The sequence below is a fragment of the Colwellia sp. MB3u-55 genome, assembly GCF_014076785.1.
Taxonomy (GTDB): domain Bacteria; phylum Pseudomonadota; class Gammaproteobacteria; order Enterobacterales; family Alteromonadaceae; genus Colwellia_A.
In genome coordinates this window covers 1-57,671 of the sequence record NZ_JACGUS010000115.1, presented here as the reverse complement: position 1 = coordinate 57,671, position 57,671 = coordinate 1, and the positions used below count along the sequence as shown (strand labels likewise).

Genomic DNA, 57,671 nt, shown 5'->3' with positions numbered 1-57,671 from the left:
AATTTCATCGCAAGCTTGATGGGGATGAGCTTATCCTTTCTTCCCCAAATGATAAGCGTTGGTACATTTATTGTTGAGATTTTTTTGGCTAAATCTCCGGGTACCGTCTGCTTAAAGCGTTCTTTTAGAGCGTTACGATTTCCTTCACGAAGCGCCAAATCATAGTACCTGTCAACTAATTCACCGGTGACTAAGTCAGGGTTTCCATAAACATTCTCAACACTTTTTTTCACCAATGATTTAGGTAAAACATTTTTTAATAACCGGCTTGTTATTGGATTTTTAGACAATTTAAAGGCTAAGGGTAAAGATTCAGACTTAAAAGGATAGCCACTCGCGTCGACTAAAATTATTTGAGAGACTCGCTCTGGATATAACACTGCGGTAGCCCAAGCAATATACCCGCCTAAAGAGTTACCTGCTAATACACTTTTTTTAACCTTTAACTTATTTAACACAGCAATAACAACTTCAGCATAATGCTCAATAGTGTAATTATTTTTAGGATCGGGGCCGGTCAGACCAAAGGCAGGTAAATCAAAGCGAATAACTCTGCGTTGTTTTTTTAGTTCGTCAACCCAGCCATCCCATGTATGCAGTGACGCGCTCGTACCATGAATTAAGACAATAGGCTCTTCATCTGATTTTGGTCCTTCATCTCTTAAATGTATATTCATACCGGCAATCTGCATAAATTGTGATGGTTCAGCAGCCCAGCGCTTGCTGAGTTCAGCGACAGACTTATCAGCTGCTTGATTAACATAAAGATAACTGGTAAATAAAACGACTACGCTTAGCAGTATAAACAGACTGATTTTTAAAATTTTCAAGAGATTATTGGCCTTTTTCTCTATATATTGCTGATGAAGATTGATTGTAGCTGAATTTATTCTATCAGTAACAGCTACAATGAATAATCATCCCGGGTAAATATCCAAACATTAACAACGCCATAATGATAAGTCGTTATTAAGCATAATCGTAATTGCCTCCAGACTTAAGGGCTTTTTGATAGGCTGAACGGGCTTGAAAACGCTTAACGTAAGCGGTAATTTCTGGGTAGTTATTATCATTTGAACTTTTGGCAACCCAAGCCTCTAGAGGAAAACTCATTTGAATATCAGCACCCGATAATTCTTCTCCAGCAAACCACTGATTATTTTTTAAATGGCTTTCGATAAAGTCTAAGTTCCCGGTAATATTTGGCCCAACATAGCCTTTCATTACTTTTTTCACAATCCCTCTAGCAATTGGCTTAACAAAAAATGGCATCGTACTTTTCAATATTTTTTCAAAGATAATTTTTAGTAATAATTGTGGCATCAATGTTCCCTCAGCAAAATGTAACCAGTAAATATACTGGCGATGTGCTTCTGTGCCAATATCGGGAGTAAAATCATCACCACCATAAGTTTGTGCAAGGTATTCAATAATGGCTCCAGACTCAGCAACAGTAATGCCACCATCAGTGATCACTGGAGATTTACCCAATGGATGTACTTTCTTTAAAGTGTTAGGCGCTAAATTTGTTTTTAGGTCTCGCTCATAACGCTTAACGTCATAAGTTACGCCAAGCTCTTCTAAAGCCCAAAGCACCCGCTGCGAACGTGAATTATTAAGGTGGTGTACAACAATCATAGTTTTCCCCATTAAGATAAAAGCCTAAAGCCAACTATTGTACTATAAATCGCTATCAAGATTTATTCGTGATGACCGCAATCAATAGTACAATAGTGCTAAGTATATATTATTTTAATAGCTTTATTGCCCAGCGTCGCATACGATTGAACCACATAATTATACTATCGGACTATTTTGATGCTTTGGACCTCCAGTGTTGTATTACGTCGAGATATCGAGCAACACCAGCATAACCTTCATGAGTTTGTCGTTTGTTTAAAAGGTGCTGTAAGCATAACGATTAATGACGAAAGCCATCAACTTTTAAGCGGACATTCCGTTTTTATCCCTGCTCAATATCAACATTCAATCACGACAGATAAAAACATCGAAACAAAATTACTGTTTGCATGTATTGCTCCCCCGTCCTTTGATAACTTGTCAACACCCGCCAACAGTTTGTATTTAAAAACGTTATCTAAAGGAGGATTTCTAACAAACAATCTCAATTCAAGCAGCCAGCACAGCACGCAAGGAATGCAAAAAATTGCCAATGAACTCGAAATACAACCCATATCGAGCTCACCATTAAATGTTTGTTTAAAAGAAAATCTCTACTTACGACTATTACTGAACCATATCAGCAATGCCGGTTACGAGCAGCAAGCAAATGCACAATCATCTTTGCGAATGACCAATGCTCAAGATTGGATCAACAATAATTACACTATGGATATCACTCTAGATAAGGTGGCAAAGCAAGTTAATCTATCAAGAAGTCATTTTGCTCGCCAATTTCGCCAGCACACCGGTTTCAGTTTTATTGAATACCTTTTAAAACTGCGCTGTGATGCCGTTGCTAAAAACCTTGCTAGTACCAACACCGATATAACCGAAATTGCTTTTGCTTCGGGCTTTAGTAATCTAAGTCATTTTTACCGGCACTTTAAACGCCGCTACGGGATAACTCCCGGTGCTTTTAGGCTAATGATTAAACATCAAGGGGTAACACTGATACCTTAGGCCACTTTAAAATTTTTCTAGCTAAGGGGTTTTGTATCCTAAGTGTTGTTAAAGATATATTAGCGCAAATATATACTTCAAAACCCTATAAGCTCAAATATAATAAAGTTACCCTTACAAGGTTTTGAGATAGAGTGACACAAGATTCATGCAATGTGTTGTCAGAATCCTTTTTTCGAAGTAACCACAGCAGAAATTTGTCTGCGCCAGATAAATTTATCGTTTGAGAACCTGCTTAGATTCACGGTTAAATGCCTATCGATTATCAGAATTATAAAGGGGAGCTAAGATATAAACTTTGCTGAAGTCTTTACGAGTAATGGGGATAACGTTGAGCAGGTATTATGCAGGATAACAAAAAATAAAATTGAGCACGATGAAGATAACGAATACCTACTTCAGCATGCTTTAAATCAGCCTCCCTTGAATAAAAAGCGGAAACTGATCAGAATATTTAATAACGGGCGCTTGTCGATGAAAGGAAAAGAAGCAAATTCACTGCAAAAAATGGCGTAACCTTATAAATAAACGCCAATTTTTGATTTGTATTTATTAGCAGCACCCGTCAATTTTATTGTTTTATTAGTATGACGACATTGATAAATTTAACCGTATGTTAATCATAAGTATTAAATTTATTAAACTTTATAATAGAGGTTAATTCATCACCATATTCTGCACCCTTCTCAGAATAACGGTCTAACTTTTTAACTAAAGAGTAGGGGTTATCAGTTTTTAGTCGCAATTCTCTAAACTTTTTAAAGGCGGCACTACGCCCAAGGGTTCGATAGTAACCTCTTACCGAAGCTTTAACAGAAGGATATTTTTTTAACCAAATGGTTTTATCTCCCCTTTTTTTCAGTGCCGCGATTCTAGGTTCATCTTCATCAAATGACCAAACACCAAAAATATTATTAGCTTTATTAAAAAAACGAGAGGTTGCCCAAGCACTCTCCATTGCCGCTTGTGCAATAGCAATACTTTTAGGGTGAGGTTTAAGCGCCATTAACAGTTCGTTATCAGTTTTGGCTTTATATTCTATTTTCAGTTTTTCTATCATATCGTTATCACTACCTGACTTAAGTGACTCTGAAACGTCAAGATATTGAACCATAAGTTCATCATAAACTTCGTCTATTGCAGGAATAATTAAATTTTTAAAGCGAGCCTTTTTCTCTTGTACTGTCATTTTTGGCAAAGTAGTTTCATTGGCGCCATAGAAATAAATCGCTGTCGATGATAATAATATTAAGGGGATAAGTATCAATAATGTTTTTGACTGAAAAGCTGTTAATTTCATAGCAAGCCTTGTAGTTAGAGATAAATTGTTAAGAATAAAAAGCGGTTAACTTATCGGAAGTATAGCATATACGCCGCTAAAGCTTTAAAAGTAAAGTCACCTAGTTCAGACGTATCGTGTCAGCAAAAATTTACTTGTTTGATAAACACCAGTGAAAAATTATTTTTCGTCTATTTTTCGTCTGTACTTATTTTACTTATTTATTACCTTATTAACTAACATATGCCGCTAAAACTATTTTTATTAATCATCAGTTTGTTATTTACCCTGCCTTCCTTTGCTCAACAAAAAATCACTATTGCCTTTGGTGATGCTCTTACACCTTGGGTAATGCCTGAAACTAACGACGGTATAATAATAACCTTAGTAAGAGAAGCCATTTATTATCCATACGCTCGCCGGATAACATCATTCAGAGCTAAAGATGTTGATGCGGCTTGTGACATGAACTTAAAAACAATGACCAAAGAAAACCTTACCGGTTTCTTATCTGATGAAGCTTATGCTTACGAAAATTTTGCCTTCGCATTAAAAAAGCATAATTATAAATTTACTCACCTGAATGAGCTAGCTTCATAATCTTTATTATCTTGGCAAGGCGCAAAAACACATTTGGGTGGAGAGTATGCCGTAATGGCCAACAAAAAACCGCTTTATCTAGAGAATCATGATCAAAAATTACAGGTTAAAATGTTATATCTAGAACGTTTCGATATCATCCAGTTAGACCTACAAATATTTAAACATTACCGAGCTAAAATTCAAAAAGAAGGACAAATCAATACCCATTTATTAGTAGATAAGTTTCCACTCTTTGGAGCAAGCCCTAATAATATTATTTTTCATGATAAAAAAGCCAGAAATGGCTTCAATAAAGGCCTTAAAGAATTAAAAGCGAATGGTCGTTATGAAGAAATATTTGCATCGTATACCTTAGATAACTAGTGAGTTATTTACCGGTTATAGCCTAGCCTCGAAGGATGACAAACTATTAGCGAAAAGTGTTCAACGTTTAGTGGTTTACACTTATCAATTTCATCTCAATTTTATTCATCAATTTTATTCATCAATTTTGCACAAATAGGATATTCCTCCGCTATTTTATCTCCGTTCGCTTAAACAAAAATATTACAAGGTTAGCTTCATAGCTACTTATACTCTATATCTCACGTAAAAAATACCGTTAGTTTAATCTGATCTTGACCAGAATATTAAGCTTAATGTAAAGTTAGATTAAATGAGCTTATCGTTCATCTTAAGCATTATTTCACTCAACTATTTTAAAGGGCAATGCTATAGCGAAAGCATTTTTTTTTACGCTAATAGCCACTAAAGTCTGGACTAAATGACTAAAATTAAAAACATACAAGATGTCTCTTTTGGCACACCTATCGGTATATCGATGGGCAATGTAACCGCTTATTCTAGCGATTATGATACCGTAGACCCATTAATCTATAAATCGCGTAGTCACTTTAGAAGCTATGTAGATGACATTTATATGGGACATAAATGGCAATGTGTTGAATTTGCTCGTCGATGGCTTTACACCAACAAAGGTTATATTTTTAACGATGTAGCGATGGCTTACGAAATATTTAATTTACGTTCTGTGAGAGATATTGTAAATAATAACGAACTCGCCTTAAATGCCTTTGAAAATGGTGCAAAGAGATTACCTGAAGTAGGAAGTTTACTGATTTGGGATGAAGGTGGAGAATTTGAAGAAACGGGTCACGTAGCTATTATTACTGCAGTTTTTAACGATAAAGTGCATATCGCCGAACAAAATATGGCCTTTGCACCTTGGCCAAATGGGCAAAACTATTCGCGTGAAATAAAAGCAAAATTAGGCAGTAACGGCGACTACTGGCTGCACTGCCCTTCTGATGGGTCAACCATTTTAGGGTGGTTAATACAAACTGATGATGAAACAGATGCACTGATTTTTTCTCTGCCAGAACCCGCAGTGTTTAATATTGAAGCTTGTACTGCGCCAGCACAAAATAAAGCCAATACCCCTTGGTTAAACCTCGCCAATGACGACGAATATGCATTTTTTCAAATGATGGCTGGCCATAGACTGTCATGTGATGATGCAAGCGCTTTACGCTATTACCGTATATCCCCCCAAGCTCATTTAGCACTCGAAACGGCCACAGATGAACTGCATCAAATGTTTATGCATGCTACCGATTACGTGCTGGAACATCCAGAGCTGTTGGAAAAATTTGGCTTACCCAAAAACCTAAATGAAAAAATTCAGCGCTCATGGTCTAACCGTGCTAATCAATTAGTAACAAGCCGTTTTGATTTTTCAATGTCTGAACATGGCTTGAAGGTCTACGAATATAATTGTGATTCGGCATCATGCTATATGGAGGTTGGAAAAGTACAAGGTAAATGGCTAAAACACTTCCAAGTAAAAGGAGGAACTGATGCAGGCACAGCCTTATTTAGCCATTTAGTTAAAGCTTGGCAAGCTCGTGCTATCGACTCCGTTATTCATATATTACAAGATAATGACCCCGAAGAAACCTATCATGCACTCTTTATGAAAAACGCCATAGAAGCGGCGGGCCATCAATGTAAAATATTGGTAGGGATTGATTCATTAACGTGCAATATAAATAATGAAATTGAAGATTCAGCCGGCATAAAGATTCAATGGATATGGAAAACATGGGCGTGGGAGACTGCACTTGACGAAATAAGAGCAAATCAAGATGATGTTATTAATAAAACTCAGCATAATAAATCCATTAAACCTAGCTTATCTGACGTACTACTAAACGATAATATTATGGTTTTTGAGCCACTTTGGACACTTATTCCTAGCAACAAAGCGATTTTACCTGTGCTATGTATGCTATTTCCAAATCATCCCTACTTATTAAATACCAGCTTTGAATTAACAGATGAACTTAAGCAAACTGGCTACGTAAGTAAGCCAATCGTTGGCCGCTGTGGTGCAAATATAAAGATAATAGATGAGAACAAGCAAGTGATTGCCGAAAAGTCAGGTAATTTTGAGACAAGAGATCAAATCTACCAAACATTGTTTCCCTTGCCCTATGTTGAGGATAAGTATGTGCAAGTTTGTACTTTTACCGCAAATGGTCATTATGCCGGTAGTGGCGTAAGAGTGGACTCCTCTATGATTATAGATAAAGATAGTGATTGTTTAGCATTACAATGTAAACATGACGTATAAAAGAGTTCTTGGGCAAACATTCAGCGTATCTTCGCTTATTTCAACCGTATTTAGGATATTAACTTGCAATTATTAAGTATATTAAAAAAAATTAAAAACTTTTTATTAACAGCATTTATTGGTGGAATGGTTATATTATTGCCCGTCGTTATTATCTTTAAAGTCGCTTTTTGGCTATTAAATTCACTCTCAATGGCCTTTGAACCGATATCTACTTTTTTCTCAACACAATTTGTCTCTCACATTCCTTTAGCTGAAATTCTTGCCTTTACTGCCGTATTTTTATTATGCTTTATCATAGGAGTACTCGTACAAACAGTATGGGGACGCTATGTTCATGGTCAATTAGAACAACGCTTACTTGTTCCTATTCCTGGCTATACGCTAATAAGAGATATACTGAGCCAATTTAAAAATAAAGATGGTGGTTCTTTTACGCGCCCAGTAATGCTTAAAGCATTTCAATCTGAACAATTAGTTTTGGGCTATATCACTGACGAATTAGAGGACCATTTTGCGGTATTTGTACCTACCAGCCCTAGCCCATTTAATGGTTTCGTTATTTTTGCTCCTAAAGCAGATGTTAAACACATTGAAGGCAGTGCTAAAAGCGTGATGAACTTAATCGTCGGATGTGGTGTTGGCTCAGCAAAAACATTAACAAAAGATCATTTTAAAACCCCTTAACTTTACCATGTGTTAATGCGCCAATTTACAGAGTAAAACCAATAACATAACAATTTACTTTTGGTGCTAACGCAAATTTTGTGAGTTAACTCAGCAAGTAACTCGTAATGACTATGGAATTTAAAGACCCATGAATACATTAGAAGTGGAAAAAGAACGGATTTGTCAGATAAGTTCTATTCTATACAGCGCTAGCCAACCGATCAGAATACTCACCCATTTAGAATGGAACAGAGATATTAAACAGCAATTCTTTGCAGATAAGTGTAAAGAGCTACCTAAGGTTAACTACCCTACTTTTGATCCCAGTAAAACCTTAAGTTTAGTGAGTGAAGCTAGAAGCTTGATGGGGAATTCAGACATAGATGAATGGCTAAAGCGTATTTCAACTAAGCTTGAATATGGTGCTCTGATGATGGGATCGGTAGGCACTAAAAAGTTTTATGAATTTTCTGAGGCGCTTTACGGCAAACCTACCAACCCATTTACTGACGGTAAATCAACACCGCTTGAATTAGCGAATATTTTTGACAAACAAATTAGTAGTTATGCTAGTTACAACTTTGGTAGTCCACCACCCATGTGTTATCTAGCTTCAGATATCGCTGAGCAAATGCAAGCAGCCGTGACTAAAATGTTTGGTACAGATGCGCCGAAAGTTGAAGTGGTTGATGAGCTATCTGCCAACGCGTTAGCAAACCCAAAGTTAATACGGATTAGGAGGACAGCCTGTTTTACTGATCTTGACGCGCAACAACTCATTAATCATGAAGCCCATATTCATGTTGCCACTTCGATTAATGGACTTAATCAGCCTCACCTTAAAATATTAGCCGCTGGTCATCCTGGGACCACTAAAACACAAGAGGGCTTGGCGGTATTTTCTGAATATATCACTAATTCTATCGATTTAGATAGACTACGCAGACTAGCTGACCGTATTATCGCGATACAAATGTCGATTGAAGGTGCAGACTTTTTAGAAGTGTATGACTACTTTTTAGGTCGTATTGGCAATGAATCACAAGCTTATGAAAATACTCGGAGAGTTTTCAGGGGGGGTGTTTTAACTGGCGGCGCACCCTTTACCAAAGATGGTGTATACTTAGAAGGACTTATCCGCGTGCATAATTTCTTAAAAGCTATCGCCGCTAATGGTCGAGCAGATTGTCTTAAGTTATTATTTTGTGGAAAATTAGATATTGAAGACATTCCAGTACTATACAAATTAGAGGAAATGGGGCTATGCCAACCCGGTAAATACTTACCACCATGGGTTGAAGACGCACGCTATTTATTAGCTTACTTAACCTGCTCTGAGTTTCTCAATAAAATGGATATGCCTAAAGTTTATAGCCATTACGATGAGTTACTGGACAGCATTCCAAAAACGCTCAATTAACGTTGTGGTTTAGTAACAAGTCCTAACTGCCATCAAACTTAAATGCAATAGCCGCTAAAGCTAACGCTGTGATTTAACAACAAGCACTATCAGTCATCAGGCTTATATGCGGTGGCGGCTAACGCTGTTGTTAAAACAGCGTTACTTATACAGAGGTTAGTAGTCGTTAGTGGCCGTCCTTATATTTTTCATAGACCTTTTCAAAATTCTCTGGATATGCGGCAAAAGCGGCGAGCACCTTAGGGTCAAAATGTTCTGGCATGGTTCTGCCATCACCTTCAGTAATTATTTTTACTGCCTTTTCATGACTAAAAGCAGGTTTATAAGGGCGTTTTGAGCGCAGCGCATCATAAACATCACACAACGCCATAATACGAGCAGGTAATGGAATATCTTCACCAGATAGACCATTAGGATAGCCAGTACCATCCCATCTTTCGTGATGATTTAATGCGATTTCAGCGCCCATTCTGATAAAAGGAGAATCTCCTTTTTGCAGAATTTTTGCGCCAATAGCACTATGTGTGTTCATGGTTTCACGCTCTTGGGGTGTAAAAGGCGTTGTTTTGAAAAGAATAGCATCTGATATACCAATCTTACCAATGTCGTGCATCGGGCTCGCATAAAACAATGCTTTATTCATTTCTTCACTCAGACCAAGCAATCGCCCTAACAGATATGAATAGTGTGCAATACGGCGTACGTGTGCCCCAGTTTCCTCATCCTTAAGTTCAGCAGCGCAGACCATAGTGATGATAGTTTCCTTATAAGCATTTTCAAGCTTAGTCGTACGTTCTTTAACCTTATCTTCAAGTTTATTGTTGTAGTCTGAAAGCAGATCGCTGTAATCCTTTAAGCGCAACATGTTCCTAACCCGTAATATAATTTCAGCTCGGTCGATTGGCTTTGTAAGAAAATCATCAGCGCCTACTTTAAGTGCCGTCAATTTAGCCGCATGATCATCTAACGAGGTCACCATAATAATTGGAATATACATGGTCTCAGGATTAAGTTTTAACCTTTCTGCAACTATATTACCATTCAGCCCAGGCATCATGATGTCGAGGAGAATTAAATCCGGTGGGTCTTGCTCTACACTTTTTAAAGCCTCTTCTCCCCCATTAACTGTCTGAATAAGATAGCCTTCATATTCAAGCATCACCTTAAAAAGTTCTCGATTGAAGTCTTCATCGTCAACAATAAGGACTTTTCTGGGTCGATTATTCATATCGATTTTCCTATTAAGAGATTGAGGTTATATTACATGTTTTTCGACTACTGCCCACAATACTTTATAACGCAAGGGTTTAGATATATAGTCGTCGCAACCTGCAGCCAAACATAGTTCTTTATCTCCACTCATTGCTAGAGCAGTTAACGCGATAATAGGTATAGACTTTGTCGCAGGAGATGCTTTTAGCAATACCACGGCTTCTAAACCCGACAGACCCGGAAGCTGTACATCCATCAGGATCAAGTCTGGTAATTCTGTTCGACTTATACGCAAGGCACTTTGCGCATCTTTTGCTTGAATAACGCTATGACCCGCTTTTTCAACTAACAAAGTGGCGAGTTCCATGTTCATCGGGTTATCTTCAACAATTAATATGCGAGCCATTCCATTTCCTCTTACTGCGTTTACCTAAAGCTCACTAAACTGAAGTACTCACTATTTATCTATTCACGTAATCTTTGGCCATACCGCTAAAATATTAACCTAGAGCATATTTATTCTTTAATGATAAATTAACGCGCCCTTTTATATTCAGTCTTTCTAGGAGTCCAGTTTAACTGTCTTTTTCTAGCGCTAAATTTACCAGTACCGAAGCGCTCTTCTCAACTTCAGTAATAAAGGGCAACTCATGCTATTTAACCAAATTACGGTCAATATTCTCATCTTTTATTTGTATGGGTGGGTTAACTGAAAGAGAAACGTCTTTAACGCTGACATCACGCCATGGTATCCACACTTTAAAACAAGCACCTTTATCTTCTGCGCTCGATACCGCCATAAATCCACCATGCAAATGAGCAAGTGCTTTCACCATAACTAAACCCAGCCCAGTGCCACCAAATTTTCGGGATAGGCTACTGTCTATTTGGGTGAAGGGTTGAAAAAGCTTATTTAAATTATTCTCAGAAATACCTATACCGGTATCATGTACCGTGATTTCTAAAAACTCATCAAAGGTGGTTTCAACATCATCAACTTCATTAATCAGTCGAGTTTTCCATGAATTATCTTCAGTGATCATAATCACGTTAGCGCGAACAGCATGGCAGGCAGAAAAAATAATGGTGCCACCTCGTGGTGTAAACTTAACAGCATTAGATAATAGGTTGTAAATAATCTGCTTGAGTTTGCGCCCATCACATTGCATAAAACCTAAATCTGCTTGCACATCCTCGATTAATTCGATATTTCGCGATAACGCTTTCTCTTTTATCATAGAAGTACAGTCATGCAATAAGCTGGTCAATTGAAATGTCTCTATATCGAGGATCATCTTACCCGCTTCTACTTTCGAGAGATCAAGCACATCGTTGATTAGCGAAAGCAAATGCTGACCACTTTCAAAGATATTGCCAATATATTTACTTTGCTGTTGGCTAAGTTCCCCCACCAAGCCATCTCTAATGACTTCTGAAAAACCTATAATAGCATTAAGTGGCGTACGTAATTCATGAGACATACTGGCAAGAAATTCGCTTTTCATTTGACTAGCGTGACGTAAAGCTTCACTTTCAGCACGCAGTTGCTCGCTTTGTCGCTGCTCACTGATGTCACGCGTAACTTGAGCGAAACCAATCACTTTGTTATCAGTGCTATTTATCGCTGCTATTACCGTATTGGCCCAAAAGCGTGTGCCATTTTTACTGATTTTCCAGCCATTTATCTCAAAACGGCCTAGCTCTCTAGCGACCTGTAATTCTTTTTGTGGTTGACCTGCGATTATTTCTTCATGGGGATATAAACAAGAGAAAAACTCTCCAATCACATCAGCAAAGGTATAACCGGTAATATATTCAGCCCCTTTATTCCATGAGCTAATACGTCCATCGACATCAAGCATTATAATGGCGTAATCACGTACACTTGAGACAAGAAGTCGAAGCGACTCTTCACTCTTTTTTAATTGCTTATCTGCTTGCAATCGGGCTAGTTCAACAACCAAAGCACGTCGAATGTACAACCAAGTAGCGAGTGACACCGCCACAAATAATATGCCTCCCATCCAAATTAGCTGTCGAGCACGTCTATAAATCGGTGCATAGACTTCGGCTTCATCAACTTTTGCCACCATGCCCCAATCCATTCTAGGGACCTGCGATAAATAGGAAATAACCGGTATGTTTTGATAATCGACACCACGAAAGAAACCCGTTTTGCCATTGACAGCATTCGTACCCGGGATATCTTCTTGGTTAAGCGGAATACTCATACTAAGCGATAAGTCTTTCTTACGACGTACCTCATTAAGGTACAGTGCCTTACCGCTATCTCTGCGTACCAGTAAGGTTTCTGCACTCAGGCGATCAACTGGCCAAGCATCTAGCATAGGAAATAGAAACTGCTCTGGATGAATACTAAAATAAAGTACACCAATGATCTGACGAGCCCCTTTACTTTCGACAAATAAAGGCACTAGCATCGACATTTTTAGTTTTTCTTTTTGCCCTAGGTTAATCTCACCAAGTATCATTTTTTCAGTGCGAATAACGTTTATGGCCTGCTCTTTTATCGAATCATTGTCTGGGTTCATTGTTATGTTGTTAGTCGATAATATTGTCTGACCTGCTAGGTTGAGCAGCGATAGGGCAGCATATTTATTATTGTCTTCAATATTTTTAAGGCGCTTTAAAATATTATTACGGTCAGCATTATCGGGAGCGCCAGCACGTAACCACTGTTCCAGTAGAGTGGTAAAATAATAATCTTTACTGATAATACTGGCATCACGTTCAAGTCCGTCAAGCCAATATTCGATTCGTTCGACTTTTAGATTAGCAATGCTGGCGAGGTTATCTTCGCTGCGTTCTAGAATGATATTTTTTTGATATTGAAATATTATCAATCCAGTCAGAATGATGGACAAAGCGAAGGCCATTAGTAATAAAAAGGGCTTAACCAGAAAGTTTGGGAACCGCGTATCAACGTTCATAGTATGATCCCGTCTTTTTGACAGAATTATGGCAACTATCAGCGGGTAAAATAGCAAGTAAGGTAATATTTATTCCTGATGTAATGGCAAGGGTTAGTGTTAAGTCCGTTTACCTAACATCAATTTAGTATGGCTTTATATCGATAGATAGCAAGGTTTTATTTATAGCAAAACCGATAATGAAAAGAGCTCTCATTTAAGAATAATAATAATAATAATAACTACATTCTTACTACACAGAATTAACAAAGTCACTAATTTTAATAACTTAAGAATAAACCTGCCAAGTTAATATTTGATAATGTCATCAATAGACAAGACACTTAATATACTCAACTCATTAATACTCAGCCTGGGGTAAAGCATAAGTAGCTTTAATCGCTAACCGTTGCGGTGCAATATCATCGAAGGCCTTTTGATATAGTGCTATCACATCATTGGCTGTGTTTATATTAAAAGCCAAATAATTACCCACCTTATTGACCTGCCAGACCTGTTCATAGTCAGTTTCATCAAACCCAAGTTGTTCTGCTAAATAAGCGAAACCATGTATAGAGATAACAATCATGTCGACACGATCTGATTGCATCATTAAAAAAGTTTGTTTTAAGGTGGAGACTTTTGCTAGGTTAGAGGAAGGAAAGCCCACTTGATGAAGCGAAATTTCTGAAATATCACCTGCTACGGTGGCAACTTTATGGTAAAAAATCTGCCCTAAATTAGCAAACTCAAAGTTTTTTGATTTTTTGGCTATCAGTACATGAGTAGAGTGAAAAATAGGCCCAACCCATTTAAATAAACTTTCGCGAGCTTGAGTTCTAGAAATGGTAAACAAAGCAGTGTTGGCTTTATCTAAAGTAAATCTATAGCCACGTGCCCAAGGCACAAGCAGAATTTCTTGTTCTACAATGTCTAAATGTTTCCATAACGCTTTTAAAGTCTCTACTGAAATTCCCTTAAGCTTATCATTAACTAAATAATTAGCAGGTGGATAGTTTTCAGTATAAAACGTAATTTTTTGTGTTGGCGATAATTGTTGAAGTGCCTGCAGCGGAGCAAGCACAATAAAAAATAGTAAAATAGACTTAATCAGAAATTTATTCATTAAAACTGAATCCTAAACCACGATAAAATAAAATCAACAGACTTTATTATCAATTAACGTCAACCACACTTATATTGCCAATATACCTTCGCATATCAACGTTATTGATGGTGACGGAGCTATTTGCTGTAAATAAAGTACAGACTACATTTATCAGCTAACTATAATCCTCGTTGCCATTCTTGACGAAGCGGAATTTCTGTAGAATGCGCTAATGCCATTTGCACCGTATTAACTAGTTTCTCTTTATCTTTCCCTAGAATGCCCTTTAAGACTAAGTAATTTGAAGCATGATCAGACCTAAAAATAGTTTTTTCTAATTCCAGCGAAGATAATAATGTTGCCATTTCAATAAATAATTCTTGCTGACTTAACAGTCGATAGGGTTGATATTGTCGGTCAGTAAAGTTTTTAGCAAAACGTTCTTGCCCTAAAGGGAAGCTAACCACGAGTGTCGATAAATAGTCGGGTTGTGCTTCATTCATTAATTTAGCTGAGTTAACGGCATGCTGTTTGGATAACTCAGGTCCACCAAGTCCATTTAAGATCATCACTGAACTTTTAATACCTGCTTGCTTAATTTTGTTAAGCGCAATTAAAGAGCTTTGATAGGTTTCGCCCTTGTCAATTAATTGTAAGACCTCATCGTCACCACTTTCACAGCCAACATACAAGAGAGACAAGCCTAACGCCTTTAACTCTGCTAGCTGTTCAACGGTTTTATTACTGACATTTCTTGGTAGACAATAACTTGCAACACGAGTGACTTGCGGAAAATATTGCTTTATTAGCTCAAGTATTTCTTTCAAGCGTTTAAACGGTAACATCATTGCGTCACCGTCGGCTAAAAATACCCGACCAACCGGTAAGCCTGAGTCGACAACTTTAATCATCTCCTCTTCAATCAATGTGACTTTTTTCGGTTTAAATTTTTTGTTTTCGGCCGTATACATTTCACAAAAAGAACAATTATTCCAAGAGCAGCCATTGGTAACTTGCAAAATAAGGCTCTTCCACTCACTCGGCGGACGAAAAACTGGCTCTATATATTCAAGGGGATACATTCGTTACTCACTTTTTAGATCACTTTAGTTAGCTACACATCATCGAAAAATAATCGTAAATTTAACCTGAAAATATTCAGTTAAATTTTACGACCAATCACCTCTATCTTTAAAGTCTTTCGCTTCACTGGTGCTATGGGTTTGATTGTAGGTTTTTATCTTTTGATTTTTACCTAACATAACCTTTAATTGATAATAAGTTTCACGAGCTAAAGTAAAACGGTCACTGCGCCACCAAACATGATTATAAAGTTTTTTGACACCGGCAACCGCATCCGGTGATTGCTGGCAAATTTTCTCTGCTAAACTTTTTGCTGACATTAAGGGATCTGCACAAATATCGGTAATTAACTTGAATTCAAGCGCTTGCTGCGCAGAAATTTCTTGACCAGTCATCGCCAACAACTTGGCTTGATCTGCTGGTAAGTGTTCTTTAAGTGCTAAAGTGCCACCCATATCTGGAATGAGTCCCCACCTCGCCTCTAAAATAGATAAAGTAGCGCTGGGCTCAACAAAGCGAAAATCGCCACCCAGTGCTATTTGTAAACCGCCCCCCCAAACTCTGCCATGTAATGCCATAATCACCGGAGCAGGAATTTTACGCCAGCCCGTTGATACACGTTGCGCTAAATTTGATTGACCGGGTAACCATTTAAACAAGAGTTTAAAAATATTAACCGGCGCTTTCATCACAGACTTAACATCTAAACCACTACAAAAGTCGACACCTTTACCATGAACAATTACTGCTCGCAGTGATTTATCTTTTTGTAATTGTTTAATAATTTTATCAAGTTGATAAAACATCGTCATATTAATAGCGTTATGTTTATCTGCACGATTAAGGGCAACATAAGCAATGTTGTTTTCGATAGTTAACAATACGGTTTTTTCTGGCATAAATACCTCTGGTTAGACCAGAGTAAAATAACCTTGTCGACATGAGATGTAAATAAATAAAACAAATAAAAACAAATGAAACTGGAAGCATAAAGATGGAACATTATTTTCAAGGTAAAACAGTTGTTATTACCGGTGCATCTGCAGGTGTCGGTGCAGAAACTGCCCGAGCCTTTGCCAAATTGAAAGCTAATTTGGTTTTATTAGCGAGAGGACAACAAGCACTCGACGAGATTGAAAAAGAACTCAGTGTTGAAACTTCGGTTTTAACGATCAAGATGGATGTCGCTAATTTAGCTGATTGCCAAAAAATGCTAGAGAGTGCTCAAGAAAAATTTGGCAGTATTCATTATCTTATTAATAATGCTGGCTATCATCAGCGCGGTAATGTTGAAAATAATACCGCTGAACAATTAGCAAAAATGGTCGATGTAAATTTACGTGCGCCAATAGTACTGTCGGCATTAATTTTACCTTATATTCGCAGCAGTATAACTAATGGCGGCTTTGGCGGCATCGTTAATGTGGGCTCTTTAGCTGGTCGAACACCCTTACAAGGCGCTGCAACCTATTGCGCAACTAAGTCTGGGCTGCGTGCATTTACCTATGCCCTTGCTGATGAATTAAGCGGCTCGGGAATTAGTATTGGTTTAGTTTCTCCGGGGCCAATCAATACGGGCTTTATTATGTCTGAAATAGATGAAGTAGAAGACATCGTATTTTCTCAACCGATGAGCAGTCCCGAGCAAGTCACCGACGCAATAATCCGCGTAGCCAAAAGTCAGCAAATCGAAATTTCATTACCTCGTTCGAGCGGTTGGTTAACCACTGTTTCTTACCTATTTCCTTCACTAAGACGCTTTCTAAGACCAGCACTTTATAAAAAAGGTCGAAAAGCAAAAGAACGTTATCGAAACAAAAAATAATAAAGGCAAGTACATTGTCAGCATATCCGTATATAATATGTCTATAACTGTTTAGTAAAAAAGAATCTCATGACGCTAGAAGACGAACAACTCAATAATCCCCTGCACGGGCTTAAATTAGATACACTTTTAAACGAAGTGTTTGATCATTACGGTTGGGAAATTCTAGCGGAATATACCAATATTAATTGTTTTAAAAACAAGCCTAGTATTGAATCTAGCTTAAAGTTTTTGCGTAAGACCGAGTGGGCACGTGAAAAAATGGAACGTTTTTATTTATATCAATTTAAGAACTTACCTAAAGCCGATGATGAACAATATGAAATTCCACCACGTCTGCGAGTAATACCTGCACGCCAAAAACCTAAAGACCCTGCCGTACTCATTTTAGGACAAGCACCTATCCCGACAATCAGATCATCGAATTTTTCTGATAACAAACCTTCATCACAAGGTCGAGATAGCAGAAGTAATAGCAGTAAGGGGAGTTATAAAGATAAAAGTGAACAGGGCTTTGCTCGTCGAACAGAAAAACCTGAACGTTCAAAGCCAGCTAGTGCATCTTCAAACCCTTACTCGGATTCTCCTAAGTAACATCAATATAAGCATTCAAGTGACAGATTTACTGCAAGGTTAATCTGTCAACATATCAATAAATTTCAAACTAAAATTATAAATATCTCCAGGCCATCTCGCCGATAAGTAGTTTCTATCTTTGACGATAAAGCCACGTGACAAGTGCTGTAAATCATCACGAGCTATTGGCAAACTGCCGGCAACAAACTGATTTTTATTGGCAAGTGCTGCCACTAATTCATCTTCTGTGGTTGTTTCTGGATACGTTAAATAATAATCATCTAACCAAAGTCGAGTTAATTGGAAAGCCATAAGCTCTTGACGCTTTAATAGCCCGGTACATTGATAATTATAGATGACCGATTTTTGACTTTTAGGATCAATACTTCTCGCTGGAATTAATACGCCATGGCAAACAGCCGCGACGGGTTTATTTTCATTAAAAAAATCAACCACCAATCTTTGCAATACCTCTGATTCTAAATATTCTTTTACTCCTTTGTCATGCCCACCCGGTAATAATAATCCATCGAAGTCACTGGCTTTCACATCGGTGTAAGATAAAGGCTTATTAAATTCAGCTGATTTTTCCAGTTGACGATAGGCATTTATTGCATCTTGTCTAGCCTGTAATAAGGGTTTGAGCAAACCCAAACTTTTTCCTGTCAGCATAATGTCGTCGGCCGTTGCGACCTTGCCATCAGGCGTTATAAAGGTCATTTCAACCTGTTGTTCTTTTAGCAATAACCAAGGAATAGCAACTTCTGAAGGATCGCAACCATAGCGCGGTAGCGGGATCAGTACTTTTTTGTTATGCATCTTTATTGCCCCTATTTAAGATTTCTTTGTTAGCTTGTTCTTGTTGCAAAAAATAAGTCCATTGCTGCTCGTAAGCAGACATTTGCTGATGTTTCTTAGTGGCTAAATGCATTTGCTTGTCGTGCTCTGTGGCAAAAGCGCCTGTATGACAAGCTAGGCATTTTTTATCTTCAGGCACCCTACTTTTGCGGTTATAGGTTATATAGTCATCGCTGTGAGCATCAAACATCGCTTTACAATTTTCTAAAGACGCATGGCTGTATATATAAGTTGTACCTTGAGTTGATTTAACATGTTTATCTCTGTTTACATTCCTGACTTTATAATCTGGAAATTTAGTAATATCAAAGAAAAAACGACCAATATAGTTGATATCGGTATTAGTGATTAACGCTTTTTCAATATTCCATTGCAAATAAGGTTTAACATTCTTTGAAGTGATCAACGCAAGTTTTGCACCATTTTCATCAAGAAAGTATTGAAAGCAGTTCAACAGATATTTTCTCAGTAAAGCTCTGTTTAAGGTATTAACACTTAATTGTTGGCACTGAGCTTGAAAAGCTTGTTCAGAAGGAAAAGCGGGTAATAATGGAAATTGAAAGATCACCAAATCAAATGATTTTTTAGCTAACGTCCCCCAAGTATTTTCATCAGTAACGTCAAAATCAGTGATGACTTGGCAATTGTCCTGCTGTAACTGCTGATAATAAACATCACCGTACTTTTCCTGTAAACAAGCCATGCTGTCATAGATGGTTGCTGTCAGCTGCTGCGGTTGATGATGTTTTAGTAAGGAGGCAGAAAAAGATAAGTCGCCATCACCAACCGTTAAAACACGCCATTTGGGATCAATATACATAATGAGATTTATAGAATAATAAAATTAGCATTGTATACCTGTTAACGCGCAAAGTGCAGAATTTCAGTGACAATAACAATCGCTAGCTTTTGCCTAAATTGATAACTACTCGCAAGATAAGGTATTAGCTTTGTACTTTACTTACGGCATCTTGCCATTGCGCATAAAGACGATTTTTTTTCTGCTCGCTGATTTGTGGTTTAAAACATTTTTCACAGCGCCACAAGGTTGATAATTCATCAACAGAAGAAAAGACGCCTGCTTGTAAGCCGGTTAAATAAGCAACACCTAACGCTGTGGTTTCAACAATATCAGGGCGTTCAACTGTTATCGATAACATATCGCTGATAAAATTAAGCAACCAGTTATTTTCAGCCATGCCGCCGTCTACTTTTAAAAATGAGAGCGCTAAGCCATCTTTGGCCATGGCATTTTGTAAGTCTTTACTTTGAAAAGCAACCGACTGCAAAGCGGCAGAAATTATTTCATTTCGACCTGAGTCACGACTAAGGCCTGAAATAACAGCGCGGGCATTAGGATCCCAATACGGGGCACCCAAACCTGTGAATGCTGGGACTAAAAAAACACCATGCTCAACAACCGTATTTTCAGCAATTTTTTCACTGTCACTTGCTTTATCAATGATCTTTAATTGATCTCTTAGCCATTGAATAGTTGCCCCTGCCATAAAAATACTGCCTTCGATAGCGTAAGTAACGTCGCCATTTAAACGATAGGCAATAGTTGTCAGTAGCCGATTAGTTGACTTTAAAGCTTTATTGCCAGTATTTAGCATTAAAAATGCGCCTGTACCGTAAGTACATTTCGCCATGCCCTCAGTAAAACAAGCTTGACCAAATAAAGCCGCCTGTTGATCACCTGCCATCGCTAAAATAGGTATTTCACCATTAAATAAAGATGATTGCGTGACACCAAATTCAGCGGCGCAGTCCATCACGTCAGGCAACATACTTTTGGGTATTGAAAATAAAGCCAGTAATTCATCATCCCAACATTGTTGGTGAATATTAAATAACATAGTGCGAGAAGCATTAGTTGCATCGGTTTTATGAGATTTTCCCGCCGTTAATTGCCACAATAAAAAAGTATCAACAGTGCCAAAAAGTAACTGACCTGCGTCTGCTTTTTCTCTTGCGCCAGGTACATTATCCAATAACCAATTAATTTTGGTCGCAGAGAAGTACGCATCTAAAATTAAACCCGTTTTATCCATAATGCTATTTTTGATTTCTTGACAATCAATTGAATCACAAAAAAAAGCAGTACGTCTATCTTGCCAAACAATCGCATTATAAATAACATCGCCAGTATTTTTATCCCATACGAGGGTCGTTTCTCGCTGGTTGGTTATGCCAATACCTAAGATATCGCTAGCACTCAACTGGTTTTCATCTAGCACTTTTTGACAGGTACTTAAGACACTCTGCCATAGTTCGTTAGGGTTGTGTTCGACCCAGCCATCTTGAGGAAAGTATTGCGGAAACTCTTCTTGGGCACTCGCGTAACGTTCACCTTGGGTGGTGAACAATATCGCTCGTGAACTTGTCGTGCCTTGGTCTATTGATAAAAGGTACTTTGCCATAAAAAGAAAAGTCTCCGCTGAATGAATAAAGTTAAACAGATTATGCCACAACTGGCTTGTTGAGCAATTATAGAGATTTTCTCGCCACGACTTGCGCTATGGATTGGCTATGATTACCCGTGTCTGAAATTGTTATCCCTAAACATATCGATAAAAGATACTTTGCGGTAAAAATACTTTGCGGTAAAAAAAAACCGTCTGCGCTGAATGAATAAAGTTAAGCAGGTTAAACAGATCATGCCACAACTTGCATGTTGAGCAATTATAAAGGTTTTCTCGCCACGACTTGCGCTATGGCTTGGCTATTATTACCCGTGTCTGAAATTATTGTCCCTTCAAAAGAATGAATAATTTGCCAATCAGCAAAATGCTCAAGTAATTCTCCTTTTTTTAATAAGAAATCAGGGTTTTTGGGGCGACCAAGAAAAGCTTGTCCTAAGGTGAAGGTTTGATAAATAACGAGACCATTAGGAACTACTGCCGCTTTAATCTGCTCTATAAGTGGTCGGTGTAAGTAGCGAAAAACGATTACTGCACTATGACTATTTTCTATTAATGACTGAGAAAGCTTTTGTTCAAAGTCAACTAGCCAAAAGGTCGCTAATGTCGATTGGTATTTATCTGCATCATGACTTATTGCTTGCTTAACATTCGCTAATGACTGCGTGTTAATATCAGCAAAAGTTACCGCTAAATTTTTCTCTAGGCAAAACAAACCATTCCTGCCATTGCCACAAGCCAGATCTAAGATGGGTAATGAATTTTCATGAGGGTTAAGTTCAGGTAAATATTTTTCTAGCAAGGAGGAATGCATAATTTTAGTTTTTTTGACTTTTTGCTATGAGTAATAAAAAAGGCTGCAATCAATTTGCAGCCTTCATTTAATTCAATACTAGTTATTAATAAGTATCGTTAGTTAATCGCTTGATAACTGAGTCACTTAGCTACTTAAAACTGAGATACTGGCGCCGCTATTGCTTTACTAGTAATTTCAGCATTAACTTTCAATGATTCAACAAAGCTTTGGTAAGCAGATTGTGCAAGTTGCTGCGTTTGTTGTTGTGCCATTCTTGGATCAAGTGCTTTATCAACATTACTCGCTATAACAGCTTGAACTTCTAATAAGGCTAAATCACCATTATTTAATGTTACCGTCGTTGCTGAAATCTTACCTTCACTTGGATGAGGTAATTTAAAAGCCTCACGACTTAAGCTAGGCGCAATATCACTGCCTGAGCGAGCAACATCAGCTTTTTCAACAAATACGGCGTTAATCGCTGTTAACGGCTCGCTAATATCATTACCGGCTTTAAATGAAACAAGTAAAGAGTCAGCTGTTGTTTGTGCGAGCTCTGTTGCTTTCTCGCTAATTAAGGTATCACGAATTTGCGCAGTAACTTCAGTAAGTGGCTTAACTTCTGCTGGTTGGTACTCTTCTAAACGAATAACAATCGCTAAAGTATCGCTAACTTCAATAATGTCTGAGTTTAAGTTCTCTTGAAGGACTAAGTCAGAGAAAGCAGCTTCGATTACTTTAGGACTATCAAATGGCGCTGTGTTGCCAAATTTGTTTAACCAGTCTGTCGTCATTATTTTTGAGTTAACGGCTTCAGCAGCTTCATCTAAACTATCAGGAGCTTCAAAGCTTAATCGAGCCATTTCTTGTTGTAAATCATAAAACTTATCTTGTGCTTTTGTTTGACTCACTTTTGCTTGCAATTCTACTTCTACATCAGCAAATACTTGAACTTGTTCAGCTTTTAGGTCAGTTAATTTGATGATATGAAAGCCAAAGTCACTTTCAACAATATCACTTACACTATTAATTTCGGTTAACGCGAACGCACCTTCGTCAAACGCATCGCCCATGGCACCACGTTCAATCCATTCTAAATCGCCACCATTTTCACCGCTAAAAGTATCGTCTGAACTTTCTTTGGCTAAAGTAGCAAAATCTTCACCTGCATTAACACGGGCTAATAAAGCTTCTGCCGTTACTTTTGCCACAACTTCATCATCACCAAACTCAATTAAAATATGAGCAACACGGCGCTGTTCGTCTTGACGATAGCTAGCAATATTCTCTTGGTAGTAAGCTTTAACATCATCGTCACTGACTTCAATTGTTTTTGCAATTTCGTTAACATCAAGTGTGATGTAGTTAAGTTTTACTTTCTCTTCGTTTTCAAAACGGGCTTGATTAGCTAAGTAGTACTGATTAATTGCATCGTCAGTTAACTCAATACCGGCTTTAAACTGTTCAGCATTAATTGTCGCATAGCGGACGTTACGCTTTTGGTTTTGTAAAGCGTTTGCCCATTTTTCTTGGTATGGCAAGTTGAACTCACTGGCAACAAGTGCTTGTGTTAATTGACGACGAGTCATTTGAACACGTAAGTAATCACGAAAATCTGAAGATTGATAGAAACCGGCTTGGTTAATCATCGCTAAATAACGATTATTATCGAAAACACCATCAACCTGAAATTCAGTCATCGTGCGGATCGTTTGCTTTATACTTTGATCAGAAGCGCGAATAGACATATTAACTGTACTTTGATCAATCAGTTTTTCATTGATTAGGTTATCTAAAATACCGTTACGAAAGTTCGCCATATAATTTTCATCTGCTGATAATGTTTCGAACATATCACCAAATTGTTGTGCCATACGATTACGTTGCGCTTGATAAGCTTTATTAAAAGCATCTTGTGATATTTTTTCACCGTTAACGTCAGCGACAGATGTGTCTACTGAGTTGGTATAAGTACCAATTCCCGCTAAAGCAAAAGTTAAAATAACTAAACCTAGGATTGATTTTGCAATCCAGCCCTGTGAACCTTCTCGAATATTTTCTAACATCTTTTTCTCTATTTATTACGACAGATATATCTTTGTTCAGGATTCTATCAGAAGCATCACTGACCTTGAAGTAGCAGACGAAGATTTAATTATTTTATAGTGATATAAATGAAGCTATTTATGGGATATGTAAAATAAAAAAAGCCTTCGTTTAAAAAGGCTTTTCTAATTTATCTACAAAAATTGAAGCAGATAATTATGGATTAACTGAATCTTTTAATGCTTTACCAGCTTTAAATGCTGGGATTTTAGCTGCAGCGATTTGAATAGTTGCACCCGTCTGTGGGTTGCGGCCAGTGCGAGCAGCACGGTCACGTACTGAGAAAGTACCAAAACCAACTAGAGCAACTTGCTCACCATTTTTCAATTCGTCTGTAACAGCTTCAATAAATGAATCTAACGCACGACCAGCAGCAGCTTTAGAGATGTCTGCGCCAGCAGCGATTTTTTCGATTAGTTGAGATTTGTTCACAAGTATTCCCCTTCAATTGTTATTATTCAGTGCCATCATTTGTTTTAGCGTCCTGCGGAAACTTTTATATTGAGCTTCTTTTGAACATCAAGCACTGTGTTTAAGAAAATAAAATTTATTATTTATTTTTATCTTAACCAAACCCTAATCCTATGTATGGATAGGGGTCTAGCGTTATCAGCGACATTAACTTAACACAGTTTCAGTGTATGAAAAGCAAAAATCACTGTTTTTTGTTAATTTTTTGCAATTTTTTCTTTTATTTACTAAAAAAACAGCAATTTTTACAAATTAGTTGCCTAAGTTGAATTTTTCTACAGGATGTTCTAAGGCAATATCTAATACCTCTTCTATCCATTTTACCGGATGAATAACCAAATCACCTTTAACATTGTCAGGAATTTCTTCCAAATCACGTTCATTATCTTTTGGAATAATGACCGTTTTAATACCACCACGATGCGCAGCCAAGAGTTTTTCTTTTAAGCCACCAATAGGAAGTACTTCACCTCGTAACGTAATTTCACCTGTCATAGCAACATCAGCTCTGACCGGATTACCGGTTAAGCTAGAAACTAATGCCGTACACATACCAACACCGGCGCTTGGCCCGTCTTTTGGTGTAGCACCTTCAGGGACATGGACATGGATGTCACGTTTTTCATGAAAATCAGCATTAATACGAAATTTATCGGCTCGACTACGCACAACCGTCATCGCTGCTTGTATCGATTCCTGCATCACGTCACCTAAAGAACCGGTGTAAGTCAGTTTACCTTTACCAGGAACCGAAGCGGTTTCTATAGTCAATAACTCACCACCTACCGATGTCCACGCTAAACCAGTTACTTGACCTATTCTATTTTCACTATCCGCTTTACCATAATCAAAACGTTGTACACCCAAAAATTCAGATAAGTTATCTTGATTAATAGTGACTTTCTTAATGGTTTTATCTAATAAAATCGCTTTTACCGCTTTACGACAAAGTTTTGATATCTCTCGCTCTAAGCCACGTACTCCAGCTTCTCTTGTGTAGTAGCGAATGATCCCCATAATAGCGCTGTCTTCAATTGAAATTTCTTTCTCTTTTAGACCATTACGACCAACTTGCTTATCAAGTAAGTGATTCTTGGCAATATTAAGCTTCTCATCTTCGGTATAACCCGACAAACGAATAACTTCCATGCGATCCAATAAAGGTCCGGGGATATCCATACTATTAGAAGTAGCAACAAACATCACATCGGATAAATCATAATCAACTTCCAAGTAATGGTCGTTAAACGTCGTATTTTGCTCCGGATCAAGCACTTCCAGTAAAGCAGATGCAGGATCGCCACGCATATCAGACGCCATTTTATCTATTTCATCTAATAAAAAGAGTGGATTCTTAACCCCAACTTTAGCAATTTTTTGAATCAACTTACCTGGCAAAGAACCAATATATGTGCGGCGATGGCCTCGGATTTCAGCTTCATCACGCACACCACCTAGTGCCATACGCACGTATTTACGTCCGGTTGACTTAGCAATAGATTGTCCTAAAGACGTTTTACCAACCCCTGGAGGGCCAACTAAACAAAGAATAGGTCCTTTTAGCTGGCTAACACGTTGCTGCACCGCTAAATACTCTAAAATACGTTCTTTAACTTTATCTAAACCGTAATGATCTTTATCTAAAATATCTTGAGCAAGCTTTAAGTTACGCTTTAACTTACTACGCTTCTTCCAAGGTACACTGATCATCCAGTCGATGTATGAGCGAACCACGGTTGCTTCTGCCGACATCGGTGACATCATTTTTAATTTCCGTACTTCAGCTAAAGTCTTTTCTTTAGCTTCTTCGGGCATTTGCGCATCTTCAATTTGCTTTTCAAGCTGCTCAACTTCGTTTGAACCTTCTTCGTCATCGCCTAATTCTTTTTGAATGGCTTTCATTTGCTCATTCAAATAATATTCGCGCTGACTTTTTTCCATTTGTTTTTTAACACGGGTACGAATTTTCTTTTCAACTTGTAATAAGTCAATTTCGCCTTCCATCAGTGCCATTAGGTATTCAAGACGTTGAGCAACATTCTCTATTTCTAGTACCTTTTGCTTTTCAGCTAACTTTAATGGCATATGTGCAGCCATGGTATCCGCTAATTGTTCGGCATCATCAATACCTGAAACTGAAGTTAACACTTCAGGTGGTATTTTTTTATTGAGTTTGACATAACCTTCAAACTGAGAAATAGCCGAACGAACCAAGACTTCGCAATCGTCTTCGTTAACGGTTTCTACGTCAAGAAACTCAATATCGGCAGTGAAGTATTCTTGTGTTTCAACAAATTGAGTTATACGCGCTCTACGCGCTCCTTCAACTAACACTTTCACCGTGCCGTCAGGTAATTTTAACATTTGTAAAATAGTGGCAATCGTACCCGCACGATAAACATCATCGGCTGTAGGGTCGTCAACTGCGGCATCTTTTTGTGCAACAAGAAAAACCTGCTTGTCGTTTTCCATTGCGATATCTAAACAGCGAATAGATTTTTCGCGACCTACAAATAATGGGATCACCATTTGGGGATAGACAACAACGTCGCGCAAGGCTAGAACAGGAATTTCATTGATACCAGATAACTCTTCGGTCATAGGTTACTCTCTCGAAAATCAGTAGGGAAAAAATTGTAGTTAAAAAGTATATGGGGATTTTAGTAAAGCTTTCAACGGATAGACAAAAAAAAAGAGTTAAATGACCAATGTCATCTAACTCTTTTTGTGGAAACACCTAAAATCTTAGCAATGAACGGCTATTCGCTCGCTACTTTTTCCTGTGGTGTGTCGTAAATAATAATTGGTTTTGATTCACCTTTTATTACTGTTTCATCGACCACAACTTTTATCGCATCATTCATTGATGGCAATTCGTACATGGTATCAAGTAAGACACTTTCAACAATTGAGCGTAAACCACGCGCACCCGTTTTACGCACCATAGCTTTGTGTGCAATAGCAATTAATGCATCTTCTCTGAACTCTAATTCAACGTTTTCCATGTCAAACAATGCACCAAACTGCTTAGTTAGCGCATTTTTAGGCTCTTGCAATATTTGGATTAATGCGTCTTCATCAAGTTCTGTTAATGTTGCTACAACAGGCAAACGACCAATAAATTCAGGAATTAAACCATACTTAATCAGATCTTCTGGCTCAACATCTTGTAAATGTTGGGTTAGCGTTTTCTTGCTATCTTTGCCACGAACTTCTGCGCCAAAACCTATACCTGCACCTGTATGCGAACGTTGCTCAACAACTTTATCTAAACCGGCAAATGCGCCACCACAGATAAATAAGATTTTTGAAGTATCAACCTGCAAAAACTCTTGTTGAGGATGTTTACGCCCACCTTGTGGTGGAACTGAAGCAATAGTGCCTTCAATAAGCTTCAACAATGCTTGCTGAACACCTTCACCTGATACATCACGCGTGATTGATGGATTATCTGATTTACGAGAAATTTTATCAATTTCATCGATGTAAACAATACCACGCTGGGCTTTTTCAACATCGTAATCACATTTTTGTAAAAGCTTTTGGATGATGTTTTCAACATCTTCACCAACATAACCTGCTTCAGTTAATGTCGTGGCATCAGCCATAGTAAAGGGCACATCAAGCAAACGCGCTAAGGTTTCAGCCAGTAATGTTTTACCACTACCCGTTGGGCCAATAAGTAAAATATTACTTTTACTTAACTCTATACCATTGTGAGAGTCACCATTGCGTAAACGTTTGTAGTGATTATAAACCGCTACGGCTAATACTTTTTTCGCGTGATCTTGACCAATAACGTAGTCATCTAAACTTTCACGGATCTCTATCGGTGTAGGTAAGCTTTCTTTTTCTTCTTTCGGGGAAATTTCTTTTATTTCTTCACGAATAATATCGTTGCACAGTTCGACACACTCATCACAAACAAATACTGACGGACCAGCAATAAGTTTACGAACTTCATGTTGGCTCTTGCCACAAAACGAACAATACAAAAGCTTGCCGTTATCACCGTCACCATTTTTAATATCGGTCATACGGAACCTCAATTTGTTTAATTTCTAATACAGATACTGTTAAGTATTTCATAAATTATCTAGTTCACAAAGTTGTGAAATTATTTATCTAATCTTTCTGTTAATATAGAGTCAACTAATCCATATTCAACCGCACTTTCTGCACTTAAGAAGTTGTCACGGTCGGTGTCATGAGAAACTTTCTCTAATGACTGACCTGTATGCTCAGCCATTAAAGTGTTCAATTTGGTTTTAATATAAAGAATTTCTTTCGCATGAATTTCAAAATCAGATGCTTGACCTTGGAAACCACCAAGTGGCTGATGAATCATCACACGGGCGTTTGGTAGACAGTAACGTTTACCTTTTTCACCGCCTGATAATAAGAATGCGCCCATACTAGCCGCCTGACCAATACATACGGTACTGATGTTTGGCTTAATAAACTTCATCGTATCGTAAATAGCCATACCTGCAGTTACCGAACCGCCAGGTGAATTAATATATAAGTATATATCTTTATCAGGACTTTCAGACTCAAGGAATAATAACTGAGCAACAATCAAATTAGCCATGTGATCTTCAACTTGACCACACAAGAAAATAACACGCTCTTTTAAAAGTCTTGAATAAATATCGAACGAGCGCTCACCCTTAGGTGTTTGCTCAATAACCATTGGCACTAAAGCACTATCGATAGTGCTGGTGATTTTCTGAGAATTATTTTGAGAAGTAAACAACTAAAATTTCCTTTCTATATAAAAAATGGCTCGTATGTCCCCATACCAGCCATTTAAGCGATTGCTTGACATAATGTCAATCTAAAAGGTCTACCAATTCACATTTGTTTCACTAAAGTGCTACAAATTTAAGCAAATGGCAGCCACTGAGCCAATTAAGTTTCTTTGCTCAGTGGCAAGAATCCTAAAAGACTCAGTCTTATTTACCTTCTGGATTCATTATATCTTTAAAGCTTGCATTCTTTTTATTAACTTTTGCGCTTTCAAGTAACAATTCGACAGCTTGCTCTTCTAATGCAACATTCTGCATTTGTTGGTTAAGCTCTTTGTTTGTTGCGTAGTACTCGATAACTTCTTTTGGATCTTCGTAAGCTGATGCGGCTGATGCAATTAATTCGTTAACTTTGTTTTCATCAACTTTTAATTCATTAACTTTGATCACTTCACCTAGTAACAAACCAACTTTAACACGGCGTTTAGCTTGCTCTTCAAACATATCAGCTGGAAGCTCTGGCATGTTATTAAGATCCATTTGACCCGCAAAACGTTGCATTGCTTGCTTACGTAAAACGTCAATTTCTTGAGCGATTAACGCTTTAGGAATTTCAACATCGTTAGCAGCTAATAAGCCTTCGATTACTTGCTCTTTAACTTTAGCTTTAACCGCTTGGGTTAACTCACGAGTCATGTTAGTGCTTACTTCAGTGCGTAATGCTTCTACACCACCTTCTTGAACACCAAACAATTTAGCAAAATCTTCATCGATTGTTGGTAAGACTGGACCTTCAGTTTTATGAAGAACTATATCAAACTCTGCTTCTTTGCCTTTTAGGTTTTCAGCATGGTAATCATCAGGGAAAGTCACTTTAATTGTTTTTTCATCGCCAGCTTTCATGCCAGTAATTTCTTTTTCAAAACCTGGGATCATGCGACCAGCGCCTAACTCAAGTTCGAAATCTTTAGCTTCGCCGCCTTCAAAAACTTCACCGTCAACACGGCCAGTAAAATCTAAAACAAGTTTGTCACCGGCTTTAGTTTTACGCTTGTTTTCTTTCCACGTTTTATGTTGATTCTGTAATGTAATAAACATTTCATCTAAATCAGCATCTGTAACTTCAACGTCAGGACGTTCAACGTTAATTGAATCTAAGCCCGTTAAAGTAACTTCAGGGTAAACTTCAAAAGTAGCTTCGAATTCTAGCGCTTTGCCGTCTTCATTGCTTTTAGCAATAAAACTTGGACGACCAGCTGGATTCATTTTTTCTGCAACGATTGCATCAACAAAGTTACGTTGCATTAATTCGCCAGCAACTTCTTGACGAACTGATTGACCGTAACGCTTTTGGATAACAGTCGCAGGAACTTTACCTGGACGGAAACCATTAATTCGCTGGGTTTTTGATATGTGACGAAGACGGTTTTTAACTTCTACATCTACTGATTCTGCAGGAACAGAAATAGTTAACTTACGTTCCAAACCTTGTGTAGTCTCTACTGAAACTTGCATTTTAATACCTCAAAACTTAGCGTTTTAGTAACGCTTTCAATAACACAACTACTTCACAGCTTAATTAGCCAAAGAGTGTGACGTTTGTAGCCCTATAACCAATGCTACAGAAGCCCGAAAAATCAGAGTAAATACCAACACCAATAAATAATTCCTCGCTCAGCGAGGTTTAAAAGGCATGATATAGACCTAGATTTTAAAATAATGACGCGAAATTATAGCGATGCTTGTTATAAGAGTCGACCCTTTAATGACGTTATTTTTGACTTATTTTTTAAATGGGTGATAAAACGAGTAAAAACAGTGTGTGCTGACTTCATTTAAATGTAATAAATTAAGTCTAAAGTGCATAAAGATTGGTGTAACGGGTAGTTAAAGAGTTGTTTTAGATTAAATTTATGATTTATAAATAGAAATGTATACGGGGAGTTAACAAAGATAATAGGACTCTAAAATAAGAAGTGGTCGGTGATGCAAGATTCGAACTTGCGACCCCTTGGACCCAAACCAAGTGCGCTACCAAGCTGCGCTAATCACCGACATTTTCTACTTAACCTACTTCACTACAATATTTTATCGCCATCTCTTGAGAAAAAATGGGGTGGCTAAAGGGACTTGAACCCTCGACAACCGGAATCACAATCCGGGGCTCTACCAACTGAGCTATAGCCACCATTGTAAAATACTGTTTGGTACGCCCTGCAGGATTCGAACCTGCGACCCACGCCTTAGAAGGGCGTTGCTCTATCCAGCTGAGCTAAGGGCGCACATTACCTACAGGCCAAATTTCTAGTTATTAAAAATAATTAAAAAAGTGGTCGGTGATGCAAGATTCGAACTTGCGACCCCTTGGACCCAAACCAAGTGCGCTACCAAGCTGCGCTAATCACCGATATGTACTGCGTTTAAAAGAACTAAAAATACGTCCCTTTCAACGGATGCGGATATTACCTAGTTGCCTGAGTCCCGTCAAACCTTTTTTATAAAAAAATAACCGTTTGCTCACTTTTAAAACAAGCCGCTTGATAATCAGCACTTATTGCCTATAAATATAGCAACTCTTCAATTACCAATAAATTCTGTTATTGGCCTACTTGTTTAGCGGATATTTTATTTTTAAATCTTCATTTGACGATATATTACCGAATAAAAGACCATTTATAGGAACAGTAGCTATAACAGTCTAGGTTTTTATGCGAAAATAGTGTCGTTTTTCATCATTTAACTAAGTTAATAGAAACTATCATGACAGCAACTCTTATAGACGGTAAATATATTGCTCAGCAGCTTAGGCTCTCAGTAAAAGAAAAAGTAGCAGTACGCATTAAAAATGGCTTACGACCTCCCGGGCTAGCCGTGATATTAGTCGGCTCAGATCCTGCTTCACAGGTTTATGTTGGTAGTAAGCGTAAAGCATGTGAAGAAGTTGGTTTTCTTTCTCGCTCATATGATCTGCCCCCAACAACCACTCAAGCTGAATTATTTACTTTAATTGATGAATTAAATAATGACGAAAATATTGATGGTATTCTTGTTCAGCTCCCTTTGCCAAAAGGTTTAGATGCTAATTTAATTATCGAGCATATTAACCCTTTAAAAGATGTTGATGGCTTCCACCCATTCAACGTTGGCAAACTAGCACTTCGCCAGCCAGGATTGCGCCCCTGTACACCTAAGGGCATTATCAAACTGATAGAGACTACCGGTATAGACCCACATGGTTTAGAGGCGGTTATAGTCGGTGCTTCAAATATTGTTGGTCGTCCAATGACGTTAGAACTATTACTGGCCGGTTGCACAGTAACCACCACACATAGATTCACTAAAAATCTTGAAGATAAAATACGTAACGCTGACTTACTTGTTGTGGCCGTAGGAAAACCTGAGTTCATTCCTGGAGAATGGATTAAGGCTGGCGCTATTGTTATTGATGTGGGGATTAACCGTTTAGACAATGGCAAACTTGTTGGTGATGTCGGTTTTGATGTAGCTCAGACGAAAGCCGCTTACATTACGCCCGTACCTGGCGGCGTAGGCCCAATGACAGTAGCAAGTTTAATCGAGAACACTTTGATAGCTTGTGAAGAATTTCACTAAATTTTAAGCCGCTTAATATAAAGGAATAATCAATGTCTGACGCTATTTATCAGTTTAATGCACTAAACAATAAAAAAGAAACCGTTGAGTTGAAAGACTATCAAGGTAAGGTAATGCTTATTGTAAATACGGCAAGTGCCTGCGGATTTACGCCACAATATGAAGGCTTACAATCCCTTTACAGTGAGTATCAAACACAAGGTTTAGCGGTTTTAGCTTTTCCTTGTAATCAGTTTAAGCAACAAGAAAAAGGCAGTAATGAGGAAATACAGCAGTTTTGTGATCTAACGTTTAATATCAAATTCCCATTATTTGATAAAATTGATGTTAATGGCGACAACACTCACCCTCTTTTTAACTTTTTAAAGGCAAAAGCACCTGGAATACTAGGTTCTAAGAGCATCAAGTGGAATTTCACTAAGTTTTTAGTGAACAAAAAAGGCCAAGTGGTTAAACGCTATGCGCCAACCACTAAACCAACTAGCATTAAAGCGGATATAGAAAAGTTACTCGCTGAGTAACTTATAATGAGCAGCCAAAAAGTATTGGCTGCTCTTATTATCTTATTGAGCTTTTGCTACTTTTAACATTTCAAGGTTACTAGCAATATCTTCTGCCGCTGTTCTTGGCGAAATATCATCATCTATTTTCAAGATTTTACCTTCTTTAGAAATATAAAATGTCACACGACTAGCAACCTGCATCATATTCAACACATCGTAGGCTTTTGCAGTCGCTTTTGTTGGATCGCTTAACATCGGAAAGTCTGCGCCGGTTTTCTTAGCAAAATCTCTGTTGTCATCTAATGGGTCAACACTGGCCATAACGTAACTTGCATTATACGCTCTGATCAAATGCCCCTTCTCAACCAATGACTTACATTCAATGGTACAACCACGCGTGTTAGCCATTGGATACCAAGCTAAAACAACCGCTTGCTTACCTTGGTAGTCACTGAGTTGGTAATAATCACCATTGGTGGCTTGCAATTTAAAATCTGGTGCTTGCTCTCCCACTTTTAAATCAGAGGCTAACAAGCTAAAGCTCGTCATTAATGCTAAAAATGTACAAACTACTTTTGATGTTCTTTTCATCAGAGTTACCTTTTAAAAATGAATAATATTTTATTGTTAGTTTACCTTATTTTAGCTCATTAACCTTTAGCTAAAAGATTATCGAGCCAACTTGTCGGTAGTATACGTTTGAATACGGCAAATAGTTTAGTAGGCACGGTAATTCTGTATCTTATTTTCGGGCGTTTACTCTCTAAAGCATGGATCAACGCTTTGGTGACATCTGCCGCTTCTAAGGTAAATTTTGCATTCGAGGTTTTACTGGCCAGTCTTGCTATTTGTTGTTGATACTCAACATGATGGACACTGTCTTTAGCGTCAATATTGGCTGTAAAAGCACTTAAGGCATTGGCGCGAAATTGAGTATTAATGGGACCCGGCTGTAAAAGTATCACTGCGATATTCGCTGATCTCAATTCTAACCTTAAGGTGTCAGATAAACCTTCAACAGCATATTTTGAGGCATTATAAGCGCCACGATAAGCCATAGAAACAAAGCCTAACACCGAGCTACATTGAATAATTCGGCCATGACCTTGCTTGCGCATAATCGGAATCACTTGTTTAGTCAGTTCGTGCCAGCCAAAAACATTGCTTTCAAATTGGCTTATAAGCGCTTGAGTTGGTAAGTCTTCTAGTGCACCCGGTTGACCATAGGCACCATTATTAAAAAGAAAATCTAATGTCCCCCCCGTTTCATTGAGCACAAAAGCAAGTGCCGCATGGATACTGTCAACTTGGCTTAAATCAAGCTGGCAAGCGGTTAAACCCTTTTCTTGTAGCATAACGACATCGGCTTGTTTTCTTGCGGTAGCAAAAACTTGATAGCCTCTTGTTGATAACGTCAGGGCTGCATCTAAGCCAATACCGCTTGAACAACCTGTTATTAAAATAGATTTTTTCACGTTGTTATTATTACCTTTAATTCGAAAATTTGCTTTATTGTCGGTGAGCATACTGGGGATATCAAATCAGCACAAGGTGAGATAATTAATTGTATAAAGAAACACGAATGCCTTACGCAATAATTGTTAGGCTAACATGATACACTTTTGTTTAAACACTAAAACGAGTCAAGCAACCATTGAAAGATTGTAATCAATGTGGAAAATGCTGTATAAAATATGGCGACGGAGGCATAGCAGCTTCGATTGAAGATATTGAAATGTGGGAAATTTTTCGCCCGCACATTCATCAATATGTAATAAAAGATAAGATTTGGTTTAATCCTCAAACCGGTAAGCAACTGACACAGTGCCCTTTCCTAGAAAAGATGCCTAACCAAGATGCTAGCGAGCAAGTTAAATATACTTGTGCCATTTATCAAGACCGCCCTGAAGACTGCCGGGATTATCCGAGTAATATCAGTGAGATGATCAGGGATGAGTGTAAAATGATAGAAATCATCGATTTAACCCATCCCCAACAAGCACAATACAAACTTAATAAATTAATGAGCCGTAGTTAACGTTTATTTTTTGGCACGTAATTTAATATAGAAAGTGGCACCACTTTTTTGACTGGAAATCCTTCAAATTCTTTGCGTTTAATAACATGTCCTAAACGGCTTTCTATCGCACACAAGTTTCTAAAGTTGTCCTTGGCTACAAATGATACCGCTTCTCCAGAGGCTCCCGCTCGACCTGTTCGACCAATACGGTGAATATAGTCATCGACTTGATCTGGTAAGTCGTAATTAACCACTCGAGTTAGCTCGCCGATATCAAGACCACGTGAAGCAATACCTGTTGCGACAAGAAACTTAATTTTACCGACTTTAAAATCATTAAGAACTTGTTCTCGCATCGCTTGTGTTCTGCCACCATGAATAGACTCGGCACTAATGCCACGTTTTTCTAGCTGGCTAACAAGTTTAGCTGCACCGTGTTTTGTTTCGATAAAGATCAGCGCTTGCTGCCATTGATGTTCAATAATTAAATGGCTCAGTAATGCCGATTTATTACCTTTATCAACCGTTATTAACCATTGGTCAATTTTAGGTTTAGAGGCACTATTATTGCCGATAGAGATTTCTGTCGCATTACTAAAAGTACGCTTTGATAACGTTCGAACATCATCAGAAATAGTGGCTGAAAACAGTAAGTTTTGACGTTCGAGTGGCAAACGTTCAATGATTTTATTGATATCTTCAATAAAACCCATATCAAGCATTCTGTCAGCTTCATCTAAAACAAGGACTTCAAGTTCATCAAAATGCAGAGCACGTTGATGAGCCATATCAAGTAATCGTCCGGGAGTCGCAACAACAATATCAACCCCCCAAATAAGCTTCTGCCTTTGCGGTTCAATGTCAGTACCACCGTACATTGCCATTGAGCTTAGGTCTAAATACTTACCATAATCACGGATACTTTGTTCTACTTGAACGGCAAGTTCACGTGTTGGCGTAAGAATAAGCGCTCGAATACGTTTGCCACGTAATTTTCGTTCGGTATTAAGTTTTTCAAGCATGGGTAAAACAAAACTGGCCGTTTTACCTGTACCTGTTTGCGCTGCAGCAACAAGGTTTTTTCCCGATAAAATAACCGGAATGGCTTTTTTCTGAATAGCCGTTGGCTCGCTATATTTTAAGTCAGCAAGTGCTTTTAAAAGCGGTTCACTTAATCCCAGTGTCGAAAATGGCATAATACTATCCTTGAAGTTTAATTTTTAAACCTTTAATAAAGGTCGATAAAACTTCATCACTACAATCTCTATAATGTTTATTATTGATGCTTCTAAAAAATGCACTTAATTCATATTTGGTTAAGCTCAACTCGGCTAATTCAAGCGTATCGATCACTTCATCAGCTTGTAGAGAAAAAGCAATTTTCAACTTATTAAAAATAGCGTTATTAGTTAAGACAGCTTCAGGAACCGCTTGTGGTCCTTCTTTTGCGCCTCTTCTTTCAACAATCAAACCATTGAGGAAACTAGCAAATTCTACGTCAAGTAGTTCAACATAAGTCTCATCGTCTTTTTCTTTATAAAAACAAACCAATTGCTCTGCTGATATTTCACAAGCGTTTAATTTAAAGACGGCACGGGTTTTTTCGTCATCAAAATCAAGTAAAGTACTTAAGCGACGAAGAATATCATTGTTTATCATGTTTAGACCTAGAGAACGTTGTTAAGGTGAAGGCAGCAGTAGAGTTGTCTTCAGAGTGGTAGAGAGTATAGCGCACTCATTTTAAATATTGGCTAACTCATTTTTTTATCTATAAATAGTGCTTAGTTAAAGCGTTAAAAACGCCATTAAAGGCGTTTTCAACAATCAAATAACTCAGCTAAAAGAGGACTAAGCTCTTTTTTGAGCCTGTATTTGGCTATCAAGATATTCATCTAATGAACCTTGAAAATCAACAAGCTTTTTATCTTTAATATCGATAATACGGGTTGCTAAGCTAGAAACAAACTCACGGTCATGGCTAACAAAAATTAGCGTACCTTCAAAGTCTTTTAGCGCATTGTTCAATGCATCTATCGCTTCGATATCCATGTGGTTAGTTGGCTCATCCATAATTAATACGTTGATATCAGCCATCATTAAACGACCGAATAACAAGCGATTCTTTTCACCACCTGAACAGTTACGTGCTTTCTTGTTAGCATCATCATCAGTGAATAACATACGTCCTAGCATGCCACGGACACTTAAATCATTGTGACAAGGTCTACGCCATTGTGACATCCATTCCATCAATGTTAAGTCGTTGTCAAAGAATGAACCACTATCTTGTGGACAATAACCCACAGAAGCATTTTCAGACCATTTAACAACACCCTCAGTCTGCTCTAACTCGCTCATTAAACAGCGTAGCAACGTCGTTTTACCAACACCGTTTTCTCCGATGATAGCTAGTTTAGCGCCCGCTTCTAACAGTAAATCACCTTTAGAAAACAAAGTAACGCCGTCAAAGCCATGAGCTAAACCTTCAAGCTCTAGTGCTTGTCTATGCATTTTCTTGCCAGGGGCAAAAGCTATTTTTGGGGTGATACGACTTGAAGACTTTACATCATCAAGTTTAATTTTATCCATTTTCTTAGCACGAGAACTTGCTTGTTTCGCTTTAGAAGCGTTAGCGCCAAAACGGTTAACAAAGTCTTGCAACTCAGCGATCTCAGCAACTTTTTTATCATTACCGGCTAATAATTGCTCGCGTAACAAACCAGACTGCGCGAGGAAAAACTCGTAATTACCAGGATAAACGCGTAATTCACCGTAATCAATATCAGCCATATGTGTACATACTGAATTAAGAAAATGTCTATCATGAGAAATAATGATCATGGTACATTTACGTTTGTTTAACTCAGCTTCTAACCAACTGATGGTATGGATATCCAAGTTGTTGGTTGGCTCATCGAGTAACAAAATATCAGGGTTAGCAAATAAGGCTTGTGCAAGTAAAACACGAAGTTTCCAACCTGGAGCAACTTGTTGCATTGAACCATAATGAAAAGATTCTTCGATACCTGCTTCTAGTAGTATTTCACCTGCGCGACTTTCTGCGGTGTAACCGTCCATTTCAGCAAATTCACTTTCTAAGTCACCAACACGCATACCATCGGCTTCGCTCATTTCAGCTTGTGCGTATATAGCATCTCTTTCTTGCTTTACTTTCCATAATGGCATGTCACCCATAATAACAGTGTCAATAACATTGTGTTGTTCAAAAGCGAACTGGTCTTGACCCAACGTACTGACTTTGTTGCCAGTACTAACCGAGACATTGCCTGAACTTGGTACTAAGTCACCACTGAGTATCTTCATGAATGTAGACTTGCCACAACCATTTGCGCCGATCAAACCGTAGCGGTGACCATTGCCAAATTTAGCCGAAATGTTTTCAAACAAAGGCTCTGCGCCAAATTGCATTGTAATGTTAGATGTAGTGATCAAAAGATATTCCTATTTTCCGTTAACTAAACTCATTAACTAGTAAGTGCTAACAGATGGCTTTAAAGTGATAGTTAATACTGTAATTTTGGATAACTAAGCTAGATGTATCAATAGACAAATGCTTAGCCACCATAATAAAGCCGCGTATCATACAGGATTAATGCTCAGAGCCCCATCGAAACTTCACTTTTAAGTGATTATTTTATAAACAACGCATAATTTTAGTATAATAAAAGTTAACGACATAAAACATCTGCTGTATAAGTAGTTTACAACCCGCCTTTGATTGTTATAAATTTACGCCTATATATAAATAGAGATAAAATCCTCAGGTAATAGTTTATCGTTTTCACTTCAAACAGCATACAAAGTATTTATTACACCGCATAAAATTAAAGTTAAGGTTACAATTGAATTTAAAAATTTGGCTGATGGCTAATCAGGTTTTACACTCCCCCTAGTTCGCTAGTTCAACATCATCAAAACCATGATAATATTGTCAAAAAGTCGATTTACGAGCTTTTTTAAATCGTTATTTGTTAGTGCCTTTGTTGCGACCAACATGCCTCGCGTGGTTGTCAATCAATGTAGGGCAAGAAAGCAATGCAAAATATTGATTGATTTACAAGATACTTACACCGGTTCCCCCTAATTTCAACGTACAAGATCAAATTGTTCATCAACGTGGAGGGATACAAAAAAATAAGGACTTAAAAGTAAGCATTTTAAAAGGCATAAAACTGGTCAAGAAATTCGTTTACAAAAGCAAAGACAACCTAGTGCTGGCGGTTAAATATATGGTGATTTTTATCTTTAAATTGACCTCAACCCAAACCCTTTATATGTGCTTGAAGGCGCTCATATAATCACTCAACTTACCATTAACTCATGCTAGGCATGCATTAAATGAAAAAGTAAAAGTACCAACACGTAGCGGAGCTATTAAATTAATGTTACCAAAAGCGATCAGTAGCGGCAATAAAATGCATTTAAAAAGTGGTAGCTTAGGCTTATCTAGTGAAGTTACTGCATACTTTTTTATGAAGCTAAAAATTGTTTTTACAAAAAACGTGTCAGCAATAGAAGCTCTTTATCAATCTTTAAAAGTGCTAACAACTCATGAAAATTTCAAACAAGAAGTGGATACTTTTCTAGCCTACTAAGTGGGTTGTGACTGTGAATAATGTTTAATATTATTGCTTATAATGCGAGTTCGTCGATAAAGGCTAAAAGCAACTTTAATTGCTTTATAAAATAGCCTTTCGTTATAACAACACATGTTTATTCAACCAGATAAACGATCAGTTTATGATCAGAGAAAAGATTCGCTATTAATGACGAGTTAAGTTGTCAGCTTGCTGATAGCATACTAATTTTTTTTACTTAAAATCTTCCCCATTTTAATTGACCATTGCAGTCAATTCAAAGTTTTGTTAGCAAACAATAAAGGTGATAAATTTTATTCATTCAAAAAATCTTGCCTACTGATTTAGGATAAATAGCTTCTGAACTATGTTATTTCTATAACCTCAGTACTAAAAAATTGTTACATAATTTATCGCTTCTTTAATCGGCATTGGCCGGCCAAGTAAATATCCTTGTACACTATCAACACCTAATTCTCTTAGTGAATTCAACTCTTCAACCGTTTCTACACCCTCAGCAATAATACTGCAATTTATCGATTTAGAGAATGCGCATAGTGCAGTTGCTAATAAATATTTTCTATGATTGGAATTAATGTTTTGGGTCAGTGTAATGTCTAGTTTAATAATATCAGCTTCAAGCTCCAAAATATGCTGGAAACTAGAGTAACCTGAACCAGCGTCATCAATAGCAATACGCAATCCCCGCTCACGAAGTGGCTCTAATGCCTTGCGAAATTCAGGGTAGTTTCTAATCGGTGCATGTTCTGTAATCTCTAGAATAATACGTTCTAAATTTACTCCCTGTAAGGCAATTGCTACAGCTCCATTTAACACATATGCCGGCGATGTATTTATAGCAATATAGGTATCTAAGTTAAATTCATCAATACCTTTGATTGCACTTTTAATCGCCAAAATTTCAAGCTCTTCACCTAAATTAACTTGAGATGCGTCTGCAAACCAAATATCAGGTGATTTATAAGGGAGCGTGTTAAATCTAGAAAGCGATTCGTAACCTATAATTTTGTTACTGCGAAGGTTAAATATGGGCTGGTAATGAATATTAATTTTATTTTGCTCTAGTACAGAGGTAATCTTCGCTTTCATTTCGTTATGACTGAGCTCTGTTTTAACATTCTTCTCAATTAATTCACTGGCAATATCTGCAATAGCATTTAAAAAAGATAGATCTCGTTGATTTATGGTGTCATCTGGTGACTGTTTATAACAACAAAAGGTACCGTAAACCTCACCGTTAGATAATATTATTTGAACACCTATATACGAGCCTATTGATAACTTTTCGGTAATTGGGAGCGAATTGGTGATATCATTTTCTTTAGTGTTGTGAATAATATTTGGCAGTACATTATCAACTATTTTTTCACAGTAGGTGTCATCTATCGGATCTGAATCACCGACATTGATTGACAACATATCGTTTTTAGCATCAAGAACTTTAATAACTCGTTCTTTATTAACAAACTTTGCAATAAAGGCTACGTCCATGTCGAGATGTTTGCGAACAATTGACAATAGTTTATTGAGCTTATTCTTGACGCTATCAGAGTCATCTATATCTTTTATAGATACAATACCTTGAATCACTCCATCGATGGTGTTACTTATCATGATATTTAGGCCCAATATTAAGATGGCTCGACCAAATTGTAATACTAATGAGATTAGTAAAGATTTTCACCAACATATTAAATCCTTTAATATAATAAATTAACAGAGCTTATAATGAAACCGTAGCACAAAAATATAGATATAACGACATAACAATACTAAAATCCGCACTCAAAAAAATACTATTATCAATTATTTCAAAAAGTTAATTGATATCAATATTGTTATATCTAAGAAGCATATTTAAAAATAGTGATTATAAAAGAACAGATGTGAGCATTAAATACTAATTTTTATGCGTATATGATTAGGGTGGTAATAGACACTTCGTTAAGTAATATATAGTTTAAATCTGTAAAGATTAGTTGAGTAGGTTGTTATCCATTGTGATGGCTTTACCCAGCAATGTCATTGTTGATTTATTACTTGTATGAAAACCTGACCTACGCGAGACTTCATTGTCTTGTTATTTAAAGATTGACTAAGCGACTGATTAAACCATACTGATGTTGTTCTGGTGTAGCAATAATATAAAGCTTAACTTTGTTAATCTGCTCTAAAATAACCGCCCTCACAATAACAGGATACTTTTATGTTATTTACTTAATTCAATCTATTATTAACAAGTATTCACACTTGGGTAATACTTTTCAACATATCAGCTCGTCTACTTATGAATGAGGTTGAGGCTAATATTATTTTTCTTGTAGTATTTTATTGCATTAGGTTACTCAGTGCTGAGATTTTCACTCGGTTTTACACTTTTTTTGGACATGGCTAGCTCAGTGACATTTTCGCTTATATGATTAATTTTACCTTCGATAACAGCGCCAGCCTCTATACTAATGACTTCATGTTGAATATTACCACGCACTTCTGCCGTTTTTTCTAGTATCACTTTTTGCGCCTTGATAGATCCAGTAACAGTGCCTTTAATAACGGCTTCTTCAGCAAAAATAGCGCCTTCAACCAGGCCATGAATACCAACTGTTAAATGCCTCACATGTATCTCGCCTTCGATTCTACCATCAAGTTGAATCACTCCTTCGCTAGATACGTTACCCACAATGTTAACGTCAGAACTAATAATTGAGGGTATCTTGTTATTATTTTTACTGCGTTTATTTTCTACCGCTACGTCTTTATCTTTGTTTTTAGAGAACATTTTTCAAAGCCTTAATGAGTGAAAGAGGGTTGATCTGCTTGTTATTAAAAAGAACTTCATAATGTAAGTGAGTACTCGTGCTGCGCCCACTACTCCCCATTAAGCCAATAACATCATCCTTACTGATTTCTTGCCCTTTCTTTACTTTTATTTTATGTAGATGACCAAAGCGTGTCATAAATCCATTGTGGTGATCAATTTCGATAAAGCGGCCATAACTACCATTTATTCCTGCCCGACGCACAGTGCCGTCAGCCGAAGCAAATATTTCAGTTTTTAACCAACCTGCCATATCAATGCCTTTATGCATTGCAGGGTGTTTGAGCATAGGGTCTTTTCGAATACCAAAAAGGCTGGAAATATAATAATCTTTTGCTGGAAAAATAACTGGTATATTACTCAATGCCGCTTCTAGCTTGGTTAAACTGAGTAATTTCTCTATCAAGTTTTTATTGTCAATATCAAGTTCTTGGGCTAACACTTGGTTGAGTGGTCCTCCCTGGCCGAATACAGGGGACGTCGATTGCTTAAGCACGGCTGCACTAGACACGCCCGCCAGTCTCATTGCTTGCTCAAGTACCTGCTTGCGTTTATTTATTTGCTGTTCTAATTGGTTATAACTAAATTGCTGTTTTTGCTTCAATTGGTCAATATCAGTCTGACTTTGCTGCATAACCGACCATATGGGATCATTAGTTTTACTTATTATTTCTAAGCTAAGACCAATATTAGGTGGAGTTGCATCACTAGTTTGCCCAATAATTTCATGCTTTTGATCAACTATGGCTGTCGGTAGTGAATCCAATACATTTCGCAGTAATTCTTGTTGCTCTTGTACTTGTAATAACTGCTGCTGCAACTGCCTCTGTTTATCTTGGTATTTGAACACTAACAGGTCCAAAGATGTTTGTGACTGGTACAATTTATCTTGGCTTTGTAACACTTTATCGTTCAATGAAAAATATTCAACGCTACTAAACAACAGCCAAGAAAATGTTAAAGCAATCAACAGAACAAGGCTAAGTTGCACTGTAGAAGAGGCTTTGATGTATCTTATTTCACCATTTTGACGAACAATGAACTGCCGACTTGGAAATAAGTGTTGATAGATTCGATTTATACTTTTTATAATTTTTCTCAGTGCTTGTTATATTTTTTGCTAGCTGAAATAGTAAAACTGAAAAAAATTAGAAAGCTATTAAGGTGTTGGTAACGCCAGCATGAAAAACTGTTACCACATTACTAACACAACAGTTGTCAAAAAATTATTTATCCTCAGCTGCGCTTAAAAGCTATAATAATTCCTTTTAACTACTAGCGTATCTAGCATGTCGAAAAATGATATATCACGAGGCGTTTTTGAGCATTTAGTGCCTGCTTAGGTGTAGTAAACCATTGATCATCTTTGTTAACTCTACTAACAAATGAGATCGTTAAGTCAAAAATTTGTTGAGTAATACGCGTTTAGTTCTATATGCAGTTATAAGTTTAGTTCTGCATTTAATACTATAATTAATCGATCATATAACTATAAAAGTTGTGTGATTAAACCGATTTATTTTCAGTATCAAGAATTTTTAATCTTAGGGTTATTACCCCGTTATATTCTTTTACACTTAAAGCCTAATCCTAGCGTTCTAATTAATCAAAAACATTCATAACTGCAGTGTATCAGTAAATTAAAATTGTTTCTTAAAAATAAAAAAGAGCTTTATAAATCAAAAAGCACACTTGCAAAAAACACATTGCAATCAATGCTTTGCATTATTTAACAATACTTTTAGTTCGTTATTTAACAGAGCTACTCATAACAAGCTAAAGTGCTTGTCGTCATCAAAAGTAAAATAAAAACTTAATATCCGTAGATAATATAACGTAAATTTCTACTAATTATAACTTCAACAATGACGACATCAGCTATACTAGGCAATATATTTAACATAAAGCTTGGGGCTATATTAATTACGCTCGTTAATGTTATCTAAGGTAAGTGAAAGACGAATAGTCTGTGCCAAAATCATCTAAGCAAGTATTTTCGCCCATGGCCATAAAAACTTGCACGATTTTTGATTCATAATGAAAATCATCTAAAGCCATTTTTCCAGTATTTCTAGCTTTAAATAACCTTGTTTAACATCGGGGTGAGCTGCTAACAATGCCTCTAGGAAAATCAGGTTGGCATAACTGTAATCCTGCAATGTTACACTCACAATGACAGTGAAGTTAAGCCCTTTTTTTGCGACTAACTGACTTGTTTTAGTGCAGTATCAATAACCCATTCGAAAAACTAGATACTCGGGGCATTATTTTCGATAGCAGGTAAAAAATAACGAGGCTTAATAGTCCTTTTGTTGGATGTTGCCAGCGCATAAAATCCTTCCCCTATTACTTCGCCTGTTTTGATAATTACGTTAGGTGGATAATAAAACAAAGATTAATCATTATTTAATATACTTTGAATCGCCTAAGATTTCTCTTTAACTTTTATAGCCTCGTAACATAAAAGAATACGTAAATTATTTTTATCAAGTACCTAGATAATAAGTAGAATTACTAAAAAGAGAAATATTAAAAATTCTCTTTATAAATAAAAGTTAGACCCACTTACCTAAAAGTAGTTATTCTTGATAGTAAGCACCTAAAATGGACAGTTTAGCCATATTTTTAGGGTGCTATCAGTACGTATAATATAGAGGTTAAAAAAATCAAATAAGAGCTTACTCATATGTCTAAATTTATACAGAACATTTTATTGTCTGTTTCCTTAATCAGCTTAAGTGCTTTTGCGCATGCATCATTAATTACTAACGGAAGTTTTGAACAACTTACCTTTGATGATGCAACAACTTCAAAGGGTTTAGTTTCTCATATTGACTTACAGGCATTTAAAAACAAAACAAGTGCTTGGGATGTTTTTTCAACGTTACCTGGCTGGAAGACGTCATATGGTAATGGCATAGAATTACAAAAAAATGTTGTAACAGCTTCTCAAGATGGCTTATACCATGTTGAATTAGACTCTCATCAACGTGGCTCATCTAACGCAGCAATGACACAAACACTAAATTCATTGACAATTGGTGCAGACTATTTATTAGAGTTCTATTACAAACCAAGAACGAATAATAGTGACGATAACGGAATTAATGTTTTTTGGTATGATGCAAACGTTGACTTTGATTTAGGAATGACTGCAGCTTTAATTGCTAACAGCACAAGAAACTTAACACCAAACTGGGCTCTACAGTCAGTTTTATTTACTGCTCAAGCACAATCTATGAATTTAAGTTTCGCATCATTTGGTACACAGAACACTTTAGGGGGGTTAGTTGATAATGTTTCTTTAGCCCAGGTGATTTCGGTTCCCGAGCCGTCAATGTTTATTTTGTTTTTAATCGCAATAACGTTGTTATTTGTTCGTCAGCGAAAACTCGTCAAACAAGCGTAATTCAAGCTTTATAACTTTCTCAGTTGATAACAAGTAGCCCCCTTTTCATGATGGCTGAGAAAGTTTCTTTTTCTAACGTTACATTACCCTTTCATCAATAATTTTCTAATTTCATCAAAGTCACAAAGATGAAGCAACTCAGCTTTTTGCTCTAATTGACTAAAATCGTCATACCTTGCGGCTGAAAAATACAAACACGAAAGCATAAATAATACTAACTCATCTTGTATACTCCCTAGCACTTTTAACTGACTCACTTTTTCTAAATGATTAAGCTGTTTAACCAAACTAGCATCAATATGCCATAACGAAAGCATTAGAGATGATGACGAAAATATACTGATCCCCATCGATTTTCTCATGTGACGATTAAGCGAATCTAAATCATCAACACCACGCAGCGAATAAAGCATTAACTCATGGTTATAGGTGCTTTTATGACTGAGTAAAAACACCCCAAGCAATGCAAAAACAAGTACTTGCTCTGTTAGGGCAATATCAAATTTGATTTTAGAGGGTAATGACTTACGAACTTGCTGAAATATTTTAGGTGCCATCAAAAAGACTTCAGTGTACTGCTCAACAATCCATTGTTCAACATGATCTTGCAGTGCATCTTTCATTGCATAAACAATGGCAAAATTAACTACACGACCTATCCCTAAATTACGACTTATGGCTTCAAGAAGATTTTTTGGAGTTTTTCCATAAATCGCTTTACTGGCTTGTCCAAGAATACGAGCAGAAAAAATTGCATCATGTCCTATAATCTCAATAACTCGCTGTAAATTAAGACGCCCTTGCTCTTTCTCTTCAATTAATTGTCGACAGCTGCTGGGCATTGGTGGCATATTTTTAGCGGTGCTTGTCAATTTTTCATAATTGCTATCAGTACTACTAGCAGTGGAAAGTTCGCGAAACTGAGCAGGAGTAATACCAAATTTTTGACGAAAAGCCCTTTCAAAGGTCGCCCTTTCAGAATAGCCAAGTTTAATCGCTAAGTCTTCAATGTTACTTTGCTGAGTTAATAAAGCTTCCACACAAAGTTCATTTAAAAACTTACCTTGAATAAGTTTAAAACTTGTATCTTCTTTGGCAAGTTTGCGGCGAAAAGACGTCATGCTCATCGCTAAAGACGACGCACACAATTCTATCGATAAAGTTGCCGGCAGTTCACACTGACTAAGCAGCTCATTAACCGCCACCGTCAATAATAACGAAGGTTGAGTCTTAATCATTTGAAGTATATTTCCCTATAATTCGTTAGCTTCAACAAAAAACGTCAAAAGTATATCAACATTGCCCCGTTTAATATTACTTTTTAAATGTTACGTATTATGAAGCTATGAGTTCATTAGCAATCAATTTGAGTAAAAAGGTTTCACGCTCAATGGATAATCCCTTTTTTTGACTATTCGCCATCGTGTGTTCATTGTGACTAATCGCTTGATGAATATTCATCCATATAGGATACATACCATTACTAATTTCATGTAATTCAAGCTCAGGTTCAAGTAGTTCATCGTCTATTGAGCAAATATAGCAATAAGACTGCATATGCATAAATTCAAAATCGGCTTTATGCCAAGGTCGAAACTCTTCATATAAACCAAACGCTTGAACATTTGTTACATCATGTGCACCCGTTTCTTCTTTCAACTCACGCACTAAGCCTGCCACATGACTTTCGCCGTCATCAATGCCGCCACCGGGTAGGCTATAATCGTGATAGCGTTTGGTATAGAGCAAAAGAATATTCTCGCCTTTTAACACAATAGCGCGCGTTGCTTTTCGCGTAAATTGGCGTGCTGACATGTCACTAATGTCAGGGTGAATCGTTGATTTTAATAAACGCATAGAGGGTATCTTTAGAAATATTGAAAAAATCACCGGTAAAAAAATGAACATTAATTATTAAACCATATCATCTTCTAACGTAATAATTTTTAACCAAAAGTATAAATCTATCTTACTACAGTGGTAGGACATAGATCTAAAAAATTATCCCTGCCCTGTTATCATTTGTCAGCAAAGCCCATTACTTTACGAATGGTTTCGTAAAGCTTAAAATAATGCTGTGTTGCTAAGAGGTGTATTATCGATAATAACGAAAAAAGATAATTTTGATGACTAAATATGGTGTGCTATTAATATTATTTTTCAGTAAATTACCTGTCAACTTTACTGTTGTAGCAATGACCGTTGCCAAAACACCTTATGATAAGCAAAGGGTCATTATCGATAGTATATCGAAAAAATTAATCGATAATTATGTCTTCCCTGATGTTGCCAACAAAGTGGCAACACAGCTTTTATTGAATATTAATAATAATGAATATCTTGGTTATAATGAAAGTTTTACCTTGGCAGACAGACTAACTGATGACATTCAGGAAATAACGCAAGACAAGCACATCAGAGTTAAACTTTGTCAACCAGGTGTAACAATCAATACTAATGAAGATATTGAAAAACACTTTAGAAAAGTCGAAATACTCGACGGTAATGTTGGCCTTATTAGCTTTGATAAGTTTCCATCTGATTCACAAGCTAAAGACATAATAGACCGTATTTTATTGCAACTAGCGGATGTTGATTCCCTGATTATTGATTTACGAAATAATCGAGGAGGAAGCGCAGATTTTGTTCGCTATTTTAGCAGCTATTTTTTTGATAAGAAGACACACCTTAATAGTATTTATTGGCGAGAAACAAATAAGAATAAAGAATATTGGACGATTGATGATCTTCCCAGTGATAAAAGGCCCAATCTGCCCGTCTACATTCTCACCAGTAAAAATACCTTTTCAGCCGCTGAAGAATTTGTCTATAACCTAAAGGTAAGAAAGCGTGCATACCTCGTAGGAGAAACAATAAAAGGAAGAGCCAACCCAGGACATTTTTTTTATTTACCTTCAAGGCTTTCAATTTTTGTACCGACCGGAACCGCGATGAATCCTTTAACAAAAACGAATTGGGAAGACGTTGGTGTTGCACCCGACTTACCTGCTATTGCTGTATTAGCGTTTGAAGAGGCTTATGCGATGGCCAAATATTCAGCGATTGAATATAGAGTATGCCAAGGTAAGGCAAAGCCTGAAGAAAAACACAGTAGTAAACATTACAAGAAAAATTATGGAAAATGGACACTGGCTAGGAATAACTGCCCATTAAAATACCGCTGGGCACAAGCAGAATACAATGACAGAACGAATAAGTATCAGTTTCCCTACCAAATAAAATACTACGGTAATGGTAGTGCAAATATAGAGTATCAATTGGGAAATACTTCAGGAAAAATGACACATATTCAATACTTTAAAAGTAGATAAGATGAAAAGTCAGGCATATCAATTGGCTTTAATTCATTTAAAACACTCGATATTTTACAGTGTAAAATATTAAGCGATTAAAAGGTCAGCCATTACCGCCCTATTTCCAGTGAAGCGGGTCAACGTGATAATAGTTTTTGAGTTGTTGATAAAGCACCGGATACTTGGCATTAAACGGATTAGCCTGTTCAAAAAAAACTTCACTGGTCACCGCAAAAAACTCAGCAGGATTAGTAGCGCCATAATAGTCAAATAATGATGGTGCCCCGGTTTGTGCTTGTCTTTGAAGTTTTTCAAATTGTAAAGAAAAAGCGTCAGACCAAGCCTTGTAGTTTTGCCCTTGATATAATATTGGAGCACCATTAGCTTTACCATTTTCTTGGTCTAATTGGTGAGCGAATTCATGAATGACCACATTGCGTCCATCGTCAGGGATCTTTGCCCCCGCTAGGGTATCTTGCCAAGAGAGTACCACCTTACCAAAATCCCATGACTCACCTGCAAGTGCAACACTTTGCTGATACCTTAAACCGTCAATCCCCACATTTTGTTGTTCTTTAATAAAAGCACTCGGATAAACAAGAATAGTCTGTAATTTAGGGTAAAAATTTGTCTTACGATTAAGTAATAACAGACATGCTTGTGCAGCGATAGTGATCCGTATTTCATCGGTTATTTGAACCCCATTGCAACCAACGAAGTTTTTTTCCGCCAAAAACACCTGAATATGTCGCTTTAACTGCAGTTGTAAATCTGTTGGCATTTGTCCAAAGTACGGCATTCTTTGCTGAATGATTTTTCGCCAAGACTTTTTAAATGGCTGACTTCTTATTTTTTCTCGCTGATACTCTCGCCAATAAGGCTTGGCAACAGAATAACCAATCAGTAAAACGCCAATAAAGATAGGAAGTAAATAAGACAACATAAAAAGCATTACCTGAGAATATTTATCTTTAGATAGGTACGAAATAGTTAAATTTCAAGCTCTTGGTCATAATAACAATGATGAAGGCTCTATAATTAAGTGCTTAACTGCTGTAAAGTTCATAACAAGAAGCAGGTAGAATTAGGCGTTATTTTCAGTAAACCATTGAAAAGTCGCGGTAAAGATCAAACTTTATCCTTAAAGCTATCTTTGGCATAATGTTCACCGTAAAAATAGATAAATATGTGGCTGCTAAATATTACTCAGTATTATCTAGCGACTCATCAATATAAAAACTATAACTATAAATTAATACAATCCAGAGAATTCTAATGAAAAAAACAACGATTTTATTATTAGCGATGGCTTCAACATTTGCCACGGCTGATGAAGGTATGTGGCAACCTCACCAATTGCCAAGCATTGCATCAGAACTTACCCGAGCAGGTTTAAAATTAAATCCTAACGATTTAACCGATCTTACTGGTTTTCCTATGGGTGCTATTGTAAGCCTTGGTGGCTGCACGGCTTCTTTTGTTTCTGATAAAGGCTTAGTTGCCTCGAATCACCATTGTGTTTATGGCTCTGTTCAATACAACTCAACAGCAGAAAACAACCTACTCGCCAATGGTTTTCTAGCAAAAACCTTTGATGAAGAGCTACCCGCTACACCCGGCAGCCGTATCTATGTAACCGAAGAAATCAATGATGTTACCACGTTAATTAAAGGCAGTATTACCGAGAACATGTCGGGCTCTGAGCGCTATAAAGCCGTAGATAAAAACTCTAAAACATTAGTGGCTGAATGTGAAAGTGATGACAAATATCGTTGTAGTGTTGTTAATTTTCATGGTGGTTTAGAATATTATTTATTTAAACAATTAACTATTCGTGATGTTCGTTTAGTCCATGCTCCAGCAAGTAGTGTTGGTAAATATGGTGGTGATGTTGATAACTGGATGTGGCCACGCCACACCGGAGACTATGGTTTTTATCGTGCATATGTCGGTAAAGATGGCCAACCCGCCGATTTTAGTAAAGACAACGTACCTTATGAGCCAAAGCATCACCTAAAAGTGAATAAAAGTAGTGTTGATGAAGGCGATTACATTATGGTGCTAGGTTACCCAGGACGCACCAACCGTTACCGCACTGCACTTGAGGTTGAAAACCAATTTACTTGGACTTACCCTAATGCTAAAAATTATCGTGAAGAGCTTATCGACTTAATTAATAACGAGTCTGCACCAGAAAGTGAGGCGAGAATAAAGTACGAAAGCACCTTAGCCGGCTTAGCTAACTACGCAAAGAATTACGGTAGCATGATAAAAAGCTACAATAAAGGCACAACGTTAGCCCGTAAACAGCAACTAGAACAAGACTTAAGCACTTGGATCAATGCTGATAAAATGCGAAAAGCTAAATATGGCAACGCACTTACCGGCCTAAATAAGCTCCTAAAACAAAACCAAAAAACTCAAGCACGCGATCTGATTTTAGGTTACATGGCTTACAACAAAATGTTAAGCACCGCTTATCGTTTACATCGTTTAGCCGTAGAAAAAAACAAACCAAACGTAGCGAGAGAGAGGGGTTACCAAGAACGTGATCTTGCACGTTTTGAACAAAGCATGAAAACCTTTAATCGTCGATTCGATGCGAATATCGATCAAAAGATTTTATTCGCTATGTTGACACATTATGTTGAATTGCCCAAATCAGAACGTATTCTCGCCATCGATGAATTTTTTGAACTTGAACAAGGGCTAAATAAAAAAGCCTTAAGCACTAAGCTTGAAAAAATGTATCAAACATCAACAATTGCTGACCAAGAAACTCGCCTTGCTTGGATGAATAAATCGGTAGCCGACTTTGAAAAAAGCTCAGATCCCTTTATTCAACTTGCCGTAAAGACTTTTTCTGTAAGAAAAGCACTTGAAGAAGAAGACGAAGAATTGTCAGGTAATATTCAAGCTTATCGTCCTAAATATATGGAAGCGCTAATCGCCTATTTTAACGATAAGAAACTCCCTGTATACGCAGATGCTAACAGTACATTACGCATTACTTACGGTAACGTAAAAGGTTATTCACCAGTAGACGGACTCACTGCAACACCTTTTACCACACTTGAAGGTATAGTAGAAAAAGACACAGGTATTAAACCCTTTAATGCGTCTAAAAAACAACTCGAGTTAATTAAGAGTAAAAGTTACGGCGAGTACGCTAAAAAAGAACTCGGCTCAGTGCCCGTAAACTACCTAGGCACATTAGATATCACCGGTGGTAACTCTGGCTCACCTACTCTCAACGATAAAGCAGAATTTGTTGGTTTAGTCTTTGACGGTGTTTATGAAAGTATTATTGGTGATTGGGATTACGACACTAAATTAAACAGATCGATTCACGTTGATATTAAATACATGTTATGGGTGATGGAACATGTTGACGGCGCGACCAATCTTATTGAAGAAATGGATATCGTTGAATAATTAACTTAATTTTATTTACCTTGAAAATCCGGCTTAAGCTAGATTTTCAACGTTAACTAAACGAGATTATATGAACGATATATCTGCTAACAATACGTTATCCAAAGGTTGGTTGTTACTCTTTTCAGTTTGGGTACTCGCCACCATAAGCACGCTTGCTAGTTTGTTTTTTAGTGAGGTTGTTAAACTCCCCGTTTGCTCTTTGTGCTGGTATCAGCGAATTGCTATGTACCCTTTGGTCGTTATTTTACCAATGGCCTTATTTCCATTTGACGCTAAAGTGACACGTTATGCGGGTGTATTGGTGTTATTTGGCTGGCTCACCGCATTATTTCATGTGTTATTAGTGGCCGGTTACATCCCTAAAAGCGCACAACCCTGCGTACAAGATATCCCTTGTTCAGAAACGCACCTCAATGTTTTTGGGTTCTTAAATATGCCAATGATGTCTTTATTAACCTTTAGTCTCATGGCTTTATTATTATTTTTTATGACTAAATCGGAATCACCATGAATAAAAAAATACTTTTCATTAGCGCCAGCCTAATTATCCTTTTGGCTTTTATTGGCGCAGCAACAATATTTAAAGCAAACAATAGCCAGCAGAGCGCTAAGGTTGAAAATCTAGACATTATTGAACGTGTTGGCGCGCCAATAAAAGGACCGTTAGAGGCAAAAGTGACCATTGTCGAATTTTTCGATCCTGCTTGCGAAACATGTTCAGCTTTTTACCCACTGGTAAATAATTTAATTAAACGCTACCCTGGTAAAGTTAAAGTTATGATGCGCTATACCCCTTTCCATAAGGGTTCAGATCAAGTGGTTAAACTACTCGAAGCCGCACACTTACAAGAACAGTTTTGGCCGGCAGTAGAAATTTTATTTGACAAACAACAAGCCTGGACTCGTCATCATGTTGCTCAACCACAAAGTGCTCGTGCGTTATTAAAGAACTTACCCTTGGACAGCGCCCAGTTCATGCGTGATGTCAGTAGCGAAAACGTTAGCAAGGTTATAATGCGAGATATCGCAGACGGTAAAACCCTCGAAGTTCGAGCAACACCGCAGTTTTTTGTTAATGGAAAACCTCTGGTTAATTTTGGCTACGAACAATTAACTCAATTAGTTGAAGAAGCCATCGCCGAAGCCTACTAAGTGTTAAAAACAAGATAACGATAAAATGTTTAATCATTTTATCGTAAAATAAAATGAAAAAGGCGCGTATTCTCTCAAAGAATAAGCGCCTTTTTTATGTTTACCAATAAGGTCTGATAAACACTATCAAATCGACTTAGTTAATACTGTTCTCATCACTTAATTCAATATTAAGTTCTAAGACATTTAAATCGCCGCCTTTATTATCAAGGTTTATCGAAAAACTTTCATCGGTTACTTTAATGTACTTACGCAATACCTCAAGGATATCCGCAGTGAGTTGCGGCAAGTAATCAGGCTGTTTATTTCGACTATTGCGCTCATGGGCAACAATAATTTGTAAACGTTCTTTCGCCTTAGAAGCGGTTGTTACCTGTTTTTCTTTTTTACGTAAAAAATAATCAAGTAATGCCATGTTATCCTCCAAACATACGACTAAGAATGCCTTTTTTCTTGGCATGTAAAAATCTAAAATCAACAGTTTCACCCAAAAGGCGATCAACCACATCCTGATACGCTTTTCCTGCATCACTTTCAGTATCTAGGATCACTGGTTCGCCGGCATTAGATGCCTTAAGTACCGCTTGTGATTCCGGAATAACACCTAATAAAGGTATGGATAGAATATCTACCACATCTTCAACACTTAGCATTTCACCATCGTCAACACGCTTAGGTGAATAACGCGTTAATAATAAATGTTCTTTAATAGGTTCTAAGCCAAGCTCAGCTCTGCGAGAGCGGCTAGCTAACATACCTAAAATTCGATCAGAGTCACGAACCGATGAAACTTCAGGGTTAGTAGTGACTATAGCTTCATCAGCATAATAAAGCGCCATCATAGCGCCTGCTTCGATACCCGCTGGAGAATCACAAACTATATAGTCATAGGTTTTTCCAAGCTCTTCGAGAACCTTACCAACGTTTTCTTTATTTAACGCATCTTTATCACGGGTTTGTGAAGCAGGTAATATAGATAAACTACTGACACGCTTATCTTTAATTAATGCCTGATTTAGGGTGGCTTCACCATTAATCACATTAACAAAGTCATAAACAACTCGGCGTTCACAGCCCATAATCAAATCAAGATTTCGTAAGCCTATATCAAAATCAATTAACACAACTTTTTGACCTTTTAACGCCAAACCAAGACCAATTGCCGCACTTGATGTCGTTTTGCCAACCCCACCCTTTCCTGATGTAACTACTATTATTCGTGCCATAGACCGAATATCCTTTATAAGTTAAAAGTTAAATAAGTTTTGATGACGTTAATTCACTGTCAGTCAAATGTATATATACGGGTGAGCCCCAATGTTGCTCCATTGACTCGCTTAGCCAATAGTTACCATTAATCGAAACTAATTCTGCTTCAAGATTTTGGCAATATATTTGCGCATGATGGTGACCTGTTGCGCCGGCAATGGCTCGACCACGTAACGAACCATAAACATGAATATTACCATCAGCAATCACTTCAGCTCCAGCAGATACTGAGCCAATAACCACTAAATTTTGGTCTTTAGCATAAACTTGCTGACCAGAACGAATTTGACCACGATGTATTTTATCGCTGAAAAGTCCACGTTCTGGTATATCTGCTATCGTTTCAGTTTTTGCGACTTCTGGCTTTTCTGCACTAGGCGCTTTATCTAAAGACTGGCTTTTTGCCGTATTAACAAATGAAAAACCCAGTTCGCGGATCAACGTTCGTTGTTCTTTAGGTATTAACCCGGTAAAGCCAACAAAGGTAAAATTGAATTCTTCTATTAATGATTTGATTGCTTGATAGTCAACCGAACCCTCTAATTTTTCAATACTAACCACAATAGGAACAAGATAAAAAAAATCTGGCGCTTGCGCGACTTTATTTGCTAAATCAGACCGAATATCTGCTAATTTTGATGTTCTTAAATGTAAAACAGACAGGGTAAAGCTTGAACCTTTAAATTCAATGCTAGCATCAGCCATAGCTAAATTTTTCCTAAGTATAAAGTAACGATTATTACCACTATCTTAACTTACTCAGCGATAGTGGCAATACTAGAAAAGGTGAAAGTGTTTATAAAGCGTTTTTAAGTGTCGAAATCAACACTTCTTGCCTGTGTTGATTTTGCTCAATTTTATTATTTGCCATTAATAATGAATAGCTTAAATTAATTGACGCAACTAATAAAGCACGCTCGCTGCTAGCGTTTCCTCTTTGCTGTTTAATGTCATCGCACATAACAGCAAGTTTACTAGCCGCTTCCTTTAAATCCTCTGCCTGTTCAGCTAGGCAAGAAAACTGATGTAGCTTACCCATAATTTCAATGCTGATGCCATTAGAGTCTTTAATAGACATTAACTAAGCTCTTCTGCACTTTGCAATTTAGCTAATAAAGCAGTTAATACATTATTTGTTTGTTTCTGTTTTTCTTCACCTTCTAAGACTTCAAGCTGAAAGGTTTCATTTTCATCGACAAGTAAAGCTTTTTGCTCAGCTAATTCTGCTACTTGCTGAGCTAAGCCTGCTTTTTGCTCTGCTAATTCTGCTATTTGACTTTTTAATTGGTTATTTTTATCAATGATATTTTCGATCAGTTGTTCGAGTTGTGGGAGAGTATTTTCGTTCATAAGGCGCTCTTGTTAACCGTACTAATTAAGGGCGGCAAATTTAATATAAAGTGAGTCAGAATGCTACTTTTTAAGACAATTATCGCCTTAATTTGTGTAACAATTATTAAAGATAGAATAGATTAATAAATCACGTTTAAAAAACAAGCGCTTCGACCAAATAACAAACGAAAAATATAAGAGGTCTAGCCTGTGAATTTTTGCGATAATTAACATAAATACCCATTTAGCAACGCAGACTATCTTAATATCTACACTTTTGTATCAATGAATTAACTTACCTTTCCTAACCTTCTTATCTATAACTAAAACATTGACCCACATCAAGTCTGTGTTCAAATAATAACACAACGACACAAATAACAGTTCGAGATAAATATTCAAGACAAAACTGGATAAAATAAGGCCATAGATAACAATAAAGGAAATAAGTCACTACGTTTTACTCCTCTATGAGAACAAACTGATGAGCTTAAAAAATTACCGCTTGATAATGTTTCGTTTGGCAATGCCTACATAATGATGAGGATATTATCATCATTAGCTTTTTGAGCTGTTTACAGTGTTCGGATCAGGTAGATGCATCTTTATCCTGACAGACAACTAAGCCACCAAAACCGTCGTTCATCATAAAACAGCTAATGCTAACTTTGTGCGCATCAATGTCATTAACTTAAGGTTAATTTATGTATTTACAATAAGTTAGCTAATTGCTAACCTGTCTATGAATTAAAAACATAGAGAAATTACCAATGAGCTGTTCACCATTTAATTCAAATAGTACA

At 37.2% G+C, this 57,671-nt stretch carries 52 protein-coding genes and 4 tRNA genes (1 of these 56 running past the window's edge); 17 read left to right on the top strand and 39 right to left on the bottom strand.

All coding sequences use genetic code 11. The features are described 5' to 3' along the window. Positions 1-830: the 5' portion of an alpha/beta fold hydrolase gene (locus H4J66_RS11080; RefSeq protein WP_259368466.1), read on the bottom strand. Its footprint begins 127 nt before the window's first position; only the first 830 of its 957 coding nucleotides appear in the window; the start codon lies at positions 828-830; its stop codon lies beyond the left edge, outside the window. 139 nt (positions 831-969) lie between these two features. Beyond that, positions 970-1,638, bottom strand: coding sequence for a glutathione S-transferase family protein (locus H4J66_RS11075; RefSeq protein ID WP_182174428.1), 669 nt, complete (start codon positions 1,636-1,638; stop codon positions 970-972). Positions 1,639-1,818: 180 nt separating this feature from the next. On the opposite strand from H4J66_RS11075, the gene H4J66_RS11070 reads away from it, so the two are divergent. Then, positions 1,819-2,643, top strand: a complete 825-nt coding sequence (locus tag H4J66_RS11070; RefSeq protein WP_182174424.1) for an AraC family transcriptional regulator — start codon at positions 1,819-1,821, stop codon at positions 2,641-2,643. Positions 2,644-3,259: 616 nt separating this feature from the next. On the opposite strand, the gene H4J66_RS11065 is transcribed toward H4J66_RS11070, so the two are convergent. Further along, complete coding sequence (locus H4J66_RS11065) at positions 3,260-3,943, bottom strand: glucosaminidase domain-containing protein (protein ID WP_182174421.1); 684 nt, start codon at positions 3,941-3,943, stop codon at positions 3,260-3,262. Positions 3,944-4,165: 222 nt separating this feature from the next. Between H4J66_RS11065 and H4J66_RS11060 the strand changes: the two genes are divergently transcribed. The 5 genes from H4J66_RS11060 to H4J66_RS11040 all read left to right on the top strand — a co-directional run bounded on the left by H4J66_RS11060 (position 4,166) and on the right by H4J66_RS11040 (position 9,246). Further along, positions 4,166-4,522 carry a hypothetical protein gene (locus tag H4J66_RS11060; RefSeq protein WP_182174406.1) on the top strand — a complete coding sequence of 119 codons (357 nt, stop codon included), beginning with the start codon at positions 4,166-4,168 and terminating at the stop codon, positions 4,520-4,522. Positions 4,523-4,576: 54 nt separating this feature from the next. Then, entirely contained in the window at positions 4,577-4,888 is a 312-nt protein-coding gene (locus H4J66_RS11055; RefSeq protein ID WP_182174403.1) for a hypothetical protein, read from the top strand. Positions 4,889-5,288: 400 nt separating this feature from the next. Continuing rightward, positions 5,289-7,157, top strand: a complete 1,869-nt coding sequence (locus H4J66_RS11050; RefSeq protein ID WP_182174400.1) for a glutathionylspermidine synthase family protein — start codon at positions 5,289-5,291, stop codon at positions 7,155-7,157. Positions 7,158-7,220: 63 nt separating this feature from the next. Further along, the gene (locus H4J66_RS11045; protein ID WP_182174385.1) at positions 7,221-7,844 is read left to right on the top strand and encodes a DUF502 domain-containing protein; all 624 of its coding nucleotides are present in this window, start codon (positions 7,221-7,223) and stop codon (positions 7,842-7,844) included. A 130-nt stretch (positions 7,845-7,974) separates the two neighbouring features. Further along, a complete protein-coding gene (locus tag H4J66_RS11040) occupies positions 7,975-9,246 on the top strand; it encodes a flavohemoglobin expression-modulating QEGLA motif protein (RefSeq protein WP_182174382.1) in 1,272 nt (423 codons plus the stop codon). 166 nt (positions 9,247-9,412) lie between these two features. On the opposite strand, the gene H4J66_RS11035 is transcribed toward H4J66_RS11040, so the two are convergent. The 6 genes from H4J66_RS11035 to H4J66_RS11010 form a co-directional block, all read right to left on the bottom strand. Further along, entirely contained in the window at positions 9,413-10,474 is a 1,062-nt protein-coding gene (locus H4J66_RS11035) for an HD domain-containing phosphohydrolase (protein WP_182174379.1), read from the bottom strand. Between the two features lie 27 nt (positions 10,475-10,501). Then, positions 10,502-10,864, bottom strand: coding sequence for a response regulator (locus H4J66_RS11030; RefSeq protein ID WP_182174376.1), 363 nt, complete (start codon positions 10,862-10,864; stop codon positions 10,502-10,504). A 247-nt stretch (positions 10,865-11,111) separates the two neighbouring features. Continuing rightward, positions 11,112-13,409 carry an ATP-binding protein gene (locus tag H4J66_RS11025; protein WP_182174373.1) on the bottom strand — a complete coding sequence of 766 codons (2,298 nt, stop codon included), beginning with the start codon at positions 13,407-13,409 and terminating at the stop codon, positions 11,112-11,114. Positions 13,410-13,749: 340 nt separating this feature from the next. After that, the gene (locus tag H4J66_RS11020) at positions 13,750-14,514 is read right to left on the bottom strand and encodes an ABC transporter substrate-binding protein (protein WP_182174370.1); all 765 of its coding nucleotides are present in this window, start codon (positions 14,512-14,514) and stop codon (positions 13,750-13,752) included. Positions 14,515-14,675: 161 nt separating this feature from the next. After that, entirely contained in the window at positions 14,676-15,578 is a 903-nt protein-coding gene (locus H4J66_RS11015) for a radical SAM protein (RefSeq protein ID WP_182174367.1), read from the bottom strand. Between the two features lie 87 nt (positions 15,579-15,665). Beyond that, complete coding sequence (locus tag H4J66_RS11010) at positions 15,666-16,478, bottom strand: crotonase/enoyl-CoA hydratase family protein (RefSeq protein ID WP_182174363.1); 813 nt, start codon at positions 16,476-16,478, stop codon at positions 15,666-15,668. 95 nt (positions 16,479-16,573) lie between these two features. Here H4J66_RS11010 and H4J66_RS11005 point away from each other — a divergent pair, with 95 nt between their 5' ends. Both H4J66_RS11005 and H4J66_RS11000 read left to right on the top strand, forming a co-directional pair. Further along, positions 16,574-17,404, top strand: a complete 831-nt coding sequence (locus H4J66_RS11005) for an SDR family oxidoreductase (protein WP_182174360.1) — start codon at positions 16,574-16,576, stop codon at positions 17,402-17,404. A gap of 69 nt (positions 17,405-17,473) precedes the next feature. Beyond that, positions 17,474-17,998, top strand: coding sequence for a VF530 family DNA-binding protein (locus tag H4J66_RS11000; protein WP_182174357.1), 525 nt, complete (start codon positions 17,474-17,476; stop codon positions 17,996-17,998). A 39-nt stretch (positions 17,999-18,037) separates the two neighbouring features. On the opposite strand, the gene H4J66_RS10995 is transcribed toward H4J66_RS11000, so the two are convergent. The 14 genes from H4J66_RS10995 to H4J66_RS10930 form a co-directional block, all read right to left on the bottom strand. Beyond that, the gene (locus tag H4J66_RS10995; RefSeq protein WP_182174354.1) at positions 18,038-18,799 is read right to left on the bottom strand and encodes a type 1 glutamine amidotransferase domain-containing protein; all 762 of its coding nucleotides are present in this window, start codon (positions 18,797-18,799) and stop codon (positions 18,038-18,040) included. After that, positions 18,792-19,658: a class I SAM-dependent methyltransferase gene (locus H4J66_RS10990; RefSeq protein WP_182174351.1), complete on the bottom strand. Its 867-nt coding sequence runs from the start codon at positions 19,656-19,658 to the stop codon at positions 18,792-18,794. The genes H4J66_RS10995 and H4J66_RS10990 overlap by 8 nt, the downstream gene beginning before the upstream one ends. Before the next feature lie 124 nt (positions 19,659-19,782). Beyond that, positions 19,783-21,261 carry a glycerol kinase GlpK gene (gene glpK, locus H4J66_RS10985; RefSeq protein WP_182174348.1) on the bottom strand — a complete coding sequence of 493 codons (1,479 nt, stop codon included), beginning with the start codon at positions 21,259-21,261 and terminating at the stop codon, positions 19,783-19,785. A 262-nt stretch (positions 21,262-21,523) separates the two neighbouring features. Beyond that, positions 21,524-22,075, bottom strand: coding sequence for an SAM-dependent methyltransferase (locus H4J66_RS10980; protein ID WP_220463280.1), 552 nt, complete (start codon positions 22,073-22,075; stop codon positions 21,524-21,526). A gap of 134 nt (positions 22,076-22,209) precedes the next feature. Beyond that, positions 22,210-24,123, bottom strand: a complete 1,914-nt coding sequence (locus tag H4J66_RS10975; protein WP_182174345.1) for a SurA N-terminal domain-containing protein — start codon at positions 24,121-24,123, stop codon at positions 22,210-22,212. A 196-nt stretch (positions 24,124-24,319) separates the two neighbouring features. After that, a complete protein-coding gene (gene hupB / locus H4J66_RS10970) occupies positions 24,320-24,595 on the bottom strand; it encodes a nucleoid-associated protein HU-beta (RefSeq protein WP_070374161.1) in 276 nt (91 codons plus the stop codon). A 291-nt stretch (positions 24,596-24,886) separates the two neighbouring features. Then, entirely contained in the window at positions 24,887-27,235 is a 2,349-nt protein-coding gene (lon, locus tag H4J66_RS10965; RefSeq protein ID WP_182174342.1) for an endopeptidase La, read from the bottom strand. A gap of 158 nt (positions 27,236-27,393) precedes the next feature. Next, the gene (gene clpX / locus H4J66_RS10960; protein ID WP_070374163.1) at positions 27,394-28,671 is read right to left on the bottom strand and encodes an ATP-dependent protease ATP-binding subunit ClpX; all 1,278 of its coding nucleotides are present in this window, start codon (positions 28,669-28,671) and stop codon (positions 27,394-27,396) included. Between the two features lie 80 nt (positions 28,672-28,751). Beyond that, positions 28,752-29,360, bottom strand: a complete 609-nt coding sequence (gene clpP / locus H4J66_RS10955) for an ATP-dependent Clp endopeptidase proteolytic subunit ClpP (protein WP_083278125.1) — start codon at positions 29,358-29,360, stop codon at positions 28,752-28,754. A 229-nt stretch (positions 29,361-29,589) separates the two neighbouring features. After that, positions 29,590-30,897 (bottom strand): trigger factor, encoded by a 1,308-nt coding sequence (gene tig / locus H4J66_RS10950; protein ID WP_182174339.1) that lies wholly within the window; start codon positions 30,895-30,897, stop codon positions 29,590-29,592. Between the two features lie 462 nt (positions 30,898-31,359). Next, positions 31,360-31,436, bottom strand: a tRNA-Pro gene (locus tag H4J66_RS10945). 58 nt (positions 31,437-31,494) lie between these two features. After that, positions 31,495-31,570, bottom strand: a tRNA-His gene (locus tag H4J66_RS10940). 17 nt (positions 31,571-31,587) lie between these two features. After that, a tRNA-Arg gene (locus H4J66_RS10935) sits at positions 31,588-31,664 on the bottom strand. A 48-nt stretch (positions 31,665-31,712) separates the two neighbouring features. After that, a tRNA-Pro gene (locus H4J66_RS10930) sits at positions 31,713-31,789 on the bottom strand. Between the two features lie 353 nt (positions 31,790-32,142). Here H4J66_RS10930 and folD point away from each other — a divergent pair. Both folD and H4J66_RS10920 read left to right on the top strand, forming a co-directional pair. Further along, positions 32,143-32,994, top strand: coding sequence for a bifunctional methylenetetrahydrofolate dehydrogenase/methenyltetrahydrofolate cyclohydrolase FolD (gene folD, locus H4J66_RS10925; protein WP_182174336.1), 852 nt, complete (start codon positions 32,143-32,145; stop codon positions 32,992-32,994). Positions 32,995-33,026: 32 nt separating this feature from the next. Continuing rightward, complete coding sequence (locus H4J66_RS10920) at positions 33,027-33,515, top strand: glutathione peroxidase (RefSeq protein ID WP_182174333.1); 489 nt, start codon at positions 33,027-33,029, stop codon at positions 33,513-33,515. A 42-nt stretch (positions 33,516-33,557) separates the two neighbouring features. Here H4J66_RS10920 and H4J66_RS10915 read toward each other — a convergent pair whose 3' ends face one another. Together H4J66_RS10915 and H4J66_RS10910 are read right to left on the bottom strand one after the other, a co-directional pair. Continuing rightward, complete coding sequence (locus H4J66_RS10915) at positions 33,558-34,088, bottom strand: redoxin domain-containing protein (protein WP_182174330.1); 531 nt, start codon at positions 34,086-34,088, stop codon at positions 33,558-33,560. A gap of 59 nt (positions 34,089-34,147) precedes the next feature. Beyond that, complete coding sequence (locus tag H4J66_RS10910; RefSeq protein WP_182174327.1) at positions 34,148-34,972, bottom strand: SDR family oxidoreductase; 825 nt, start codon at positions 34,970-34,972, stop codon at positions 34,148-34,150. A gap of 179 nt (positions 34,973-35,151) precedes the next feature. Here H4J66_RS10910 and H4J66_RS10905 point away from each other — a divergent pair, with 179 nt between their 5' ends. Next, on the top strand, positions 35,152-35,535 hold the full coding sequence (locus H4J66_RS10905) for a YkgJ family cysteine cluster protein (protein WP_182174324.1): 384 nt from the start codon (positions 35,152-35,154) through the stop codon (positions 35,533-35,535). On the opposite strand, the gene H4J66_RS10900 is transcribed toward H4J66_RS10905, so the two are convergent. The 3 genes from H4J66_RS10900 to H4J66_RS10890 all read right to left on the bottom strand — a co-directional run bounded on the left by H4J66_RS10900 (position 35,532) and on the right by H4J66_RS10890 (position 38,970). Beyond that, on the bottom strand, positions 35,532-36,713 hold the full coding sequence (locus H4J66_RS10900) for a DEAD/DEAH box helicase (RefSeq protein ID WP_182174321.1): 1,182 nt from the start codon (positions 36,711-36,713) through the stop codon (positions 35,532-35,534). The two genes, H4J66_RS10905 and H4J66_RS10900, sit on opposite strands and share 4 nt — an antisense overlap. Before the next feature lie 4 nt (positions 36,714-36,717). Continuing rightward, complete coding sequence (locus H4J66_RS10895) at positions 36,718-37,176, bottom strand: DUF1456 family protein (protein ID WP_070374170.1); 459 nt, start codon at positions 37,174-37,176, stop codon at positions 36,718-36,720. Positions 37,177-37,365: 189 nt separating this feature from the next. Further along, a complete protein-coding gene (locus H4J66_RS10890) occupies positions 37,366-38,970 on the bottom strand; it encodes an ABC-F family ATPase (protein WP_070374171.1) in 1,605 nt (534 codons plus the stop codon). Positions 38,971-39,920: 950 nt separating this feature from the next. Between H4J66_RS10890 and H4J66_RS10885 the strand changes: the two genes are divergently transcribed. Next, a complete protein-coding gene (locus tag H4J66_RS10885) occupies positions 39,921-40,133 on the top strand; it encodes a hypothetical protein (protein WP_182174318.1) in 213 nt (70 codons plus the stop codon). Between the two features lie 372 nt (positions 40,134-40,505). On the opposite strand, the gene H4J66_RS10880 is transcribed toward H4J66_RS10885, so the two are convergent. The 3 genes from H4J66_RS10880 to H4J66_RS20630 all read right to left on the bottom strand — a co-directional run bounded on the left by H4J66_RS10880 (position 40,506) and on the right by H4J66_RS20630 (position 43,804). Beyond that, entirely contained in the window at positions 40,506-41,750 is a 1,245-nt protein-coding gene (locus tag H4J66_RS10880; RefSeq protein ID WP_182174315.1) for an EAL domain-containing protein, read from the bottom strand. Positions 41,751-42,477: 727 nt separating this feature from the next. Next, the gene (locus H4J66_RS10875) at positions 42,478-42,915 is read right to left on the bottom strand and encodes a polymer-forming cytoskeletal protein (RefSeq protein WP_182174312.1); all 438 of its coding nucleotides are present in this window, start codon (positions 42,913-42,915) and stop codon (positions 42,478-42,480) included. Continuing rightward, on the bottom strand, positions 42,905-43,804 hold the full coding sequence (locus H4J66_RS20630; protein WP_182174309.1) for a peptidoglycan DD-metalloendopeptidase family protein: 900 nt from the start codon (positions 43,802-43,804) through the stop codon (positions 42,905-42,907). Before H4J66_RS20630 ends, H4J66_RS10875 begins: the two co-directional genes overlap by 11 nt. 1,836 nt (positions 43,805-45,640) lie before the next feature. Here H4J66_RS20630 and H4J66_RS10865 point away from each other — a divergent pair. Beyond that, the gene (locus H4J66_RS10865; protein ID WP_182174306.1) at positions 45,641-46,363 is read left to right on the top strand and encodes a DUF642 domain-containing protein; all 723 of its coding nucleotides are present in this window, start codon (positions 45,641-45,643) and stop codon (positions 46,361-46,363) included. Between the two features lie 83 nt (positions 46,364-46,446). On the opposite strand, the gene H4J66_RS10860 is transcribed toward H4J66_RS10865, so the two are convergent. Continuing rightward, positions 46,447-47,601, bottom strand: coding sequence for a helix-turn-helix domain-containing protein (locus tag H4J66_RS10860; RefSeq protein ID WP_182174303.1), 1,155 nt, complete (start codon positions 47,599-47,601; stop codon positions 46,447-46,449). A gap of 97 nt (positions 47,602-47,698) precedes the next feature. Continuing rightward, positions 47,699-48,220 (bottom strand): NUDIX hydrolase, encoded by a 522-nt coding sequence (locus tag H4J66_RS10855; protein ID WP_182174300.1) that lies wholly within the window; start codon positions 48,218-48,220, stop codon positions 47,699-47,701. Between the two features lie 269 nt (positions 48,221-48,489). Here H4J66_RS10855 and H4J66_RS10850 point away from each other — a divergent pair, with 269 nt between their 5' ends. Beyond that, positions 48,490-49,695: a S41 family peptidase gene (locus H4J66_RS10850; protein WP_182174297.1), complete on the top strand. Its 1,206-nt coding sequence runs from the start codon at positions 48,490-48,492 to the stop codon at positions 49,693-49,695. Between the two features lie 100 nt (positions 49,696-49,795). Here H4J66_RS10850 and H4J66_RS10845 read toward each other — a convergent pair whose 3' ends face one another. Then, positions 49,796-50,620 (bottom strand): zinc-dependent peptidase, encoded by an 825-nt coding sequence (locus H4J66_RS10845; protein WP_182174294.1) that lies wholly within the window; start codon positions 50,618-50,620, stop codon positions 49,796-49,798. A 332-nt stretch (positions 50,621-50,952) separates the two neighbouring features. Here H4J66_RS10845 and H4J66_RS10840 point away from each other — a divergent pair, with 332 nt between their 5' ends. The 3 genes from H4J66_RS10840 (at position 50,953) to H4J66_RS10830 (ending at position 54,267) form a co-directional block, all read left to right on the top strand. Further along, the gene (locus H4J66_RS10840) at positions 50,953-53,112 is read left to right on the top strand and encodes a S46 family peptidase (protein ID WP_182174291.1); all 2,160 of its coding nucleotides are present in this window, start codon (positions 50,953-50,955) and stop codon (positions 53,110-53,112) included. Positions 53,113-53,182: 70 nt separating this feature from the next. Further along, a complete protein-coding gene (locus H4J66_RS10835) occupies positions 53,183-53,626 on the top strand; it encodes a disulfide bond formation protein B (RefSeq protein WP_182174289.1) in 444 nt (147 codons plus the stop codon). After that, positions 53,623-54,267, top strand: coding sequence for a thioredoxin domain-containing protein (locus H4J66_RS10830; protein ID WP_182174286.1), 645 nt, complete (start codon positions 53,623-53,625; stop codon positions 54,265-54,267). The genes H4J66_RS10835 and H4J66_RS10830 overlap by 4 nt, the downstream gene beginning before the upstream one ends. Positions 54,268-54,403: 136 nt before the next feature. Here H4J66_RS10830 and minE read toward each other — a convergent pair whose 3' ends face one another. From minE to H4J66_RS10805, 5 genes are all read right to left on the bottom strand, one after another. Then, positions 54,404-54,682 carry a cell division topological specificity factor MinE gene (gene minE, locus H4J66_RS10825; protein WP_070374180.1) on the bottom strand — a complete coding sequence of 93 codons (279 nt, stop codon included), beginning with the start codon at positions 54,680-54,682 and terminating at the stop codon, positions 54,404-54,406. Position 54,683: 1 nt separating this feature from the next. Then, a complete protein-coding gene (minD, locus tag H4J66_RS10820) occupies positions 54,684-55,493 on the bottom strand; it encodes a septum site-determining protein MinD (RefSeq protein WP_070374181.1) in 810 nt (269 codons plus the stop codon). A 28-nt stretch (positions 55,494-55,521) separates the two neighbouring features. Further along, positions 55,522-56,241, bottom strand: a complete 720-nt coding sequence (gene minC, locus H4J66_RS10815) for a septum site-determining protein MinC (RefSeq protein ID WP_182174283.1) — start codon at positions 56,239-56,241, stop codon at positions 55,522-55,524. 91 nt (positions 56,242-56,332) lie between these two features. Beyond that, positions 56,333-56,614, bottom strand: a complete 282-nt coding sequence (locus H4J66_RS10810; RefSeq protein ID WP_182174280.1) for a cell division protein ZapA — start codon at positions 56,612-56,614, stop codon at positions 56,333-56,335. Then, complete coding sequence (locus tag H4J66_RS10805) at positions 56,614-56,886, bottom strand: DUF904 domain-containing protein (RefSeq protein WP_182174277.1); 273 nt, start codon at positions 56,884-56,886, stop codon at positions 56,614-56,616. The genes H4J66_RS10810 and H4J66_RS10805 overlap by 1 nt, the downstream gene beginning before the upstream one ends. Between the last annotated feature and the right edge of the window lie 785 nt (positions 56,887-57,671).

Excerpts from the sequence above, each read along its gene's own strand:
- H4J66_RS10975 (WP_182174345.1), bottom strand. The coding sequence starts at position 24,123 with ATGTTAGAAAATATTCGAGAAGGTTCACAGGGCTGGATTGCAAAATCA.
- H4J66_RS10885 (WP_182174318.1), top strand. The coding sequence starts at position 39,921 with ATGTTACCAAAAGCGATCAGTAGCGGCAATAAAATGCATTTAAAAAGT.
- H4J66_RS11035 (WP_182174379.1), bottom strand. The coding sequence starts at position 10,474 with ATGAATAATCGACCCAGAAAAGTCCTTATTGTTGACGATGAAGACTTC.
- H4J66_RS10995 (WP_182174354.1), bottom strand. The coding sequence starts at position 18,799 with ATGCATAACAAAAAAGTACTGATCCCGCTACCGCGCTATGGTTGCGAT.
- H4J66_RS10835 (WP_182174289.1), top strand. The coding sequence starts at position 53,183 with ATGAACGATATATCTGCTAACAATACGTTATCCAAAGGTTGGTTGTTA.
- H4J66_RS10865 (WP_182174306.1), top strand. The coding sequence starts at position 45,641 with ATGTCTAAATTTATACAGAACATTTTATTGTCTGTTTCCTTAATCAGC.
- H4J66_RS11010 (WP_182174363.1), bottom strand. The coding sequence starts at position 16,478 with ATGCCAGAAAAAACCGTATTGTTAACTATCGAAAACAACATTGCTTAT.
- H4J66_RS10860 (WP_182174303.1), bottom strand. The coding sequence starts at position 47,601 with ATGATTAAGACTCAACCTTCGTTATTATTGACGGTGGCGGTTAATGAG.
- H4J66_RS11005 (WP_182174360.1), top strand. The coding sequence starts at position 16,574 with ATGGAACATTATTTTCAAGGTAAAACAGTTGTTATTACCGGTGCATCT.
- H4J66_RS11065 (WP_182174421.1), bottom strand. The coding sequence starts at position 3,943 with ATGAAATTAACAGCTTTTCAGTCAAAAACATTATTGATACTTATCCCC.
- folD (WP_182174336.1), top strand. The coding sequence starts at position 32,143 with ATGACAGCAACTCTTATAGACGGTAAATATATTGCTCAGCAGCTTAGG.
- H4J66_RS11040 (WP_182174382.1), top strand. The coding sequence starts at position 7,975 with ATGAATACATTAGAAGTGGAAAAAGAACGGATTTGTCAGATAAGTTCT.
- H4J66_RS10880 (WP_182174315.1), bottom strand. The coding sequence starts at position 41,750 with ATGATAAGTAACACCATCGATGGAGTGATTCAAGGTATTGTATCTATA.
- H4J66_RS10900 (WP_182174321.1), bottom strand. The coding sequence starts at position 36,713 with ATGCCATTTTCGACACTGGGATTAAGTGAACCGCTTTTAAAAGCACTT.
- H4J66_RS11050 (WP_182174400.1), top strand. The coding sequence starts at position 5,289 with ATGACTAAAATTAAAAACATACAAGATGTCTCTTTTGGCACACCTATC.
- H4J66_RS10855 (WP_182174300.1), bottom strand. The coding sequence starts at position 48,220 with ATGCGTTTATTAAAATCAACGATTCACCCTGACATTAGTGACATGTCA.
- H4J66_RS11020 (WP_182174370.1), bottom strand. The coding sequence starts at position 14,514 with ATGAATAAATTTCTGATTAAGTCTATTTTACTATTTTTTATTGTGCTT.
- H4J66_RS10830 (WP_182174286.1), top strand. The coding sequence starts at position 53,623 with ATGAATAAAAAAATACTTTTCATTAGCGCCAGCCTAATTATCCTTTTG.
- H4J66_RS11025 (WP_182174373.1), bottom strand. The coding sequence starts at position 13,409 with ATGAACGTTGATACGCGGTTCCCAAACTTTCTGGTTAAGCCCTTTTTA.
- minC (WP_182174283.1), bottom strand. The coding sequence starts at position 56,241 with ATGGCTGATGCTAGCATTGAATTTAAAGGTTCAAGCTTTACCCTGTCT.
- H4J66_RS11015 (WP_182174367.1), bottom strand. The coding sequence starts at position 15,578 with ATGTATCCCCTTGAATATATAGAGCCAGTTTTTCGTCCGCCGAGTGAG.
- H4J66_RS10810 (WP_182174280.1), bottom strand. The coding sequence starts at position 56,614 with ATGTCTATTAAAGACTCTAATGGCATCAGCATTGAAATTATGGGTAAG.
- H4J66_RS10840 (WP_182174291.1), top strand. The coding sequence starts at position 50,953 with ATGAAAAAAACAACGATTTTATTATTAGCGATGGCTTCAACATTTGCC.
- H4J66_RS10850 (WP_182174297.1), top strand. The coding sequence starts at position 48,490 with ATGACTAAATATGGTGTGCTATTAATATTATTTTTCAGTAAATTACCT.
- H4J66_RS11070 (WP_182174424.1), top strand. The coding sequence starts at position 1,819 with ATGCTTTGGACCTCCAGTGTTGTATTACGTCGAGATATCGAGCAACAC.
- H4J66_RS11075 (WP_182174428.1), bottom strand. The coding sequence starts at position 1,638 with ATGATTGTTGTACACCACCTTAATAATTCACGTTCGCAGCGGGTGCTT.
- clpX (WP_070374163.1), bottom strand. The coding sequence starts at position 28,671 with ATGACCGATATTAAAAATGGTGACGGTGATAACGGCAAGCTTTTGTAT.
- H4J66_RS11030 (WP_182174376.1), bottom strand. The coding sequence starts at position 10,864 with ATGGCTCGCATATTAATTGTTGAAGATAACCCGATGAACATGGAACTC.
- H4J66_RS11000 (WP_182174357.1), top strand. The coding sequence starts at position 17,474 with ATGACGCTAGAAGACGAACAACTCAATAATCCCCTGCACGGGCTTAAA.
- tig (WP_182174339.1), bottom strand. The coding sequence starts at position 30,897 with ATGCAAGTTTCAGTAGAGACTACACAAGGTTTGGAACGTAAGTTAACT.
- H4J66_RS11060 (WP_182174406.1), top strand. The coding sequence starts at position 4,166 with ATGCCGCTAAAACTATTTTTATTAATCATCAGTTTGTTATTTACCCTG.
- H4J66_RS10980 (WP_220463280.1), bottom strand. The coding sequence starts at position 22,075 with ATGCATTCCTCCTTGCTAGAAAAATATTTACCTGAACTTAACCCTCAT.
- H4J66_RS10895 (WP_070374170.1), bottom strand. The coding sequence starts at position 37,176 with ATGATAAACAATGATATTCTTCGTCGCTTAAGTACTTTACTTGATTTT.
- H4J66_RS10845 (WP_182174294.1), bottom strand. The coding sequence starts at position 50,620 with ATGTTGTCTTATTTACTTCCTATCTTTATTGGCGTTTTACTGATTGGT.
- H4J66_RS10920 (WP_182174333.1), top strand. The coding sequence starts at position 33,027 with ATGTCTGACGCTATTTATCAGTTTAATGCACTAAACAATAAAAAAGAA.
- H4J66_RS10915 (WP_182174330.1), bottom strand. The coding sequence starts at position 34,088 with ATGAAAAGAACATCAAAAGTAGTTTGTACATTTTTAGCATTAATGACG.
- minD (WP_070374181.1), bottom strand. The coding sequence starts at position 55,493 with ATGGCACGAATAATAGTAGTTACATCAGGAAAGGGTGGGGTTGGCAAA.
- H4J66_RS10805 (WP_182174277.1), bottom strand. The coding sequence starts at position 56,886 with ATGAACGAAAATACTCTCCCACAACTCGAACAACTGATCGAAAATATC.
- lon (WP_182174342.1), bottom strand. The coding sequence starts at position 27,235 with ATGACCGAAGAGTTATCTGGTATCAATGAAATTCCTGTTCTAGCCTTG.
- minE (WP_070374180.1), bottom strand. The coding sequence starts at position 54,682 with ATGGCATTACTTGATTATTTTTTACGTAAAAAAGAAAAACAGGTAACA.
- H4J66_RS11055 (WP_182174403.1), top strand. The coding sequence starts at position 4,577 with ATGGCCAACAAAAAACCGCTTTATCTAGAGAATCATGATCAAAAATTA.
- glpK (WP_182174348.1), bottom strand. The coding sequence starts at position 21,261 with ATGGCAAAGTACCTTTTATCAATAGACCAAGGCACGACAAGTTCACGA.
- H4J66_RS10875 (WP_182174312.1), bottom strand. The coding sequence starts at position 42,915 with ATGTTCTCTAAAAACAAAGATAAAGACGTAGCGGTAGAAAATAAACGC.
- H4J66_RS10990 (WP_182174351.1), bottom strand. The coding sequence starts at position 19,658 with ATGTATATTGATCCCAAATGGCGTGTTTTAACGGTTGGTGATGGCGAC.